Here is a 57,671-nt window from a genome sequence, read left to right on the forward strand (position 1 = left end):
TCGGGTCCGGGCGCGGGCTCGGCCCAGCCCTGGGCGACGACGGCGTCCGCGACGGACGTGGAAAAGCGCCGTGCGCCCCGTGCGTCGGGCTCCTCGAGGACGGTGGTGACCGTCATCGGCAGTCCGGTGGCCGGCTGCGGCCAGACCAGGTCGCGCAGCACGGTGCGGTACGGGTTCCCGCCCGCGCCGAGCAGTGCCTCGTGCACCAGCTCGGGGTGGAACGCCCCGGGCAGCACAAGCTCACCGTCCACTACGTGGTCGGCGACCCAGCGCGACGCGCCGCCCAGGCGCGCGGTCACGGTCCGGGAGGCGGGCAGGGTCACCGTGTCGGCCAGCGGCATCGGGGACGAGGAGGTCTCGGGCAGGGCGCAGCGCACCCGGGCGAGCGGCGTGCCCGGCAGCGGCACGCGCCGTCCGGCGGCCGGGCCTGTGTACGTGCCGTCGGTGACCCAGGCGCGGGCGGCCGCGTCGGCCTCGGGCGGCGCCGGGTCCGTCACGAGGGCCGGGTGGGAGGTCCCCTCGGCCAGCGCGTGCAGCGCGGCGCGCAGTTCGGCCTGGTCGTGGGCGGTCACGGCGGCCCGGTGCGGCCCGTGGTCCCGGCCCGTGTGCAGGGTGTGGGCGATGTCGGCGAGGGCGAGTCCTTCGACGGCGCCGGCGAGCGCGCGGGCCGTGCCGGCCAGTCGGTCGGCGTCCGGCGCCGCGACCGGTATCAGTACGGGGCCGAAGGGCTGTGGCGTCGCCGGTCCCGCGTCGTACTCCTCCAGGACGACATGGGCGTTGGCGCCGCCCGCGCCGAAGGAGCTGACGGCCGCGCAGCGCGGGACTCCCGTGCCGTCCCAGGGCTCGGCGGCGGTCTGGATGCGCAGCGCGGTGCCGTCGAGGCCGAGCTTCGGGTTGGGCCGCTCGGCGTGCAGGGTCGGCACGAAGCGCGCGCGCCGCAGCTGGAGGATGGCCTTGGTGAGTCCGGCGATACCGGCGGCGGCCTCGGCATGGCCGATGTTGGACTTGACCGAGCCGACGCGCAGCGGGCCGTCGGCGCCCGCCTCCTCGAAGGCCAGGGCCAGGGCGCGCAGTTCGATGGGGTCGCCGAGTTCGGTGCCGGTGCCGTGCGCCTCGAGATAGCCGACGGCGGCCGGGGAGACCCCGGCGTGGCGCAGCGTGGCGCCGATGAGGGCGGCCTGGGCGCGCGGGTTGGGAACGGTGTAACCGCCGCTGCCGCCACCGTGGTTGAGGCCGGTGCCGCGGATCACCGCGTGGATCGTGTCGCCGTCCGCCTCGGCCCGGTCCAGGCGCTTGAGGACGACGGCGCCCGCGCCCTCACCGGGCACGAAGCCGTCGCCGCCCGCGCCGAAGGCCCGGGTGTGCTCGCCGCGCGAGGGCATGCCGAGCGCGCACAGGCCGGTGAACCGGTCGGGGTGCAGGTAGAGGTTGACGCCTCCGGCGAGTGCCAGGTCGGCGTCGTCGTTCTCCAGGGCCCGGCAGGCCAGGTGCAGGGCGGTCAGCGACGACGAGCACATCGTGTCGACCGTGAGGCTCGGGCCGCTGAGGTCGAAGACGTGCGACACCCGGTTGGCGACGGACGCGGCGGCCGTGACGGCGTACTCGGGGTTGTCGGCGCCCGCGGCACGGGCGTCGCGCTGGGCGAGCAGATGGCTGTTGGCGGTGACACCGGCGAACACCCCGACGCGCGGGCCGCCCTGGGTGCCCGCGAGGGTGCGCCGGGAGTAACCGGCGTTCTCGAAGGCTTCCTTGGCGATCTCCAGGAACAGCCGCTCCTGCGGGTCCATCAGGGCCGCGTCGCGCGGGGTGATGCGGAACATCGCGGGGTCGAACGCGTCGATCCCGTCGACGAAGCAGCCCCAGCGGGCGTAGCCGCCGCCCGTGGTGCGCGCGGTGCGCCAGTCCCAGCGCTCGGCGGGCACCTCGCGTACGGGGGTGTGCCCGGCGTTCAGCAACTCCCAGAAGGCGGCGATGTCCTGGGCGCCGGGATAGCGCCCGGCGATCCCGACGACGGCGACGGCGGGTGCGCCGGTGTCGCGGCCGCGGCGCGCGGGGACGGGCGCCGCCTCGGCGGCCCGCGGCTGCGCGACGGGGCGTACGGCCGGCTCGCTCCGCAGGGGTGCGGGCCGGGGGGACGTGGTGGGTGCGGGCGCGGCGGGACGGGCCGGTGCGAGATGGCGCGCGAGCGCCCTCGGGGTCGGGTGCTCGAAGAGCAGGGTCGCCGCGACGCTGCGCTCGGGGAACATGCTGCGCAGCCGCTCGCAGAACTCCTCGTTGAGGAGCGAGTCCACGCCGAGGGAGGGGAAGTCGGTGTCCGCATCGAGCAGTGCGGGGTCCCGGACGGTGAGTTCGCCGACGAGCCGCAGGACGCGCTCCAGGAAGGAGGCGTCCTCCTCGACGGCGGGCGACGGCTGGGCGACGGGGGCGGCCGGTGCGGTCGATGCGGCGGCGGGCGGCGGCGCCGCCCCACGTTCGGCCAGCATCTGGGCCAGCTGGTCGACGGTCCGGTGCTCGAACAGCGCGGTCGCGGCGACCGGTCCGTACCTGCGGGACACCGCCTCGACGAGCTCCATGTTGAGCAGCGAGTCCACGCCCAGCTCCTGCCAGGGCAGATAGCCGGGCACATCGGCGTCGGAGCCGCCGAGCAGGTCGCGCACGATGGCGCGCAGCCCCTCGGCGATCTCCGGGACCGTGGCACCGGCCGCTGCCGGGTCATCGCCGGCAGGAGCAGTGGCGGCGGGCGGCCGGCAGGTCAGCAGGGCCACGCATCCCGGCGCGTCGCGCAGATGGTCCACCTCGGCGAGGCTCCAGCCGTGCTCCTCCAGCAGGGATCGCCAGCGGGGCACGTCGAGGAGGGGGCCGTGGGGCAGGCGCCGGTCCGTGTCGACATAGCCCCACCAGCCGTCCGTCAGACCGAAGGTGAGGGTGTAGACCGCGGCCGGGACGACCATCTCGACCAGCAGCAACCGGCCGCCGGGGGCGAGAAGTTGCTCGATGTGGGCGAGGGTGCGGGACAGGTCGCGGGTCGCGTGGATCACGTTGCTCGCCACGACGAGGTCGACGGCGCCGGGTGCGAAGCCCTGGGCCTCGGGACTCTTCTCGATGTCGAGCAGGCGCGGTCGCACGCGGTCGCCGAAGCGGCGGCGCCCGTGCTGGAGGAAGGCCGGGGAGACGTCGGTGTACGCGTAGTCGGCGACGCGCACACCGCGGGCGTCGAGCGCGGCCAGCGCCGACGCGGTGGTGCCGCCGACGCCCGCGCCGATCTCCAGGACACGCGGCGCGGCAAGCGCGGCGGCGGCGTCGCCGAGGGCCGCGGCAGCGGCGGAGTTGACCGGGTCGAAGAGCTGGTTGCCGCTGTAGACGGCGGTGACGCCGCTCAGGTCGCCGCCGGGGAAAAGGACGGCGGTGACGGGCAGTTCGCCGCGCAGGACGGGACCGTACGACTCCAGGGTCCGGTCGAGCAGCGTCAGGTGCCCGGCGAGGTCGGGGTGGTCGGCCAGCAGCGTGTCGCGGGTGCGGACCAGTTCGGCCCCCGCGGGCACGGACAGTCCGGACTCGGCGTACTGCGCCAGGAGTTCGAGGATCGCGGCGATCAGCCTGCGGTGCCCGGGTACGGCTGCGAGCAGTCCGGCCGCCGCCTCCGTGTCGACGTCGGGCCGGGCGGCGAGCGCGGGAGGCAGGCCGAGTTCGGTCATCCGGTGGGCGAGTGCGGCACGGGCGTAGCGATCCAGCCGGTGCGCGGCGTCCTGCCCCTGCGGGGCCGGGTGGTCGGGTGCCGGGCGCGCGGTGAGCGGGCGCAGCGGCTCGGGATCACCGCCGAGCACGAGGGACTGCGGTCGGTTGCCGGACATGCCCGCTTCCAAGGCGGCCACTCCCCTTTCCGGTACGAATGCGATGATCCCGGGATATTCACGCTTGACGTGCGCGGTGTACCGGCGGGCGAGCCCGGTGCCGTGCCACAGCCCCCAGTCGAAGGTGCGCACGGCGAGGTGCGCGTCCCCGTCGACGGCGGTGGCGTAGTGGTCGAGGAACGCGTTGGCGGCGGCGTAGTTGAGGCCGCCGACGCTGCCGAAGAGTCCGGCGGCGGAGGAGAACAGGACGAGCGCGGCGGGCCGGCCGTCCGGGCGGGTGCGCAGGGCGCGGCGCAGCGCCAGGACCACGGTCACCTTGGTCGCGAGGACCTGGTCGAGGTCGGCCGGGGTGAGTTCGGCGAGGCGGGCCGGGCTGATCGAGCCGACGCTGTGCACGATGCCGTCCGGTTCACCGAACGCGGCCCGGCATGCGGCCAGGGTGCGCTCCACGGCGGCCGGTTCGGTGACGTCGGTGCTCAGGTACCGGGCGGTCCCGCCGAGGGCCGCGAGGTCGTCGAGCAGGGCGCGGGTGCGGTCGTCGGCGGCCGAGCGCCCGACGAGCAGCAGCCGGGCGCCGTAACGCCGTGCGAGGTGGCGGGCCACCTCGGCGCCGATGCCTCCTGATCCGCCGAACAGGACGTAGGTCCCGCCGTCGGTGAACGCGTCGCCGGTGGCGGCGGGGGCGGGCTCGGGGCGGTCCGTGTAGACCTGACGCAGGCGCCGCGTGCCGCGCAGGGCGATGAGCGGTACGGCCTGGGCGCAGGGTTCGTTCAGGGCCGCGGCGACCTGGGCGGGTGTGGCGGCGGCGTCGAGGTCGACGGCTGCGGCGCTGACGCCCTCGATCTCCCGGGGCAACGTGCGGACGGCGCCGAGCAGGGCGCCCTGGAGCGACGCGCCGGGCGAGGGGGCGCCGCCGTCCGGGTCGGTGAGGCCGGTCGTGACGAGGGTGAGGCGGGCGGGACGGCCGGCCGCTTCGAGGGTACGGGCCACGGTCAGCAGGGCCGCGAGCCATTCGCGCAGCCGGCGGATCCCGGCCGTGTCCTCGCTCCACCCGGAGCCGTCCACGAGAAGAGCCACGTGGCGGGCCCCCCGCACCTCCTGTGCGAGGTCGGGAGAGTCGCGCCGCACGGTCCGGGCGCCGAGGCCTTCGGCGCGGTGGGGATCGGCCGCATCGTGGACGAGCACGAGCCCGTCGAGCCGCGCGGTGTCCGGCCGGGTGGTCACGGAGGGCTCCGCGCACCACTCGGGCACGAGCACACGGACGGCGGGCGCGTCGGCGGGCGCCTTCTCGGGCGCGACGTCGCCGCCCGCGGCGGGCGCCGAGGGGACGACCGTCCCGATGGCGTGCAGCCGCAGGCCCGTGACACGCAGTACGGTCCTGCCCTCGGCCTCCGCGGCCAGGTCCACGACGGTGTACGTGGCGCCCTGCGCGGTGCGGCGGACCGTCAGTTCCGCCGTGTCCGGGACCACGCCGGACCATTGGACGTGGTCGGCGGCCGCCGCGACGCGGGAAGCGGAGCCGTCCATCAGGACGCACGAGGTCTGCAGCGCCGCGTCCAGCCATGCCACGCGCCGGGTGCGCGGGTCGGTGGCGGCGGGGGCGACGATCCGGGCGACGGCCTGCCCGTCGCGTCGGCGCACGTCGTGCACCACGCGGTAGACCGGCCCGACCTCGATCCCGTTGCGCTGGAGGAAGGCGCCGAGATCGACGGCCTGCTCCGGGCTGCCCGGTTCCGCGACGCCCGTGGCCGGCACCGGTGCCGGAGGGTCGGTCGCCGGGACGGCGCGGGCGACGACCACACCCTCGCGCTCGACGGCGAGACGCACGGTGCCGTCCGTCTCCTCGGCGCTGCGCACCAGACGCACGGAGCCGCCTTCGGGCACGGGTACGGGCCGCTGGAACCGCAGTTGCCCGAGCGCGACGGGTCCGCCGTCGGCGAGCGCGTCGATCAGTGCGGCTCCGGGCAAGGTGGTCCGCCCGCCGACGCGGTGCTCGGCCAGCGGATGGCCGTCCTCGATGACGTAACCGCTCCCGCGCCCGGAGAACGCAGAGGACACAGAGGACGCAGAGAACACAGAGGACTCGGCGGCCGCGGCGCCCGGCAGCCAGTAGGAGTGACGTTCGAAGGGGTACGGCACCAGCGGTACGCGGCGCGGGCGGGGTCCCTCGGGCAGGCGCGAGGCCCAGTCCCCGACCGTGGTGTCGGCTCCGCCGAGCCAGTCGCGCAGCCAGGGGTCAGCAGGCTGTTCCTGCGTGCCGTGGTCGGCGAACTGCCTTGCCAAGCGGGCGAGTTCGGCCAGGTCGGCGACGACGAAAAGGGCGCGGTGCGGCAGGTGACGGCGGCCGGACTGGAGCGTCCAGGCGATCTCGTCCAGGGCGGGCGAGGCGGGCGAGGCGGCCAGCTCGGCCGTGCGGGCGGCCAGCCGGGTCAGCGAACCGGGTGTCGCGGCCGACAGCGGCACGGCGAACGGCCCGTCACCGGCGGCGTGTTCGCGGGGCAGGTCCGGTGCCTCCTCCAGGACCACATGGGCGTTGCTGCCGCCGAACCCGAACGCGCTGACGGCCGCGCGGCGGGGCGCGCCGCCGGTGCCCGCGGGCCACGGCACGGGCTGCGCGGCGACCCGGACCGGGGTCCCGTCCAGTTCGATGTGCGGGTTGAGACGGGTGAAGCCGGGCGTGCCCGGTATCAGCCCGTGGCGCAGGACCTGCACCGCCTTGACGACGCCGACCAGGCCCGAAGCTCCTTCCAGATGGCCGATGTTGGCCTTGGCGGAGCCGACCCAGATCCGGCCCTCGGGCCCTGCGGCGCGCGCGGGCATGCCCTGCGGCTCCGCGTCGAGGACCTCCCGGAAGGCATCCAGCTCGATCGGATCGCCGAGCGGCGTGCCGGTGCCGTGCGCCTCGAGGAACCCGAGGTCGGCGGCGCGCAGTCCGGCCCGGCCGAGCGCCGTGCGGATCAGCCCGCTCTGGGCACGGGGGTTGGGCGCGGTCAGCGCGGCGGCCCGGCCGCCGTGGTTGACGGCGCTGCCGCGGATGACGGCGAGTACGGGGTCGCCGTCCGCGACGGCGCGGCGCAGTGACTTGAGTACGAGCCAGCCCGCGCCCTCGCCCCGGACGAACCCGTCGGCGTCCGCGTCGAAGATCCGGCTGCCGCCCTCGGGCGAGAGCATGCCCGCCCTGCGGTAGGCGCGGGCGTTGAATCCGTTGCTGAGGAGGTTGGCGGCTCCGGCGAGGGCGACCTCGCACTCGCCGGAGCGCACCGCGGCCTGGGCGAGGGCGAGCGCGGTGAGCGCGCCGGAGCAGGCGGTGTCGACGGTGATGCTGGGCCCGGTGAAGTCGTACAGGTGGGAGACGCGGTTGGCCAGGAACGCGGGGAACGTGCCGGTGGTGGCGTACCCGTCGGCCGAGGCGGCGCGTTCCACGAGTTGCTCGCGGTAGTCGTAGCTGCAGGCGGCGGCGTACACCCCGACGGGCGTGCCCGCGAGGGTGTCGGGGGCGAGTCCGGCGTGTTCCAGAGCGTGCCAGCTGAGTTCGAGCAGGGCGCGCTGCTGAGGATCCATGGAGGCGGCCTGACGGGGTGTCACTTCGAAGAAGGGCGCGTCGAACAGGTCGATGCGGTCGAGGAGCCCGGCGCGGAACCCGGCAGGCACCTCCCCCGCGAGCCGTCCGGCCGCCACCGCCTCGATCCGGCACTCCCCCTGACTCAGCAGCTGCCAGAAGGCCTCGGCGTCGTCCGCCCCCGGCACCTTGCAGGACATGCCGATGACAGCGACGTCGTCGTACCCGCCGGGCCGTGCGTCCGTGGCCCCGGCGGGTACGAGGGCGGGCGCGGCCCCTTCGGCGGGTGCCGCCCCTTCGTCCTCCGGTTGTCCGGGCAGCAGCGCCGCCAGCTCCGTCAGCGTCGGGTGGCGCCAGACTGCGGTCGCCGGCAGCTGCACGCCGAAGGCGGCACGGGTCTCGCGGATCAGGCGCAGCGCACGGGCGGAGTCAAGACCCTGCTCACCGAGCGGGCGGACGGGGTCCGCCCGATGCCCGAGGACGTCGGACGCCAAGGCGACGAGCCGCTCCAGCGCGTCGGGAGCCGACCGCGGGGTGTCCACCACCGGGCCGGTCGTGGCGGCGACGGCAGGCTCGGCGCCCGCCGCGCGCCGCCCTGCCGCCTCGGTCTCTGTCTCGGTCTCGGTCTCTGTCTCGGTCTCTGTCTCGGTCTCTATCTCGGTCTCTATCTCGGTCTCTATCTCCAGGGATTGCCGCACAGCGTCCAGGTAGACGGACGCGTCCCGCCCGTTGAGCACCGTGTGGTCGAAGGCGAGCACCATCCTGCGCACCGCGCCCCGGCCCGTGCCCTCGACCGCGCCGAGGAACAGGGTCGCCACCGCCGGCGGCACGACCACCGGCACCGCCAGCGTCGGTCCCCCGTCCCCCAGGTGGGAGAGCATCAGCGTGACCCGGCCGTCGGCCTGCGACTGCCCGTCGAGTGCCTCTTCCACGGCCTGCGCGTACCGCTCGTCGAAGTCCTCGGCCGTGACCTCGTCGGCGCCGCGCACCACCGCGACGGTGAGGTCTCCGTCGTCGGTGGCCACGGCGATCCCGAGGTCCACGTGCTCGTACACGCGCAGCGCGCTCTCGTCGAGCCGCCGCGAGCGCAGCCGTGCCGCGTCGGGCGCCGCCGCGCAGCGGGCCGCGACCCGGGCAAAGGCCTGGAAGACGGTCGAGAAGCGGGCGCCGCGGTGTTCCCGCAGGGCCCGCTGCAGCGTGTCCTCGGCGACGAGGGCGGAGACGACCGCGGGAACGACCTGGTCGCGGGCGCCGAGCATGGCCCGGTTCAGGGCGCGCTGCCGGATCGACTGGGTGACGTCGGTGAAGCCGGTGACCGGCGCCGACGGGCCGCGAGCACCGGGTGGGCCGACCGTACCGACCTCCGCGCCGGCGTCCGCGCCGCTCTCCCGCTGCCGGGCCACGTACCGTTGCAGATCGGCGGGCATCAGGCTCGTGCCCGCCGCGGGAACGTCCGGCAGCAGTGCCTCGTCGATGCCGAGGCGCCGGGCGTGGGCGCGGGTGCGGGGCGGAATGCGGCGGGTCGGGGTGAACTCCCGGCCGGGTGCGCCCTGCACGGACGCGCCGGACGCGCGCTCGGCGGCCGCGGTCCGCGGTCCGGTCCCGGCCTTCTCCCGGTCCGGGACGATCCGGCCGACGGCGCCGCCGATCGCAACGGTGTCCCCCGCCCGGACCAGCCAGGCGTCCAGGATCCCGGCCACCGGGGACTCGATCTCGACGGCCGCCTTGTCGTGCTCCATCTCGTAGACGACCTCGTCCTTGGCGACCGCGTCGCCCGGTTGCTTGAGGAACCGGACGATGCGGACCTCGACGATCCCCTCGCCGAGGCGCGGAACGGACAGCACCGACTCCGTGGTCATCGAGATTCCTCCGTGGATACTCCGACCTTCAGGGGGGAGCGGAAACGGACTCCTGCGGAGCAGGGCAGCGAGCGGGTATTCGCCCTGTGGGCGGATACCCGTCCCACGCACCGTCCGCGACTTGTATGCTCGGCCTTGCCCGGCTGGCGATAACCAAGCTGGCCGGGTCTACCGCCGGGCTGGCGGGATGTCAGGTCTGTGGAGCTGGCGTAAGACTGCTGGGCGTACCAACGTCCCTCGCCGTTCATTCGGGGCAGCGGCTGTCGATGAAGCAGAAAGTCCACTCCGCGAGGAATGAATCCCCCTGCTTCAGCTGGGGGAGATGTCAACTGCGCTTCCTTCTCCATGCGGTCAGGCCAGAACGGAACGGACGGCCGCGACCACGTCGTCCGCGGCGGGCAGCACAGCGCGCTCCAGGTCGGGGTGGAACGGGACGTGCACGTCCTCGCGGCTCACCAGGCGCGGCGGGGCGAGCAGCGAGTAGAACTCGTCGTCGGACGAGAGGAGTTCGGTGATCAGTCCGGCGCCGAAGCTGCTCGTACGGTTGTCCTCCTGCACCACGACCAGGCGCCCGGTGCGGCGCACGGAGGCGGCGACGGTCTTCCGGTCGAGCGGCACCAGCCAGCGCAGGTCGATGACGTCGGCCGCGACGCCGTCGGCCGCGAGGCTCCCGGCGGCGTCGAGGGCGAGTTCGGTCCCGTTGCCCCAGCTGACGACGGTGACGTCGTCGCCAGTACGCAGGGTGCGGGCGCCGAGCGCGGGTGCGGGCCGCCCAGCCGGCTCCCGGCGCTGCCGCATCAGGTGCTTGGGCAGCAGGATCAGCGTCGGATCGGGTGCGGTGAACGACTCCAGGAAGGCGGCCTCGGTGTCCTCGGGGGTGGAGGGGACGACGACGCGCAGTCCGGGCAGGTGGGTGAACAGGCTCTCGTTGCTCTGGCTGTGCCAGATTCCGCCGCCCGGCAGATAGCCGCCCCAGGGTGCGTAGATGACGACGGGGCACTGCCATGCGGAGACCGTGCGCCAGCGCAGTGTGGTGAGCTGGGCGGCGAGCTGGTTGAAGGCGGGGCCGGCGAAGTCGATGAACTGGAGCTCCACGACGGGCCGCATGCCGGCGGCGGCGAGCCCCACGGCGGCGCCGACGATGGTGGCCTCGGCGAGCGGCGCGTTGGTCATGCGCTCGCCCGCAACCTTGCCGAGCCCCTTGGTGAAGCCGAAGACGCCGCCCTTGGGATCGTCGATGTCCTCGCCGAACAGGACGAGTTCGGGGTGGCGTTCCAGGCCGGTCGCCAGGGCCCGGTTGACGGCGGACACCATCGTTCCGCCGCACGGCTCGGTGAGCGGTCCGGCGGCCGGTTCCTGTCCGGCGGGGTGCGCCGTCTCGCTCGCCGGCGCGAACAGATGCTCCATGATCAGCTTCGGATCCGCGGCCGGCTCGGCGGCGACCCGCGCGAAGACCGCTTCGACCTCGTCGGCTTGCCGGGCCCGCGTGCGCTCCAGCCATGCCTCGTCGACGGCGCCCTCCGCGAGCAGCCGTGCGGTGAAGATCTCCACCGGGTCGCGCAGGGTGGCGAGGTCCTCGCTGCTGCGGTAGACGCGGTGGTCGTCGGAGGACGTGTGCGGGTCGAGCCGGTCGAGGTGGCACCACAGCACGACGGGCCCCTCGCCGCCCCGCACGGCGCTCAGCGCTTCGCGGGAGGCGGCGTGCAGGGCGTCGGGATCGGCGCCGTCGACCACGGTCGTGCGCTCCTGGGGCAGCAGGCCGAGCGCGTGCGGAGACATGTGCTCGGTCGGCGTGGAGATCCCGTAGCCGTTGTCGGAGACGAGGAAGACGACGGGCAGCCGCCGCTCCACCGCGAAGGCGACCGCCTCGAAGAACTCGCCCTGCCGGGTGGAGGCGTCGCCGATGGAGCAGACGACCGCTTGTTCACGGCCCATCAACTGGGCGGCCCAGGCGGCTCCCACGGCGGGCAGGCACTGGCTTCCGGTCGGGCTCGCGATCGAGAAGACATTTCCCGAACGGTGGCCGAAGTGGGCGCTCATATTGCGCCCCGCCGAATGCGATCCGGCCTTGGCCATCAGATCGCGTGCCTGACCCTCGGTATTCATTCCGCGGGCCATGAGAACAGTGCGGTCGCGGTAGTGGGGAAAGATCAGATCCTGCGGATCCAACAGCTCACAGAGGGCGGCCAGACCCTCGTGACCTGCGGAGGAAATATGGAACCAGGCCTCGCCCTGACGAAGCACGATGCCCGATCTGCGGTCGCATTCCCGCGAGAGCAGCATCAGTTCGAGGAAGTCAGCCCGCCGCTGCGCGGGTATCCCCGATGGCCGGGATTCCTTCGTCCGATTCTTCACAGTCAAATCGTGCCGTGTCGCCCGGGTCCCGAGCATCGCCCCCAATAGCCAATTCGTGGAGGGGTGTTGATACCTCGTAGGAGTGAGTCCCGGGAATTCGGCTACGGAAAAATAGTGAGCCCTCCCTCCCGGGAGGGAGGGCATCCGGGAGGGAGGGGGGCATGGCCCGCGCCCGCGGAGCCGGTCGGCTCACCCGCAGGACGAGGGGGTGTCCGACGGTGCGGCCGCGTTCTCGGGTCAGGCGGGGACGGCGGAGGCGAGGGGCTCGGGGTGCGCCATGAGGATGGACCGCTGGAGCCTGCCGAGGGCCGTCGACGGCTCGAGGCCCAACTCCCGTACGAGGGTGGCGCGCAGTCGCTGGTAGACGTTCAGGGCCTCCCCGCGACGCCCCGAGCGGTGCAGCGCGAGCATGAACTGGCCGTGCAGGCTCTCGTGCATCGGGTACTGGTTGACCAGCACGGTCAGTTCGGACAGCAGCTCGCGGTGCCGGCCGAGCCGCAGGTCCGCCTCGATGCGCTGGTCGAGGGCGCACAGACGGGTCTCCTGGAGCCGCCTGACCTCGAGGGTGATCTGGCTGCCGGCCTGGACGTCGGCGAGCGCGGATCCGGTCCACAGTGACAGCGCGTCGCGCAGCCGCTTGGCGGCACCCGCGTAGTCCTCGGCGTCCATGGCCCGGTACCCGGCGCCCGCGCGGCGTTCCAGTTCCTGGAAGTCGAGGGTGCCGCCGCGGGTCTCGAGGCGGTAGCCGCCCGGCAGCGTGACCAGGATGTCCTTGGCGGTCGCCTGCTCGTCCCCGCCCCGGTCCAGCGCCTCCCCGATCAGCTCGCGCAGTTGCAGGATGTAGGTCTGCAGCGTGGTGCGGGCGCTGCGGGGTGGCGTCTCGTCCCACAACTCCTCTATCAGCGTGCACACCGGTACGACGTGGTCCGCGTTCAGCGCGAGCAGCGCCAGGACCTGGCGGGGCTTGGGTGCGGTCGGCGCGATCGAGATGCCGTGCTCTCGCACCGACAACGGGCCCAGTACTTCGATGTCCATCGTTTCTCCCCTGTGGGTGCAAGCTGGTCGGCGCATGCAGGGTCCAGCTCCGGCACGGGATGAGCGTGCCGCGGCATCTGAACCCACCACAAATAAAAAAACAGCACGGTCGGTTTGTCAATCCGAACCGTGTAGTCTTTTTTCTCATGAGCCCCCAGCCACACGGGAATCGCCTGTCACAGAGCGCGGCCGGACACCTCGCCGCGGACGGCGGTCAGACACCCGTCGTTGCATGTGGGACGCGACGCGGCCGCACTCCAGCGCCCCGTCCCGGCGAACAGCCGAGGCACGGACTCCAGCTGGTATCCGCCGTGCTCCAGCAGCACCACACCCCCGGGACGCAGCAGCCGGCTCGCCGTCAGCTCCATCGCGCGGATCATCTGAAGACCGCCCTCACCTGCCCAAAGAGCCAGCGGGGGATCGTAGTTGAGGACCTCCGGGGAACTGGTGCGCAGCCCGATGGGAATGTAGGGCGGGTTGGTGACGACCAGGTCGACGGTGCCGTCGAGCTCGGGGAAGGCGTCCCGCGCGTCACCCTGCACGATCTTTGCTCCCGTGCCGTGGGCGTTGCGTACGGCGACCCGCACCGCGGCCTGCGCGAGTTCGATCCCGTACACCCTGGCCTGCGGGACGCGACGGGCGATGCTGACCGCCATCGTGCCGGGCCCGGCACAGAGATCGACCACCAAAGGAGACCGAATTCCGGCCTGAAACAGACCATGAAGTCTGTTTACTGCGTCGTCCACGATCTCCGCGGTCTCCGGCTTGGGCACGAAGACCCCGGGCGCCAGCTCGAAGCGGTGTCCCATGAACCAGGCGTGGCCCACGATGCGTTCGGCCGGTTCGCGGGCGGCACGCCGCTCCACATACGTCCACAAGTCCGCCGGGACCGGCCCCCGCAGCTGTCCGTCCAGGTCGTCGGGGGTCACCCGGACCGCGTGGGCTGCCAGGAGCCGGGCGTCGTCGCGCGCCGCCGCCTCCCCGATGCCCGCCGCGACGAGCCGTTCGACGGCGAGGTCCAGTGCGGCGGAGAGCGTCGTCGGCGTGGCCCCGGCCGGCCGTGCGGCGGTCGTCACGAGGCCCTCCGCTCCGGCTCGCCGGCGGCCGGGCCGCCCGTCGCGATCCACTCGTCCTCCAGGCGGCACGTCTCGGCGATGATCGTGTCGTACAGGCTCCGCAGGAACGCGGGGTCGATGCCGTGCTCCTGCGCGTACCGCGCGGCGCGGCCCTGCACCGTGGCGATGCGGTGCGGCTGCATCATCGCCACGTCGTGGACGCGCTTGTACTCGCCGATGCGCAGGCAGATCTCCAGCCGCTCGCGCACCGCGTCGAGCAGGCCGGCGTCGACGGCGTCGAGCCGGGCGCGCAGCGACTCCAGATCCTCGGCCGCGTCCGCGGGTCCGATACGTAGTGACATGACGATTCCTCTCTCGATGAAGAACTAGGGGGCAAGGTGTTCGAGCACTGTGTGGTGGCGGGCGGTACCGGCGAGGTGGGGCGGATGTTCGCCGGCCGGCTTGCGGACTCGGGGGCACAGGTCCTCTGCCTCGACCCGGCGGCCTCGGCGCCCGCCGCCCTGGCCGACGACATCCGCGCTCCCGGCCCCGAGGCCGCCAGGGCCATCGCGGCGGCCGACCTGGTGCTGCTCGCCGTGCCGGAGCCGGTGGCACTGGACGCGATCGGCCCCGTGACCCGGCTGATGCGCACCGACGCCCTGTTCGCGGACACGCTGTCGGTGAAGGGCGGCATCGCCGAGCGCCTGCACGCCCTGGCGCCCGGCATCCAGGCGGTGGGGCTCAACCCGATGTTCGCGCCGTCGCTGCCCCTGCCGGGCCGGCCGGTGGCCGCGGCCACCGTCACCGACGGTCCCGCCGTCCGGGCGTTCCTGGCGCTGATCGCCGGGTGGGGCGCCCGGGTGGTCGAGATGTCCGCGCAGGAGCACGACGCGCTGACGGCCGCGCAGCAGGCGGCCACGCACGCGGCCGTCCTCGCCTTCGGCCTGGCGCTGGGAGAGCTCGGTGCGGACATCGGGGCGCTGCGCGCCACGGCGCCGCCGCCGCACCGCACGCTGCTCCAGCTCCTCGCCCGGATCTCCTCCGGCACCCCGGAGGTGTACTGGGACGTCCAGTCCGGCAACCCGCACGCGCAGGCCGCCCGGCGCGCCGTGGGCCACGGCCTGGAGCGGCTCGGCCGGGCGGTCGCGAGCGGCGACCCGTCGGCGTTCGAGATGCTCGTCGAGGAGCTGCGCGCCACGCTCGGAGAGCGGCACAGGACCGAACTGGCCGATGCCTGCGCCGAGTTGTTCGCACAGCTGCGGTGAGGGCGGGCCGGGCCGGCCCGCCCTCCGACGGCGGTCACCGCACGCTGCCGGCCAGGAGTTCGCGCGTCCCGGCCGGGGCGACGGCTTGTGCCTGACGCAGCGCGCGCAGCGTGGTGCGGGCCTTGAGGAGCATCTCCTGCACCTCGTCGTCCGGGTCGGACAGCGCGATGACCGCGCCGCCCACACCGATGGTGGCGGCGTCCGCGGTGGCGACGATCGTACGGATGACGATGCTGAGGTCGACGGCCCCGCTCAGGGCGAAGTAGCCGAGCGCCCCGGAGTAGACGCCGCGCGGCCCGTCCTCGAGGTGGTCGATGAACTGCATGGTGCGCACCTTCGGCGCCCCTGTCATCGAACCGCCGGGGAACGCGGCGCGCACGGCCTCCGGCCGCGAGACATCCGCCGCGAGGCGTCCCCGTACGGTGCTCACCAGCTGATGCACGGTCGCGTACGACTCGACGTCGAACAGCTTCGGCACATGGACGCTGCCGATCTCGCAGACCTGCCCGAGATCGTTGCGGACCAGGTCCACGATCATCAGGTTCTCCGAGCGGTCCTTCTCGGCCGCGGCCAGGCCCCGGGCAAGGGCCTCGTCCTCGGCCGGGGTGGCACCGCGCGGCCTGGTGCCCTTGATCGGCTTGGACTCGGCGGTGCCCGCCGCGTCGATGCGCAGATACCGCTCGGGCGAGGACGAGAGCACGGCGCCCTCGGGGAACTGCAGGTACGCGGCGTACGGCGCCGGGCTGATGGCACGCAGCGCCCGGTAGGCGGTGAGCGGGTCGACCCGGCCGGGCACGCGCAGCAGGTTGGTCAGGCACACCTCGTAGGTCTCGCCGTCGCGGATGAGACGCCGGCACTCCTCGACCAGCTCCCGGTACTCGGCGGCGTCGTGCCGGAACTCCACGTCCAGCGGCAGCAGTTCCTCGTCGGGCAGCAGGCGGAAGGGCGGGCGGGGCACGGTGCCGGCCAGGGCGCGGGCCGCGTCGGCGAGCCAGTCGTCGGCGTCGCGGGCGCTGGCCGGGTGCCGGTCGCTGCTCAGCGCGAGCAGCCAGGCCCGGCCGTCGGCGTGGTCGACGGCGACCATCCGGTCCGCGAACACGAAGGCGCCGTCGGGCAGTTCGGCCGTGTGGGTGCGGTCGCCGCCGCTGTCGGCCTTGGTCTCGTATCCCAGGTAGCCGACGTAGCCGAGGTTGAACTCGAAGGGCAGCTCCGGTGCGGGGGTGCTGCGCGCGGCCAGCTCGCGCTCCAGGTGCGCGAAGAGCGTGCCGGGCCGCCGCAGCACCTCGTCACCCGAGCGGTCACGCACCCGCACCAGCCGTTCGGCGACGTCGTAGGTGAGGATCTCGCCGAGCGGGCCCTGGGGCGCGCCGAGGAAGGTGAAGCGGGACAGGCCCGGGTCGACGCGGCTGCTGTCCAGCCAGAAGCGGGCCGGGGCATCCCCGAAGAGCTCCTCGAACGCGGCGTCGGCGTCCGGCGCCTCGGCCAGCTCCCGCACATGCAGCCGCAGACCGCCGGGCCCGCCCGGCCGGTCCTGCCGGGTGTCGTCGCCGGCCACGCCGGGCACCTCGACGCCCAGCGGGGCCCGTCCAAGGGCGCGCAGGCTCAGGTCGCGGAAGTTGGCGAGCAGCCGGTGGCCGTACTCGCTGCTCACGGACTCCGGATGGAACTGCACGCCCCAGCGCGGTGCGCTTCGATGCCGTACGGCCATCAGCAGGCCGTCCCGCGTCGACGCCGTGGGCTCCAGTTCGGCGGGCAGTTCGTGGACGGTGAGCGAGTGGTAGCGCACCACGCGCAGCGGCGAGGGGATCTCGGCGAACAGTTCGCGTCCGTCGTGCTCGATCCGGCTGGTGCGTCCGTGCACGGGTTCGGGTGCGTGCCCCACCTCGCCGCCGCCCAGCAGGCACAGCGCCTGGTGCCCGAGACACACGCCGAGCAGCGGCAGGTCCCACTCCTCGATGACCCGCCGGCTGAGTCCGAGGTCGGTGTCGGTGCCGGGGTGGCCGGGTCCCGGGGAGACGACGACGTTGTCGAAGTCGGCCGGGTCCAGCGCCGCCCAGGCTGCGTGGTCGTCGTTCTTGATGACGACGGGGACCTCGGCGTTCACCTCGGCCAGCATCTGGAAGAGGTTGTAGGTGAACGAGTCGTAGTTGTCGATCAGCAGGGTTCGTACGGTACGCACGGCTGCCCCCTCGGTCTCAGGCTCGCCGCACGGTCAGCGGGAGGTTCCGCACACCGAGCAGCCCGTCGCGGTGGTAGCGCAGTTGCGCGCCGGGAGTGATGCGTATGTCGGCGAAGCGGTCGAGGAGCGCCTCCAGCGCGATGCGGCCTTCCATACGGGCGAGCGGGGCGCCGAGGCAGTAGTGGATGCCGTGGCCGAAAGCGATCTGCTGGCGCGCCTCGCGCGTGGGGTCGAAGCGCTCGGGCTCCGGGAAGGACCGCTCGTCGTGGTTGGCGGACAGGAGCGAGGGGACGACCATGCGGCCGGCCGGGATGGTGACCCCGGCGAGCTCGGTCTCCTGGGTGGTGACCCGCGCCATGACGGTGATCGGCGGACGCAGGCGCATCACCTCCTCGATGACGGCCGGGACGATCCCGCGGTCGGCCCTCACCTGGGCGGCGGCCCCGGGGTTCTCCTCCAGGCACAGCACGGTGTTGCCGAGCATCATGGAGGTGGAGACGTGTCCGGCCATGAGCAACAGGCCGCCGAACTCGACTATTTGAGAGTCTGTCAGGGTCTCGCCCTCGACCTCGGCGGCGACCAGCTTGGAGATCAGGTCGTCCCCGGGGTGCTTCCTGCGGTCGTGGACGTGCCCGAGCAGATACTCGTGCATCGCCTTCATCGGCTCCTTGACGAGCTTCTCGTAGTCCTCGCCCGCCTCGTCGCCGAACTGCATGTCCGCCGGGTCCTCGACCTGCATCGACAGCATCCGGTCGGACCAGGAGCGAAACAGGGCGCGGTCCTCGGCCGGTACGCCGAGCAGCTCGGCGATGACGATGACCGGCAGCGGGTACGCGAAGTCGGCGACCAGGTCGAAGGAGTCGCCCTCGATCCCGTCGAGCAGCTGCCCGGCGAGCTCCACGACCCGCGGTTCGAGGTCGGCGATCGTCCGCGGCGTGAACGCCTTGCTGACGAGCTGGCGCAGCTTCCGGTGCAACGGCGGGTCGATCACCGAGAGGATCTCCTCGGTGAGTGCCTCGGAGTCGGGGCGCAGCCGCTGCAGTTCGGAGGAGAACACGGCCGGGTCCGCGGAGACGGCGAGCACGTCGGCGTGCCGGTGGACGTGGAACACCCCGTACTCGTCCTCGTGGACGGGATGTTCGTCACGCATGTTCCGCAGCCAGCCGAAGAGTTGGTGTCCGCCGTCCTCGACGGTCGGCCGGGGGGCGGGCAAGGTCTTCTGGGCCATCGAGGGGGTCTCCTTCGCGGGTTCGGTCCAGGGGGCGGGCCGGCGGCCCGGTTCGGTGCCCGGTTCAGTGCCGGGCCGGGGCGGCGACGGGGAGCGGCTGCAGCGCGTACGGATCGACGGTGTCGGCCGGGTGGTGCTCGATCTGCAGCCGGCTGCCGAGGCCGTGCTCGGCCGCCGCTTCCAGGAAGACCTCCATGGCCAGGGCGTCCTCGAAGGCGAATCCGGTCGAGTCGAAGACGGTCAGCGCGCCGCGGCGCTCGTGGGCCAGGGCGGGTTCGGCGGCGAGCCGGGTCAGGCCGGGCCCCGTCTGGTGCGGTGCGAGCCGCTGGCACTCGCCTTCGCGGTGGGCCTGCTCGGGGTGGTCGGCGGTGACGAAGGCCCGGCGCAGCAGCGAGAGCGGCAGTTCGGTCTTGCCGATGAGGTCGGCGCCGACGGCGTTGATGTGCAGGTGCTCGCGGTGCGGGCCGTCGGGGAGCACCGGACCGCCGCCGGTGGGCACCGAAGTGGCCGTGGTGATGATGTCCGCCTCGGCGGCGATCCGTGCGGGGTCCGCGCACTGAACGGGGATCCCGGTGAACGCGGCGCGGCGCGCGAAGCTGTCGCGGTGCGCCGGATCCGTGTCCCACACCAGGACCCGCTCCAGCGGGAACACGAGGGACAGCGCGTGGAGTTGGGTGACCGCCTGGGCGCCGGCGCCGATCAGGCCGAGGGTGCGGCTGTCGGGGCGGGCGAGCAGCCGGCTCGCGACGGCCGAGGCGGCGCCGGTGCGCAGGGCGGTGAGCAGCACGCCGTCCATCAGGGCGGTGAGGGCGCCGGTGCTGTCGTCGTAGCGGGCGACCGTGCCGATGATGGTGGGCAGCCCGAAGTGCTTGGGGTTGCCGGGGCTGTAGCCGACGGTCTTGAGGGTGATGCTGTCGCCCGGGTCGCGGTGCGGCATCCACTCGAAGATGCCGCGCACCGGCTCCGTACGCTCGAATCCGTCGCGCAGGGGCGACAGTTCGCGCGCGCCGCGGCCGATCTCGGCGAACCCCTCGGCGAGCCGGTCGATGATCCGGCCCATCAGGTCGTCGCGCCCGACGGCGGCCACGATCTCCGCGATGTCGTGCCTGCTCAGGACCCAGGTCTCCATCGGGTGTGCTCCCATTTCTTCGGCCGCTCTCGGCATGGCTTCCATCAGCCCGTACGTCGGCATCGTGGTCGTCCCTGCTGACGCAGGGCTGATCGCCGCCTGACGCGCCCGGCGGCCGCGGCGCCCGTACATCAGCGGCGCGTCAACGCCCCTGCTCAGACTTGGCCGGACGCGAACGGCGGAAGGATGAGCGATGCTGGACGGATGCGTTCCCTGGCCCGAGGAGCTGGCCTCGCGATATCGCGAGGCCGGGTACTGGCGGGGTGAGACGCTCGGTGCACTGCTGCGGCGGTGGGCCGACGAGTACGGCGACCGGGAGGCCCTGGTCAGCGCGGACGGGCGACGCCGCATCACGTACCGCGCCCTGGACGAGTGGTGCGACCGGCTCGCCGCGGGTTTCGCGGCGCGCGGCACAGCCCCCGGCGACCGGGTGCTGGTGCAACTGCCGAACACCCCCGACTTCGTGGCGGTCTGCTTCGCGCTGTTCCGCCTGGGGGCGCTGCCGGTGTTCGCGCTGCCGGCCTACCGCGACAACGAGATCCGACACCTGGCCGAGCTGTCCGGCGCGAGCACGTACATCGTGCCGGACACGTTCAACGGCTTCGACCACCGTGATCTCGCGCGGTCGATGCAGGAACAACTCCCCCAGATCTCCCAGGTGTTCGTCGCGGGTGACCCGGGCGAGGACTGCACGGCGCTGGCCGAGGTGGACGCCGAACCGGTGGACCTCCCCGGGCCGGACGCGTCGGACGTGGCGTTCTTCCTGCTGTCCGGGGGTACGACGGCGCTGCCGAAGCTGATCCCGCGCACCCATGACGACTACGCCTACCAGACACGGATCACCGGCGAGATCTGCGGCCTGGACTCCTCGACCGTCTATCTGGCGGTCCTGCCGGTCGAGTTCAACTTCCCGTGGGGCTGCCCCGGCATCATCGGCACGCTGCGGGTCGGCGGCCGCGTCGTCTTCGCCGAGACTCCCCAGCCGCTGGCCTGTTTCCCGTTGATCGAGCGGGAGCGCGTCACGCTCACCTCGGTCATCCCGACGATCGTCCATCTGTGGCTGGCGGCCGTCGAGGAGGGCCACGAGCACGACCTGAGCAGTCTCGATGTCCTCCAGGTGGGCAGCGCCAAGCTGCACGACGAGGTGGCGGCCCGCATCGAGCCGCTCCTCGGCGTACGGCTCCAGCAGGTCTTCGGCATGGCGGAGGGCCTGCTCACCTTCACGCGCTACGACGATCCGCACGACACGATCCTCACGACGCAGGGCCGTCCGGTCTCCCCGGCCGACGAGATCCACGTCGTGGACACGGACGGCGCGGACGTGCCCCTCGGCGGCATCGGCGAACTGCTCACCCGGGGCCCGTACACGCTGCGCGGCTACTACCGGGCGCCCGAGCACAACGAGCGGGCCTTCACCGAGGACGGTTTCTACCGCAGCGGCGACCTGGTGCGCCGCACCGCGGGCGGGGAGATCGTGATCGAGGGCCGGGTCAAGGACGTCGTCATCCGCGGTGGCGACAAGGTCTCGGCCACCGAGATCGAGGGTCATCTGACGGCTCACCCGGACGTCCAGCAGGCGGCGGTCGTGGCGATGCCCGATCCGGTGCTCGGCGAGAAGGTCTGCGCGTACGTCATCGCGGCACCGGGCCGTCCCGCGCCGAAGCTGCCGGTGCTGCGCGAACTGCTGCGCTCGCGGGGCCTTGCCTCCTACAAGCTGCCGGACCGCGTCGAGGCCGTCGGCACCTTCCCGCTGACGGGTCTGAACAAGGTCGACAAGAAGGTCCTGCGCGCCCGCATCGCGGACAAGCTGGAGCGGCTCGCCAGGGAGGCGGCATGAGCGCCGTGGCCCTGGGCGGGGGCACCTACCGCGTCCCGTTCGCCCGGCGGGGCAGCGTCCTCGGCGAGGCCGATCTCGCGGCCCTGGCCGAACTCGTGCGTGCCGAGGGCACGTTGACGGCGGGCGTGTGGCGCGACCGGTTCGAGGAACGTTTCCGGAAGCGGATCGGCGCCCGTCACGCGCTCACCGTCACCAGCGGCACGGTCGCCCTGGAACTGGCGACCAGGCTCCTCGACCTGGCCCCGGGCGACGAGGTGATCGCGACCCCGCAGACCTTCCAGGCCACGATCCAACCCCTGCTGAACCACGACGTGCGAGTCCGCTTCTGCGACGTGGACCCCGACACGCTGAACATGGACCCGGACGTCCTCGAGACCTTGATCACGGACCGCACGCGGGCCGTCTTCCTGGTCCACTACGGCGGCAATCCGGCCGACATGGACCGGATCATGGCGATCGCCCGCCGGCACGGTGCGATCGTGGTCGAGGACAGCGCCCACGGCATCGGCGCCCTCTACAAGGGACGCCACCCGGGCGCCCTGGCCGACATCGGCTGTTTCAGCTTCCACTCCACCAAGAACATCACCACCCTCGGCGAGGGCGGAATGATCACCCTGGCCCGCGACGAGTGGGCCGAGCGCGTGCTGCGCATCCGCGACAACGAGGTGGACGGCGTGTACACGGCGCGCACCGACCTGGCCGGCGAACCTCCCGCCCTGCTGCCGTGGATGAAGTTCGCCGACGCCGTGTACGGGCGCACGGCGGTCGGTATCCGCGGTGCGGGCACCAACGCCACGATGTCCGAGGCGGCGGCCGCCGTCGGCGTGGTGCAACTGGACTCGCTGGACCGCTTCGTGGAGCGGCGCAGGTGGATCGCGAGCCGCCTCGACGAGGCCCTGTCGGCGTTCCCGGGCGTACGCCTGCACCGCGCGACGCCGGACAGCCGGCATGCCTATCACCTGTACACGTTCTTCCTGACCGACGGACGGGAGGTGCGCGAGCACTTCGTGCGCGCGGTCGACCTGCTCGGCGTGGAGGTCCAGCTGCGGTACTTCCCGCTCCATCTGTCCCCGGAGTGGCGCCTGCGCGGACACGGCGCGGGCGAGTGCCCGAACGCCGAACGCGTGTGGTTCGAGGAGCACATGAACCTGCCCTGCCATCCGGGCCTGACGGATGATCAGGTCGATCACCTGGTGACGTCGGTGACCCAGGCACTGCACGAGGCGTACGAGAAGGCGAGCCTGGCCCGTATCGCGTGACCGCGTGCGCACGCCCCCGAGAAGACCTCCGAGCGAAGCCGATCGAAGCGAAGGACCGGACATGCCCTACATCGACGTCAAGATCTACGACCGCCGGCTCACCCCGGAGTCGGAGCGCGCCCTGATCGAGCGACTCACGCAGGCCACGGTGGACGTCTTCGGCGAGGACATCCGCGCGCAGACCTGGATCACCCTGACGGGGATCCCCGCGGAGCGCTGGGGCATCGCGGGGACACCGGGTTCCTAAGACTTGATCCGTAATTCACCAGAGGGTGAGCTGCGGGTCGCAGCCGGGGCGCTGTCCGGGCTTTCCGGCGTGGTCACGCACGGGGCGTGGCTCATCCAGGGTCGCTCGGGGCCGCCGTCCGGCGGTTCGGGGAGCAGAGGTCTCACGGCGTTGCCGTGGGACTGCCGCATGACCAGCACCGCGAACGGTGGTCTGGCTCGGTGCGGTTGACTCCCGCAGGGCTTCTTCCAGCCCTTGTGCGAAAACGATCTGTGCGTGCCGGGACGAAGTGGTGTCCAGGTACGCGGCCTTGGGGTCGTCCACGTCGGTAAAGCGGACAAATGCGGCCAGGGTGGCGGATACGAGGTCGCGCTTCCCGGCGAGGCCGCACTCGATGCACTTGTGCTCGCGGTCCCGCAGGGTCTTCTTGACGCGCTCACCGCACAGGCAGTGCTGGGACAGGGCGGTTGACCAGGTGGAGGCCCGTACGAGACGGCCGCCCGCAGCCTGGCATTCGCGGTCAAGAGCGGCGATGAGCAGGCCGGGGGTGGTCTGGGAGAGGCGCTTTCCCCACAGCCGGTACCAGGTGCGGATGTCGCAGTCCTCCACCACGAGGACGGGGCCGTGGGCGGCGATGATCTCGCGGGCGACCTGGCGGGCGCGGAAACGGTGGTGCTCCGCCATCGAGGCTGCGTGTTCGGCCTGGCGGGCGCGCTGCTCCCGGTAGTTCACCGACAGCTGGTCGCGGCGGAACGCCTGCTTCGGCACCCCATCGACGCGGGCAGCGCGAGCACCACCAGGCACGGTGACGGCCTTGGGCTTGAGGCCCTTGGCGGCCCGCTGCTCTGCCCGTCGGGCCTGCTTCTTCGACGGCCCGTACTGCGCGGTGTTCGTCGCCCGGCGAGAACGCTCCAAAGCTCGTGCACGGCCGCGACGCTTCTTTGCTTCCCGCTCCAGAAGCGCCCGTTCCTCGGGGCTGAGGGTGATCTCGGTGGAGGCCGGGGCCCCGTCGGCGGGATCCAGGCTGGCGGGGAAGGAAGCGACGGAGACGTTGGAGACGTTGCCGTCCACTCCGCCGATCCGGTCCAGGGCGGCTGCCTGCTCGCGCCTCTCCCGCACGGCCGGGGCGGTGTAGCCGGGGCCGAGGATCATCAGGTGCGCCTCGTACACCCAGCCGCCCGGCGCGGACGCCTTGCGACGGCGTACGAGATCGACCTTGTGCCAGCGGCCGGGATTCGACAGGAAGTGTTCGACACGTGCCCACTGGCCGGGCTGCTGCGGGATGCGCACCGGTAGTACGAGGTCGCCCCGGCCGGAGTCGGGGCCTCCCGCGAACACCACGGCGAGCGGGCCGGTGTGGTCCCACCACGTCGCCTTCCGTGTTCCCGTCTTCCCCGACGCGAGGGTCTTGCCCGTGAGAACAGGGCCGGACGGCGCCGCCGGCACTCGCATCCGGCGAGGCTGCTGAACTGTGTACTGACCACCGTCGGTGTACGCCATCTTGTGGCCGTGGAGGGTGCCTACGAGGCGGAAAGTCTCCCACTTGCGGTCGGTGGTATGCGAGCGGGCACGGCCAGGGATGCGGGTGAAGTCGTGCCAGCGGCCCGTCTTCGGGCGACCGTGCCGCTTGCCGGTGGCGTCGGCGAACAGGTGCCACTGGACGCCGTTCCACACCTCGGCAGCCATGTGCATGGCCAGGGCCTTCGAGACGTGGTGCTTCAAGTGCCCCGAGGCATCGAGGTGCTTGTATGCGCACCGCTCCAGGGCCTCACGGTTGAGCCCTAGGCGCTGCCGTACGACTTTCGCCCCGTGCTCCTCGCGCTCGTGGAACGCGGTCCAGTAGGCATCGACCTTGGCGCGGGCGTCGCGCTGGACGGCCCGCTTGATCGACCACATGGAGCCGAACAGCCTCTTAATGCGGGCTAGGTCGGCGGGGTCGGTGATGGCCAGGGGCAGCACCATCACCGACACGTGCCCGTCGTCGGGCTTCTTCCACTTCGGGGCCTTGTTCTTTCCCCGGAACTTCCGCTGCGTCTGGGCAGCCTGCATGACCATCACCTCCCGTGACGAATTAGTTGACCTGCCACACGCTACGTGCTGGCGCTGCTGAACACGCTGGGCTTCAAGTACAACAACACCGCCTACCGGCCGGTGATGGACGCCATGAAGCTGCTGAAGAAGTACGCCGACGTCGACGGCAAAACCCGCTTCTACGACGCCACGGACGCCGTACCAATGGACGGCGGGGTGCACAAGGACTGGCGCGAGGCCGTCGTCGACGCAATGTCGAGCGCATCCCGTACGAGCTGTACGTCCTGGTCGCGCTGCGGGACGCGTTCGGTTTGCGGACACCATCTGGCGTCGTACGGAAGCCAAAGACCGGTGTCCTGTGCCAGCGAACCGTCACCGCTTGCCACTGGACTTGGACGACCAGCGGGCTCGTGCCACCGGACGTTGAGCAGCGCGGATCACAGTGGCATTTCGATGCTCAGTGCTTCTGCTCGTAGGTCCTTGCGGATGGCGTTGCGGAGCGATCGCAGCTGGTCGTCGTAATTCGACAGATCCGCTTCGTAGCCTGGGGAGTGGATGTCTTGGCCTTGGGCAATGCGATCACGCAACGTGCGCAAGGCCCGGAAGGCGGCGTCCGCAGCCTGGACAACCAGCTCGGGCGCCGTGAGCAGGATGTGTTCGCGCGTCTGGACCAGCCCGGCGTCGCGGAAGGCGACTCGTGCCGCCAGATCGCGGGAGACCTCAGCTAGATGATCGCCCAGCGAAACCATACGCAGAGACTGATTGGCCTGGTGCAGGGCCGCCATGTACGCGACGTAGATATCCCTCTGTGCACTGGACAGCCGCTCGCTGCGTTCCCTCCTCCAGCGCACGCGGTCCGACAGCAGCGCCTACCCGAGCCCTACAACGGCTCCAAACGCGGTGGACAGAAGCGCGATCCATGACATGAACACGAGACCAGGCGTGCTCCATCTTCGGTGGCACGCACTCAAAGTCCGCCCTCGGCCTGGCTCTCAACACCGTGGTGCTGTTCAGGAGCCTGTACATCGATGCCGCCGTCGAGTGTCCCGTCTCATTGGATCTAGCTCTGAGACATCGCGCTGACCAGGCATGATGGGTTGTGTGGCGAGACGTGCCGAGGTCGGTGTCTCGGATTGTCGTGTCTGCCGGGCGCAAATAGAGGGCGGCGTCTCAGTTCATCGTGTCCGTGAGTCTGCGTCCCCAGCACTGGCTGACGGACGGGGAGCCGTCGGCGCCGACGGCTCCCCCTGTTCTTCTCAACCCACAAGAGCGCGCCCGATTGGCGGTCAGTCGGCGAGCTTCTCCCAGACCGAGACATGTTGACGGCTCTCGCTTGTGAAGGCTTCCCGTGTCCATCCGTCCCACCGCTCGCGCAGTCGCAGCCCGGCGAGCTGGGCCATCAGGTCGAGTTCCGACGGCCACACATACCGGAAGGGAATAGACCTGTACTCGCCACGGCCGTCGACAACCTCGATGTAGTTCGAACTCGTCGCCTGGGTAGCGACGTCGTAGATGTCGAAGGCCCATCGCGTCGGGCTCACGTGGTAAGGCACGACGTTCTGCCCGGCGGGGAGCCTTCGCAGTTCGGGGATCAGGACCTCGATGACGAAACAGCCTCCGGGTTCTAGGTGAGCGGCAACGTTGCGGAAACAGTCCACCTGCTCCGCCTGTGTCGTCAGATTCATGATCGTGTTGTAGAGCAGATATGCGACGGAGAACGTCCCGTCCACTCTCGTCGTCGCGAAGTCGCCGATCGTGACGCCGATAGCGTCACCGCCTGGCTTGGCGCGCAGTCGGGCAACCATCGCTTGCGACAAGTCGATGCCGTGGACCTGGACTCCGCGTCGTGCCAGCGGCAACGCGATGCGCCCTGTCCCGATGCCCAGTTCGAGGGCCCGGCCACCATCGGCCAGGCCCGCCAGAAAGCCGACCGTCTCGTCGATGACGCCGAGCTCGAACATGTCCCCTGACGACTCGTCGTAGGCCGCCGCAACACGCTCTCCGAAGTAACCGTCTTGATCGTCCATCGCCAGACCGTACTGGGGCAGCTCGTCGCGGCGCGCGTGAATTTCGCCAGCCATCACAGGTGTCCCGTCTCATTTCATCGTGGCGGGCTCGTTTCTTCGCTGGCGAGGCTGATGTGGCGATAAACCGTGCCGCGTGAGACTTCAAAGGTCCGGGCGAGCTGCTGGACGGATGAGCCTGTGCTGTGGAGCTGAAGGAGTTCGTCGACCTGGTCTTGTGTGAGTTTGGGCTTGCGTCCGCCGACGTTGCCTCGGGCGCGGGCGGCGGCCAGGCCGTCGTTGGTGGCGGCGAGTACGAACTCGCGGTGCAGGGTGGCGAAGACAGCCATCATGCCGAAGAAGTCGCGTCCTTCGAGGGTGTTGTTGTCGATGTACTGCTCGACGGCCTGGAGCCGGATGCCACGGTCTCGTAGTTCGGTGCCCACGATGATGAGGTTCTGGACGGAGTAGAAGAGCCGGTCGAGCCGGGTGACCGGACAGGCAGTGGATCGCGTGCAGAGTGGTGAGCCTGCCCGGGTGGATGCGGTCGGGGTTGGTCACATCAGCCCGCACGGACACCACCAGATGAGACCAGCAGCGAATCCGACAATACGCCGTAAGAAAGAGACGGGTTCACGTGAGACGGGACATCGAGCAGCTCGCCGCCGACGGCTTCCCCGTCACCGACGGGTGTTGATGAATCGACCGATTTCTGAGCAAGATCAGCGATCGGGGACGGCGTGTACCGCAGCGCCCCGAGGTCATCACCAGCAAGAACAAGAACAAGCCGTTCGCCCAGCGCCGGGCGCGGGCCGAACACGGCATCGACCTGACTCAAGGACTACCGTGTCCTACCCCAGCACCGCAGGCGCGGTGACAGCATCAACTCCACCACCCGCGCCGTCGCCGTGCTCCACAACCTCAAGATCGACTACGCCTGAATTACGGAACACCTCTTGGCTACCCGCACGCGACAGGGCCCCGGAGCACGATCTGCTCCGGGGCCCTGTCGTCGCTGTACGGCGGCTACCCGGCGGCCGGGGCCTCGACCGGGTCGGCGGGCGCCGTGGCGGCCGCCGCGGACCGGTCGGCCAGGTGCAGCAGGCATCCGGCGAGGAGTCCGCCGGCGAACACGGCTGCGGCGCCGATCAGTTGGCTGGTGCTCACCGCGTCGCCGAAGGCGTCGTGCACCTGCTTGATCACCTGCGGGTCATCCCCGGCGTCCGTGAGGGCCGCGGCCAGCGACCCCGAGGCGCCGACGCCCACCGGGAGCAGGGCCGCGAACCGCGACCCCAGGATCGCGCCGAGCACCGCGACCCCGAGACCTCCGCCGAACTCGGTCAGCGTGCCCTGCACGCCCGCGCCCACGCCCGCCTTGGCGGGCGGGATCGCCGACATGATCGAGATCGCCATCGCGGGCATGGCCAGGGCGATGCCGCAGCCCATCACGACGAGGCCGACCAACATCCCCCCGTAGCCCGCGTCGGAGCCGGAGCCGAGCAGCGCCACCGCGGCGAGGCCCACCGCCAGGAGTGACATCCCGAGCGCGATCGAGCGCGCCGCGCCGAGCTTGGCGAGCAGCTTGGCGCCGATCCCCGCGAGGTTGAGGGCGACGATCGTCAGGGCGAGCGGCGCGGTGCGCAGGCCGGCCTGCAAGGCGTCGTAGCCGAGCACCAGCTGGAGGTGCTGGGTCAGCAGGAACAGCGACCCGGCCATGCCGAGCGCCACGAGCAGTCCGCCCGCGATCGCTCCGTTGAAGCGGCGGCTGCGGAAGAAGCTCATGTCCAGCATGGGGTGGGAGACGCGCAACTCCCAGCGCACGAAGACGAACAGGGCGAGAACGCCCACCGCCGCCGGCACCAGCACGCGGGGCGACGCCCAGCCGTACTGGGGCCCGGAGATGATCGCGTACACCACGCCCACCATGCCGAGCGTGGACAGGACGGCGCCGAGGAAGTCGGGCCGCTCGCCCTGCGGGTTCTTGGTCTCCGGGATGAGCCGGGCGGCGGCCAGCAGGCCGAACAGCGCGACAGGGATGTTGATCAGGAAGATCGAGCCCCACCAGAAGTGGTCGAGGAGGGCTCCGCCGATCAGCGGCCCGGCCGCGAAGCCCAGCGAGCTGACCGCGCCCCACAGGCCGATGGCCCGCGGGCGCTCCTCGTCGTCGAAGACCTGCATGATCACCGCGAGGGTGGTGGTGGCGAGCAGTGCGCCACCGATGCCCATTCCGGCCCGGGCGGCGATGAGCTGCCCGGAACTCTGCGCGAGCGCCGCGGCGGTGGAACCGAGGCCGAACAGGACGAGACCGGTGAGCAGCATCAGTTTGCGGCCGTACCGGTCGGCGAAACTGCCTGCGGTGAGCAGGAGTCCGGACTGCACGAGGGCGTAGGCGTTGACCATCCACTGGACGTCGGCCGTGCTCGCGCCCAAGTCCTCGGTGAGTACGGGGATGGCGACGTTGAGAACGGTGTTGTCGAGCAGGACGACGAGCTGGGCCAGGCAGATCACCCCCAGGATGACCCAGCGCCTCGGGTCGCGTTCCGCCGATACTTCCGGCTGGGTGCTGTGCAAGGAAATTCCTCCTGGGGGGTGGGGCCCGACGGTTGGGCACGGGCCCGGAGTTGTCGGTTGCGAACCGGGGATCGTGCCCCCGGTGTACTGGGCCGGCCGGGCGTCAGGACCTCAGACCCGCCGCTCGGGGGGCGCCGGCGTCGTCCCTGCCCTCCGCACTGAGGCGCCCGAGCGTCGACGGCGAGGCGAGCCGTGGCAGCAGCAGCTGCCAGAACTGGGTGAGCGTGCGGTACGAGAGCCAGGTGGAGTCCTGCGACCCCAGCACCTCGAAGCCCACGGTCGCCGCCACGACGGCGACCACCGCGTCGTGCGGTGCCAGTGCCTCGGCCAGACCGCCCTCGCCCTCGGCGCGCTCGAGCGTCCGCTCGACCCACTTCCTCCACTGGAGCCTCAGGTTCCGCTCGCTCGTCGCGTAGGCGTTGTCGCCGCACAGGGCGAAGCCGGCGCGCAGTACCTCGTCGTCGCGGAGCATGCGCGCCAGGTCGTGGGTGGCGTCCACCAACGACTGCAGGGCCGTGCCCGGTTCGCCCTCGCCGCGCAGCGTGATGAGGCCGAGCCGTTGCGCGGCGGCTTCCTCGACGGCCCCCGCGAGGGCGGCCTTGCTGTCGAAGTGGAAGTGCAGCGCCCCGTTGCTCACGCCTGCTCGCCTGCTGATCACGGTGAGCGACGAGACGCTGAAGCCCTCGCCGTCGAATGCCGCGGCGGCGGATTTGATCAGCGCCTCTCGCGTACGTAGCGCGCGTTCCTGTTTGACCATCAAGGTGCTCCGTTACTGCGGCGGGTTGCCGTGCTTGCGGGAGGGCAGGTCGGCGTGCTTGCTACGCAGCATGGCCAAGGACCTGACCAGGACTTCTCTGGTGGAAGCGGGGTCGATGACGTCGTCGACCAGGCCCCGCTCGGCCGCGTAGTACGGGTGCATGAGCTCGGCCTTGTACTCCTTGACCATGCGGGTGCGCATGGCCTCGGGGTCCTCGGCCTCGGCGATCTGACGGCGGAAGATGACGTTGGCGGCGCCCTCGGCGCCCATCACGGCGATCTCGTTGGTGGGCCAGGCGTAGGTGAGGTCGGCACCGATCGACTGCGAGTCCATGACGATGTAGGCACCTCCGTACGCCTTGCGCAGGATGAGGGAGATCCGGGGCACGGTGGCGTTGCAGTACGCGTACAGGAGCTTGGCGCCGTGCCGGATGATCCCGCCGTGCTCCTGGTCGACACCGGGCAGGAACCCGGGAACGTCGAGGAGAGTCACGATGGGGATGTTGAAGGCGTCGCACATCTGCACGAAACGTGCGGCCTTCTCCGATGCCTGGATGTCCAGGACGCCCGCGAGGGACGAGGGCTGGTTGGCGACGATGCCGACGACCTGGCCGTCCAGGCGGGCCAGCGCGCAGATGATGTTGCGCGCCCAGCGCTCGTGGATCTCGAGGTAGTCGCCGTCGTCGACGAGCTCCTCGATGACCTTGGCCATGTCGTACGGGCGGTTGCCGTCCGCCGGAACCAGATCGAGCAGCACGTCGCCGCGACGGTCCGCCGGATCGGCACAGGCGAGACGGGGCGGAGTCTGCCGGTTGTTGGAGGGGAGCATCGAGACGAGGTAGCGGACCTCGGCGATGCAGGTCTCCTCGTCGTCGTACGCGAAGTGGCACACGCCCGAGGTCTCGGCGTGCACGTCCGCACCGCCCAGGCCGTTCTGGGTGATCTCCTCACCGGTGACCGCCTTGACGACGTCCGGTCCGGTGATGAACATCTGCGAGGTCTCACGGACCATGAACACGAAGTCGGTCAGGGCCGGACTGTAGGCCGCGCCGCCCGCGCACGGGCCGAGCATCACGCTGATCTGCGGGATGACCCCGGACGCCTTGGTGTTGCGCTGGAAGATGCCGCCGTAACCGGCGAGAGCGGAGACACCCTCCTGGATACGGGCACCCGCACCGTCGTTGAGGGAGACCAGCGGGGCACCCGCCGCGATGGCCATGTCCATGATCTTGTGGATCTTCGTGGCGTGGGCCTCACCCAGAGCGCCGCCGAAGATCCGGAAGTCGTGCGCGTAGACGAAGACCGTGCGGCCCTCGACCGTGCCCCAGCCGGTGATGACACCATCGGTGTACGGCTTCTTGGCCTCCAGGCCAAAACCCGTCGCCCGGTGCCGGCGCAGCTGCTCGACCTCGTTGAACGATCCCGCGTCGAGCAGCAGCTCGATCCGCTCACGCGCGGTCAGCTTGCCCTTCGCGTGCTGGGCCTCGGTCGCCTTGTCACTGGGCCCGCGCAACGCCTGCTCACGCATCGCGTGCAACTCGGCCACGCGTCCACGCGCGTCGCTGGGCCCCTCCTCGGTCGGTGCAAGGGCAGTCGTCATCGCCATGTCAGTCCCCTCCTGGGACAAGGCCGCGGAGGTCCCACCCCGGGTCCGTGCAGCACACATTAACAAACCGCGTACGCGGTTTTAAGGTGAGAACTCAAGGATCGCTACAGGCCGGGCACCTACCGCCAGCTTCCGGGCGGCACAAAGCCCTCGGGCCTCCTCCACCAGGAGGAGGCAACGACCGCCTCGAGTTCGTCGTCCGGCTTCTCGCGCGCCCGGTGCAGCGCGAGCAACACAGCTGTCAGGGCTGCGAGTTCGGCATCGTCCGCCCGCCCCCGCTCGACACGGAGTACGGCTTCACCCCTGCTCATCGGTCGCCCTCCTTCCGCAGTCCGTGGAAGAACGGTCGACCGGGGCACTCGAGAGTCACTTTGGCTTCACTTGAGATGCGGACGCCCCGGGTGCACCAACCGGCCGTCACCTCAAGAGCCGCACGTCAGACGCCAGTCGAGGAAAATCGACAGCTCCCGTCCGCCCGATTCGGAGCAGATCACTCCATATCCCGAGCCTCAGGAGTTCGCGGGATCCCTGGAAATTAAACCGGATGGTATGTATCTTTCTCGCTCAGTGAGACACACCCGGTTTCGTATCCGCGCAGGGGGAAGCATGTCCGTGATCACGTTCCGCACCGAACACGCGTCGATCGACACAGCTGTCGCACCGCCCCTCAGCACAGCGCCTCACCGCGGCGACATCAGCCGCTTCCCCTCCCTGACCACCACGGTGCCCAAGGAGCTCGTGCACCGCGCCGGCGTCGCCGAAGTGCTGCTCACCGACTGGGCGCGGCTGGACGACACCCACTTCGTCGCGTCCGCCCAGTGGCCGCGCGGGCACAGCTTCTTCACCAACGTGGACGGCTGCCACGATCCGCTCATCGCGGCCGAGACGATCCGCCAGGTCGGCGCTCTCCTGTCGCACGCGGAGTTCGGCGTTCCTCTCGGCCACCACTTCCTCATGTGGGACCTCTCGGTCTCGGTGCGACCGGAGCACATAGCGGTCGACGGAAGACCGGCCGCACTGGACATGGAGATCGTCTGCAGTGAGGTCAAGCAGCGCTGCGGCAAGCTGTCGGGCTTCCACTACGACGTCACGATCCGCCGTGACGGCCACATCGCCGCGACCGGGAGCGCCGGCCTCACCTGCACCACCCCCAAGGTCTACGAGCGACTGCGCGCCGAACGCCTGAACAGTGGCCGCCGCCCGCTCCCCCTGACCAGCCCGACGGCGCCGCAGAACGTCGGCCGCACCTCCCCCATGGACGTCGTGCTGTCACCCACGGGAGAGCCGGACAGCTGGCAGCTCAGGGTGGACACCCGCCACCCTGTGCTCTTCGAGCACCCGGGCGACCATGTGCCGGGGATGGTGCTGATCGAAGCCGCCCGCCAGGCCACGGCCGCGGCCCTGGGGCGCTCTTCCCTGCCCCTCGACGTCACCAGTGAATTCAAGCGCTACACCGAACTGGACACCCCCTGCCTGATCGAGGCGCGCCGTCTGCCGGTCACGAGCACGGACAGCACGGAGTCCGTGGTCGTGACCGGTCACCAGGAGGGCGAGCTCGTGTTCTGGTCCACCGTCACCGTGGCAGCGAGCCCGGCCTGATACCGCACAGCTAGCCGCCGCGCGGTATCCCCGGCGATGTTCCGGCACTCCCCGGGGATGCCGAACCCGCTCCGTGTCAGGCCCCTCCCCCGTACCTCGCTCAGCCCGGCACCCGCGGGCGGCCCGCGGCCAAGTCCGGGGCGAACGCGGCGAGATGGTCCCGGGCCCAGGCGCCGAAGGTGCCCGCCCGACGCCCGGTGACCGCGCGAACCGTGTCATCCACACCGGCCTTGGCCCCGTCGCGCTGGCGTTCCGCGCTCTCCAGCAGGGCTTGGACCACCGGCGCCGGCCAGCGCTGGGCCAGGCCGTCACGCGCCTCGTCGGGAGTCAGTTCCTCGAAGCGCAGCGGGATACCGAGCAGCCGGCCGAGCTGATCCGTCTGCTCGGCCGCTGTGATCGCCTCGGGCCCGGTGAGGGTGTAGGCCTTGCCGGCGTGCCCCTCCTCGGTCAGGACACGCACCGCGACCTCCGCGATGTCCCGGGGATCCACACAGGCGTTGGCCGAGGTCCCATGGAGCGTCCGTACGACGCGCTCGGAGCGGATGGACGGCACCCAGGACAGGGAGTTGGACATGAACGCGCGCGGCCGCAGCAGGGTCCACTCCATGCCGGAGGCGCGCAGCAGCTCCTCGTTGGCACGCTGCCACCGCGTGATGAGGTCGTCGGCGTCCGGGTCGAGCACGGCCGCCGCGGAGAGTTTCACCAGACGCCGCACTCCAGCCTTGGACGCGGCACGGACAAACCGGGCGTCGTCGTCACCGGCGATGCGGTTGGTGACGAGAAAGGCCGTCCCCACACCCGCCAGAGCGCGGGCCAGCGACTGCGGATCGCCGTGATCCGCAGCGACCGTCTCCAGGGTCACGGGCATGCCCGTGACCCTCGCGGGATCCCTCGTCATGAGCCGAACGCGCAGGCCGGAGGGGAAGCGCCGGACCAACTCCCGGCCCACCGTCCCGGTCGCCCCGGTCACGAGGATCACCGGGCCCTCCCCGCCCTCTCTCCGCTGCGAGCCCACAGCCCTCGATCCGCTCACCGCAAGCGCCTCCTTATTCGTGACCGTTTCATGTGGATTCCGATTCCTGTACGGCGGAAGGTTCGCGCGAAGCGCCATCCGAAGTAAGATACAAACTGGACGGTTTTTTTATTGGGTCTCCGGGCTCATGATCGGAGGAGGCCACCATGGCGCAACAGGATCGAGCCATTCGCACACGGCAGACGCTGCTCTCGGCGGCGGCAAAGGTCTTCGAGGAACGCGGCTACCAGTCCGCGACCATCAGCGAGATCCTCACCACGGCCGGCGTCACCAAGGGAGCCCTGTACTTCCACTTCCCCTCGAAGGAACACCTGGCAGAGGGAGTCCTTCAGGAGCAGGGCCAGCAGCTGCCCATTCCCGATCGCGCCAGCAAGATCCAGCAGCTCGTCGACACGGTGATGGTGTACGCCTACCGCCTGCAGACCGACCCGATGGTCCAGGCAGGTGTCCGGCTGACGCTCGACCAGCAGGCCCACGGGCTCGACCGCAGCGCTCCCTTCACGCAATGGGGCGAGATCATCCAGACGCTGCTGGACAAGGCCCAGAGCCAGGGCGAGCTGCTGCCCCATGTCGTACCGGCCGAGACCGCCGAGGTCCTGGTGGGCTCCTTCGCCGGAGTACAGGCCATGTCCCAGGCCATGCGTGACCACCAGGATCTGCTGTTCAGGGCCTCCGCCCTGCTGCGCCATGTGCTGCCCAGCGTTGTACTGTCCTCCGTACTCACCTCCGTGGACCTCAGCGAGAGCCGTGGCGCGAAGGTCTTCGCCGAACTGCAGGCGCTGGAGGCCGAGCAGGCCCCGCCGACCAGCGCTGGCTGAGCGCTGGTACACGCCCCCTCCCGGTCGCCCGGCTCCAGGTACGCCGTCAGGGCCGAAGCCAGCTCGTCGCCGTCCGGGGCCCAGGCGATGCAACCGTCGGGCCGTACGAGCAGCGCATCGCAGGAGATCTCGGGCGCCGGGGCGGCACGGACGACACGCAGCGACCCGGACCAGTCCCGGACCTGCTCCGCATACCGGCTGCCCCGCTCCCCGAGAAGCAGCAGCACCGGCCGCCCCCGCGGAGCAGCCCGAGCACATCGGTCGGCCCCTCCCCCGTGGTCAGCGGCACATTGCGCAGAAACCTTCCTTCCCAAGCGGAGGAATGCCCCGTACGGCAAGGCAGCACCGCGTCCTGGGCACTGATCATCGCACCGAGCCTGCTGTTCTCCGCCCCCCTGGACAGCAGATCACCGAACAGCTCCCGCAGCGGGTCGAGTTCGGCTCCCGGCCGCATCAGGGCGAGCTGAACCCGCGTGTTGTCGACGACCCGCTGCGCGGCGGGCCTGCGCTCCTGGTCGTAGGTGTCGAGCAGCCCCTCCCCCGCGTTGCCACGCACCGTGAGCGCCAGCTTCCAGCCGAGATTGACGGCGTCGAGCAGCCCCGTGCTCAGCCCTTGACCACCGATGGGGAAGTGCACGTGCGCCGCGTCGCCCGCCAGCAGGATGCGTCCGGCGCGGTAGGTGCGGGCGATCCGGGAGAAGTCGCTGAACCTGCTCAGCCACCGCGGTTCGCTCATGGCGATGTCACGCCCGGCGATCCGGCCGACCTCGCAGCGCAGCTCGTCGAGGGTGGGCGGCCGGTACCGGTCGCTGTGCTCCCGTTGGCAGTTGAGCGTCCGCAGGTGGACCCCGCCGTCCGGGTCCGCCTTGGCGACGATCCAGCCGCGCCGGGTGCGGTGCCAGCCCGGGCGCAGCTCGTCCGGCCGCTGGAGGCGGACCCGGCCCATCAACGCGGACACGGTCGCCGGATACACCCGGCAGCCGATGCCCGCGAGCTCGCGCACCGTGCTGCGCGCACCGTCCGCCCCCACCACGTACTCCGCCCGCCAGCTCCAGCACCCCTGCGGCCCCCGGGCCGTAATACGGACCGCGTCGTGCTCCTCCTGGACGTCCGTCACCGACACGCCCCGCAGGATCCGCGCGCCGGCGGTACGGGCCCGCTCTTCGAAGCGCCGCTCGAGTTCGGCCTGCGGGCACTTGAGTACGGGCTCCGGCTCCCCTGCCGGAGCAGAGATCGCCAGTCCGGGAATCCCCGCGAAATGGAAGGGACTCGTGGCGGCCCCGCCGACGGATATCAGACCCGCGAGGTGTCCTCGCCGGACCAGGGACTGCACCGTCCGGGCATGCAGCGTGGTCGTCTTGGGGCGCAGGGACACATCGGTACGGGACTCCAGGACCAGAACGCGCACCCCGTGCGCCGCCAGCTCGGCGGCCAGGCACATGCCGACCGGCCCCCCGCCGACTATCGCCACTTGCACATGAATACGACTCGCCACCCGTTCCCCCTACGGTAGGTGCCCTGCAGTCATGCCCTCGGCGGAGAAATATACCGGGCGGACGGTTCTTTGCAATGTCCGTGCGACGCTTCGGAGGCTCTCGAACCGGAAACGGAGGGGGCCTGCGGTGCTACAGGGGCAGCGTGATGCCCAGCGCCCGCATGGCCGAGGACGGCGGCCCACCCTCCGAGCGCTCGGTCTTGCGGCCCTTGTCACCGGGCCCGAGCGTGCGCAGGTCCACGGCCTCGGCCGGGGCACCCTTGGCGTACAGGCCCTCCGGCTCGCTGTCCCGGTCGTGCGGCAGCAGCCAGAAGACACGGCGGCGGAACGTACCCGAGGACCGCGACGGCTTGGCCTGCGCGCCGAGGACCGCGTAGCCGACCATGCGGCCGTCCCGGTGGTAGGCGGGCCTGCCACGGCGGGTGGGCAGCCGGTCCAGGCTCTGACGGACGTAGTCCAGCGTGTCGATGTCCTCGAGCCAGACCAGATCGGTCTCGTGCGCGATCTCGTACTCGGTGATGAGGGCGCTCATGCTCTCTCCTCGTCGGCCGCCAGTCCGATGCCCGGGTAGTACTTCCGCTGGTTGGAGAGGATCATCGCCTTGGGCGATGCCAGTCCCAGCACTTCGCGGACCCGGGCCGCGAAGGCGCGTGACGAGATGGGCGGGGCTCCCTCATTCTGGCACCACGTCTTATAGGCCGTGTACAGCCACGCTTGTTCGGCCCTGAGTTCGGTGTCCAGACGGCAGGACTCGCTCAAAAAGCGCCCGGTGTGGTCCTCGGTCTCCGCGTACGCGGAGGTGGCGATGCGCACGCGCTCGGGCCCGGTGAGGTCCCGCTCGCCGCCGAGATAGCGACGGGCGCCCTCGATCAGCCAGTTGAGGATGCCGGGGCCCTCCTCCGTGACGAGGAGGTCGGCGAGGTTGTCGATCTTCCGGTGGTCGGGCACGACGCGCTCGAACGGGATGAGACGCATCCGCCGCCAGAACGCGAAGCCACCCGAGCCGACTTCGGGCCGGTGATTGCCCAGCAGCCATAGTTTGTGGGTCGGTTGGAAGCTGAAGAAGTCCTGGCGCATGCGGCGCGCCTTGATCCGGTCCCCGCCCGTGAGCAGCTTGACCCGCGCCTCGTCGAACCGGTCTCCGGGCTTGACCTCGCTGCACACGATGACGCGGCGGCCGTGGAGTTCGGCCAGGTCGGTGGGGTGGCCCTCGTAAGGGCGGGCCATGAGGAAGCCGGGCGGGGCGGCATCGGCGTAGTCACCGATGAGTTTCATCAGGACATCGAGCAGCACCGACTTGCCGTTCTTGCCGGAGCCGAAGAGGAACGGCATGACCTGCCCGCCGACGTCTCCGGTGAGGGAGTAGCCCAGCAGCAGATGCAGGAAGTCGATCATCTCCGCGCCCTCGGGATCCGCACCGAAGGTGTCCCTGAGGAAGCGGTCCCAGCGCGGCGTCGGCATCGCCAGCGGGGCCGCCGTGGTGGAGCGCGAGTGGAAGTCCTTGTCGGGGTCGGCGCGGTGGATCGTCCCGGTCCGCAGGTCGACGACGCCGGACGGGGTGCACAGAGCGTACGGATCGGCGTCCAGACGGGCGGCGTTGAGGACCATGCCGGGCGCGGACTTGGCCTGGGTGAGCATCGCATTCATGCCACTGGTGCTCAGCGCGCGGCGACGGTGCTGCTGCAGCGCCTGCGGAGCGAACACACCGCGCGGGTCGCCGGTGGCCAGCGACTCGGCGAGGTCACCCGCGGCCCACAGCACGGTGTCGTCCTCGTCGACCTGCCAGCGCGTGCCGTCCCAGCGGAACCAGCCAAGACCCGGCACGTGCCGGTAGTCACGGGCGTACAGGCGGACGAAGAGCTTGGCGTTGCCGCGGTCGCTGAGGGTGTCGGGCAGCAGCCCCGCGGCGGTGGCGACGACGCCCTCACCCGGTTCGTCGCGGGGCGGGAGAACCGGATGGGCGAGGATCTGCGAGGCCACGGCCTGGGCATCGAAGTCGAACAGCGTGTCGTTGTTGCGTGCGCTCACTTTCGGCCCCCCGGATGCAGCGGGTGCAACTGACCCGCGCGCAGCCCGCTGCGGATGATGGACGCGCAGCGCCTTTCCTGTCCGCCGCGCGCCAGCGCCGCGGCCTCGGTCAGGGACCGCTCGGCCTCGTCCGCGTCGAGGTGCCCGGCGGCGACAAGCCCTCCGGCGATGTAGGCGGCGCGGTTCAACTTCTCGGAGAACGCGGCCCCTTCGGGGACAGCGGCACAGGCGCTCACGTCGGCGAGCGAGGCCCGGAGCACCCGGCTCGCCGTGGTCCGCCCGCCGCCCGCCGCGATGACGGCCTGCCGCGCGCGGGGGACGACGGGTCGAGGCGCGGGCGGCCGCGGCAGATGCCCGGTACGGTCCAGCTCGCGGGCGAGCCAGGCGGGCAGCGGCGCGGGTTCACGCACGGGGCCCATCGCGGTGTACGGGCCGGCATCGGTGACGGTGCCCGGGGCGACGATGTAGCCGCCGTGCGCCCGGACGTCGACCTGCCAGGCCAGGGCGCGGCCGCCGCCGGACCCGGTGGAGCACTGATAGCGCCGGCCCGGCTGGGCCCGGTACCACACGTGCAGGCCGCCGGAAGGGGTACGTACGCGCATCGTGGACGTGTCCTGCGCCGAGCTCGTCGCGCCGCGCAGGGCGGCCAGGACACCGAGCGTGTGAAAGCCGTTCGCGAGGCCGGTCAGATCGACCTGCTCCGCGATGGGGATCCCGGGCAACAGGCTTCCCCTGTCCGGGAGTTGTCGCTCATGCGCATCGATGTCGATGACGACCAGGCCCGCCGGACCGCAGGAGACCCCCACCCCTAAACGCGGGTTGGCGCCCCACCACCGGTTGATCCGGGCGGCATCGAGCGTGGCGGCGCGGAATCCGTGACACCAGCGGCCCTCGACCATGCAGCCGCATCCTTCGTAACTGTGCCCGGGCGCACGGCAGTCCGCGCAGCTTCCCGCAGGCGTCTTGCGGCCCGGCGACAGCGGATGAACGGGCCAGCCACGACCGGCGAACCAGTGGGCTGTCGCCAGCGCACGGCGCGCCTGCCCCCCTGAGTCGCTGTCCGGAACCAGCAGTTCAAACGCCATGTGCACCCCCATGCAGCGACTGAAGCGACCGAAGCCGCTGAGACAGATTAGCGAAGCGGGAGATACGCACGAGGTCAGTGGGGAAACAAAGATCGGCAAAGGATCGCTCGGCCGAAGCGACCGTCGCCATCACGCAGCGACCGGCAGATGCGTGTCCAGCTACCGAGGCCGCCTCTCAAAAGCACAGTTCAGAGGGGGTACAGCAGATCCAACAGCGACTGAAGCGACTGAAGCTTTCTATATATGACGCACACGCATACCCACCACACAGGAACGGCGCCGTCATATATGCGCACGTTCAGTCGCTTGGGTCGCTGATTCGCCGGGCTACCGCCTCTGACCTGCACTTTCGTCCGAGCGACCGACAGTGACCCAGGCCCTGCCCCGTAGCTGACGCCCGGCCGCCGGCCCGCACCGCACAGCGACCGGCATCCACCGCACCGGGTCCAGCGACTCAAGCGACTCTGCAGCGAACATGCACTCACGCGACCCGGCCCGGACGGCAATGTCCTCATCTGAGTCGCTACGGTCGCTTGAATCGCTGCCCCCGCTCCGCCGCGCAGCAGGTACCAATTAGGTACCATGGCGGTATGCCGTCTCTCAATGTGTCCTTCACCGACGAGGAAATGGAAGCCGTACGCGCGGGTGCCGCCGCCGAGGGCAAGAGCCTCAAGGAGTACCTGCACGACCTCGGCGTACGCGAGCTGCAGCGCAAGCAGTTCGTCACCGGCGCCTCCGCCTGGGCCGACAGGCTGCGCTCCGAGTTCGACGAGGCGTTCCCCGACGAAGCCCCGTCGCCCGGCTCCCCGGCAGCGGCCGCCTGACATGATCTTGTACGTGGATGTGGCGTGGCTGCTGGACGTCCAGGAATTCGCCGTCGGCCGCCAGGACATGAGCGTGTCCGACTACTCAGCGCTCGTGGCGGCCGTCGCCCGCCACAAAACCAGGATGCCCACCCTCGAGGAGTCCGACCCGGACAACGCCTGGCGGGCAGCAGCCCTCCTGCACACCATCGCCCGCCTTGAACCGCTCCCCCACCACAACAGCCTGTACGCGGCGTTCGTCGCCGCCCAGTACATGGACCAGTCCGGCGAGACCATCGACCCGCCCTACGGCGCCCTCTCCGACCTCGTACACAAGATCCGCGACACCCGCCTCGACGTCTACACCGTCGCCGACCACCTGCGCACCTGGAAGATGTCAACTTGACCCGGTCCTGAAGGATCGGGCTTGGAGGTAGCGTCCAACTGGCTGCTGGGTGGGCTCCTCCGTCCAGTCACCTTTATGGGGTGGCAGGGACGCGTGACTCACGCCCCGCAGTCCACACAGCTTCGCCCTTGCGGGCGATGTTGTGGGAAGCGTTCCGGTCTGCGTGGGCAACGACCCCGCAGTTGAGGCAGGTGAACAGGGCTTGGCTTGCCCGGTTCTTCTTGTCGATGTGGCCGCACTCGCAGCACTGCTGCGAGGTGTAGGCGGGATCGACGAAGACCACGGGGACGCCGGCCCTGCGGGCCTTGTAGACGATGAAGTCTGCGAGCTGGGCAAAGGCCCAGGAGTGGAGCGCGACCCGTTGGGGCTTGCGGAGCCGTACCCTCTGCCGGATTCCCTTGAGTTCTTCCAGGGAGATTCCGGCCGAGGTGCGTTCAGCCTCGGTCACGATCGTCTTGGCGATGATGTGGTTCTGGTTCTTCGCGTGGCGCTGTTCGCGCCGGTTGCGCTTCTTCAACAGCCGCTTGGCGGACTTGGTGGACTTGGCCTGGAGTTTCCTGCGCAGGTCGAGTTGCCGCTTGCGGTGGCGGTTCAGGCCGCGCCCGGCGGTCTTGTGGCCGGTGGATGTGGTGGCGATGTTGGCGATTCCCAGGTCCACGCCGATGAAGTGGTCGGGCTCGTACTGCTCGGCCTCGGGAACGTCACACGTCGCGAGCAGGTAGAACACGCCGTCGCGTTCGATCAGGTCCGATTCGCCCTGCCGGTGGTCCCGGAGCGTCTTGAGTGCGTCAGACGAGCAGGCGAAGCGGACGTTCTTGATGCGCCCGGCGGTTGTCCAGATGCTCACGGTCTGCGCGTCGTACTGCCAGCTCAAACACCGGTCGTCATACGGTTGCCCGGCCTCGGGCCGAAACGTGATCGGCTTGGACTCGGCCTTGGTACGGCGCTTCGATCCAGACTTGCCGAGGTTCCCGGCACGGATGTTGGCCCTGAGGGTCGTGTAGGCATCGCGGGTCTTCTTGATGATGTGCTGGGCGGCCTGCGCCCCCAGTCCCCGCGACCGCAGTTCACCGTAGGTGTGCTTGCGCAGCTCGTACTCACGCGGGACACCGTGCTCGAACGCCACCGCCGACACCCAGTTCGCGGCCTCGTTGACCGTGCGCAGGGTGCGCTCAAGCGCGGATACCTGCACGGCATCCGGCACGAGTTTGACCTGCGTCACGAGCTTCACCGCAGCGATCGTAACGATCTATGTCACCACGCTGGGAGCCAAACCCCAATATTCGTAAGGGTCGCACGGTCGTCTACACCCTCCACGCCCATTTGGTCTTCACACCCAAGTACCGGCGCGGACCGTTCACCGACGAGATCCTTCGACGCTGCGAGGAAGTCATGGCGCCGCGCGTGCGCGGACTTCGAAACAGAGTTGGTCGAGTTCAACGGCGAGACCGATCACGTGCACCTGCTGGTGCACTACCCGCCGAAGGTCTCCCTGTCCCGGCTGGTCGGCTCCCTCAAGGGCGTCTCCGCCCGCAGGATCCGTCAGGAGTTTCCCGGGCACATCCACACGTACCTCTGGGGTGACCACTTCTGGTCGCCCTCGTACTTTGCCGCCTCGTGCGGGGACGCCACGCCCCGCTGTCGATCATCAAGGAGTACATCGAGAACCGGAAACGTCCCGGCTGAGGCCAACCGTGCGGACCCGTGGGAACCTGCGGGTCAGAGCAGTCCAGAGAAGCGCTTCCTCCCGGGCGCGAACGCCCAGGGTTCCGCGCTCGATCCTGCTGAAGGCGCCCCGGAGCCGAGATGCCGCACCAGGCCAGGTCGACGTCCGGTACCTCACCGTCGCTCACGCCTGCCCCCAGGCCGTGTAGCCGAGGTCCAGGTGCCCGAGGCCGGACAGGCGCCGCACCTGCGACACGAACGACCTGGTGAACAGGCGCTGTGCCGACGTCTCGCCGTAGCGGTCGATGTGGTCGAACACCACCTGGTGGTCATGAGCTGCGCGATCGCGCCAGTCCAGAACCTGCTCCCGGGTCAAGTCCTCGAGAACCAGCTCATGGTCGGCTTCGACCGGAGCCGGGCGCGGCACAGGCACCACGACCAGGGCCACAGGCGCGACCGGAACGTCGTGGACAGGCCGGCGTGCCGCGGCTTCGGTACGGGCCTGTGCTGCAGCCGCCTGCCGGGCACGGACCTGCTCCCACTCCCGCTCGCGGGCCCATGCCCTGGCCACGACGGTCTCGTGCAGCTGCTGCTCGGCGGCTGTCCGGCGCTCGGTCTCGGACGCTGAAGGCATCGCGGCATCCACGGCGGCCGCGACCGCGCGCCGCTGCACACGGCGGTCGACTCTGCGGTCCTCGCAGCGCGGGCAGTCCCGGCCGGAGTCGAGCAGGGCGCCGTCGTCACACCGCACGTCGCCGCACTCCTGGCGCTGAGGCAGGCCCCGGCCGATGAGCCAGCCCACCGGATCCGTGATCGGCCCGCCGAGGCGCAACTGGTCCTCCAGCCGTCGGGCCAGCCGGTCAGCGAGGATCTGCGGGGCGTCGGCGGGACCGGCGAAGCCCACGACCCGGGCCAGCTCAGTGCGGGCCTTGGCCTCCACCAGGCGACGGGCGGCCGGACGCTCCAGCCGCCCCCAGACCAGCCGGACCGGAGCCAGGACGTCCCGCAGATCCTGCGAAGGCAGGGCCACCCTTCCCTGCTGCTGCCTGCTCCGGCCCTGGCCGTGTGTGGCCCGCGCGCTTGCGCCGGTCACCGGGCCGAGGCCGACCTTCCCGCTTTCGACGACCGGGGACTTCTTGGGCTGTTCCCCGCGCAGCGGGCCACCTCCGGCGTCGACCGGCGTCAGCCGGGCAACAGCGTCGCCGTGGTCGGGCCTGTCCTCGCGCGGGCACGCGCGGTCCGGCAGATCACCGTTCCCACCACGGCCTTCGCCGGAAAAGCCACCAGAGAGCGCAAGAGAACCGCCAAGCGTCACCACAGAAGCGTGGAGAGCGTGGTGCTGTGCAGTTGTGGCGAGGTCTGCCGATCCCGAGATTCCGCCCTGCCCAGGTTCCTCCACGCCAGTAGCCACAAGGGTCTTGCCCGTCCCGCCGGACTCAAGATCTCCGGATGCAGTAGCGGCGTGCTCTGAAAACACCGCACCGGCCGCCCGCCGGGCCTCCCGCACGGCGAGGCCGTGAGCCCCCGCCACCGGCACCAGGCGCACTCGTGACTTCGCGTGCAGACCCGAACCGGTCTTCTGCCGCACCACGTCCGCGACGCCGTACTCCTGGAGCCGCTTGAGCACTTTCGCCCCAGCCGCCGCCGTGCAGCCCAGAAGCCGCGCGACCGTAGCCGCCGGACGCCCCCGCCCGCTGTCCACCGCCCCGGGGCACAGCCTCAGCCAGCCGGCCGAACCCGTCGTCAGCACCATCAGCAGCAGCCCGAGCCGGTCCGTCGCCGCACCCCGGCCCGTACGGCCCGCGAGCAACCCGGCAGGCACCGGATCTTTGCCCTTCGGCGCCCACCCCGGACCGAACAACACCTCGCACAGCCGCAGCAGCACCGAGAGCTCCGAGCGGGACAACGCCAGCGCGTGCCGCCGGTCGCCGGCCTTCTGCGCCCGGTACACCGGCACCACCCAGCACTTCAGGCCCGTCGCGTGCCCTAAGGCGTTGGTCGCCACGTTCGAGGCGAGCACGCCGGAACGACGAAGCTCGGGCAGCACGGTGTGCGCGACCGTCGACTGGGATACGCCGAGCCACCGACCAAGCTCCGAGGCCCAGATCGATGTCAGGTACCCGTCTCGGAACTGGGCTTTCGCAGTGAGCACGACGGCCGCGAGGCGGGCGCCGTCCGATGCTTCCCGCAGCGTGGGGTCCGCCACCAGCGCACGAACCGCCCCCAGCAGGCGGTTGCGCATCGTCTTCGTCAGCTGGAGCGGGTTGCCCAACTCGTATCGAGTGATTTGTGACGTCTTGGGGTGGTTTTCAGGGCCTGTTTGAGGCAGCACTGAACCAGCCCATGCGTGGGTAGCTATAATCTGCTCCGGTAGGAGATAGGTGAGTTGGCAAACCCTCATCGCGACTCGACGGCCCGGCCAAGGACGCATGACGAGTTCGGTGAGGCGGTATTCAGCTGGAAGTGACTAGCTGGCTGTCATCTCCTTCTACTGACGCGCGCGGCCTGGGAATTGCAGCTCCCAGGCCGCTACGCGTTGGTGGGCCGTGGTGGGTTGTGCCGGTCTGGAGCAGCAGCGCGAGGAGCTTGGCGACTGCCCGCGCGTACCACTCCCCTAAGCCGCGGTTGCTGCCTTGGTGCTGGAGCGACGGCGGCGAGTCTTGAGTGAAGCCATGGCGTCGGGAAGTTCTGCCACCCACAGCCCGACGGGGATGCGGATGGCGACCCGGCCCTCGAGCTGTTCCAGGTCGAAGGCCGCCCGCTCACCGGGTGTTGTGACCAGATGAACGGAATCCTCCAGAACCCACAGGACGGTCTGGGGCGTGGTCTTGGAGTCGGAGACAGCCTGTCGGGCGGCTTCGACTGCGGACGACTGCCACAACTCGAGGTCCTGGCGGGCACTGCGTGGCCGGCGCGTTCCGGGCCAGACGATCTGAGAGACGAACGCGTACACGCGAAGGGCCACCACCGAGTCCTCGAAGTGAGGCTCATGGAGGACCCCTTGGTCGCGAGCTTTCCAAGCCCAGGACTCACTGAGGCCTGCTGCTGTGGCAACGGCACTGGTGCTGAGTTGGCCATGGTTCAGCGACATCGCTGGACTCTCCTGACAAGTCTGTTGATCGTGATCACACCCTAGCGCAATCAGCACCAGTCAACCTGGCGTCACTAGAGACTCGGCGTGTCGCCCTTCACGTAAGTCCCAGCCGATAACGGGGTTTTGAGCGGATATCAGCTCCAGATGCCTCTACCGTCACTCCGTGAGTTCTAGTGACACATGGATTGTGAGATCGCTAGTCTGCACGTTCGCATGATTGATTGCTCGTCACATCGTTGGTTCCAGCGTTGCAGCCAACGTTGCATAGATCGTTGCCCTCTCTCTGCCCGCGAAAAAGGGGCTGGGGAGAGACGGTTGTCTCTCCCCAGCCCCTTTTCACAGGCCACGCCGCGTCTAGTGGCGACGCCGTTCCGGACGCACCAACGGCCCCTCGGACTCAAGCGCATCCAGGTAGAGCTCCACCTGCGCCGAGATCACGAGAGTGCCCTTGCGCCCGAAGTCAGCGGACTGCAATGCGTTGCTGAGCCCGGAGACCCACGCGTGAGCCACACTGCCCACACGATACGAAGAAGGCTGTGTCGACTCCGAGTCCCACAGCCGCTCGGTGGCGAAGTCCGTGGCCCGATCGATCCACTGCGGCACGTCTCCCGAGACATGCCGCAACGCGGCATCCAGGTAGTGGCCAATCGCGAGCTGCCTGTTGCCGCTGCTCATCCGGTCTGCGCTGAGACGCTCCTTGAGGCGGGCGAGGACATCTGGAGCGATGCGAAATCCGTAGGACTTCCACTGGTTGGATCGCATCTTGGCGTCGGCGAAGGACTCATGCACCGCTGCGTGAGCCCAGTCCGTGCTGCGTTCCTCCTGTTGTGCCGGTTGGGCGGAAGCCGCACTCGCCTTCCCCCGAGCCGGCTTGTGCACCGTCTTCGCTGACTCCTCCTGTGCTTCGGTCGAGGCTGCGGAGGAAGTCGCCTCCTCGGCCCTCGGCTCGGCCGGTGTGGGAGAGGCAGAGTGATACGGACCTTTGCTGTTCTGGGAGGGGGCGCGGGTAGGCGAGCGCTGACGCGTTGGCTGCGGGGCAGGCGCCTCATCTTTGGCCGGTGACGCAGAGTCCTCTGCTTCAGGTGCAGGACTTGAGTCCTTGGCCTGCGGTGGAAGACGCAGCCCAGCGGGCTCGGCCGTCACTGAAGGAACGTCTTCTGGCGCGGGAACAGGGGCAGAAGACGGAGCCGAAGACTGTGTGCTGCCCTGTCCCCCGCCGATGAAGGACCGCGTTGCCACGTCGTCGGCGCCCGAGAGGAGGCCTTGTACGAGAGCGGCACCCGCCGGCTTGAACTGTTTCTTCTTCTTCCTCTGGGCCGGAGCCTGTTGCTCCTCAGTCACCGGACTCCTCGCTCTCGATGCGCTCCGGTGTCTGCCACTTCTCCGCCGGCAACTGCATGCGCTCCACGATCTGGCCCATCAGCTCGCTGTACATCTTGCCGGGTGTGTGGCTGGCGAAGCGGATGACCGAGGGCACCCCGTAGGCGAAGGAGTCGCTGATCCGGTTGTCGAGGCGGATATCGGTCTGGAAGGGGAAGAGGTCTGCATCCAGCATGCCGTTGCGGATGTTGACTTCCTGGGCCTTCCACCTGGACGGAGGGTTCGACCGGTTGAGTACGGCGCCGAGGTACTGCGGCTCACACTCCCCGCCCGTGCGGTCCTTGACGTACTTGACCGTGCCCCGTGTCGCCGCGGCGCCCTTGAGTGCCGGGTACTCCGGGATGCACACAGTGATCACGAAGTCGGCCGCAGCCAGGGCCGTCGCTGACAGGGAGGAGACGGCGGGCGGAGTATCGATGACGACGAAGTCGAACTGATCCTCAATCTCCACCAGCATCCGGCGCAGTATGGGGGTCGACTGGAAGCCCTTTTTATGGATGAGGTCCTGAGCCGACGTCATGGTGGACTCCTCACACGCGAGGAGATGCAAAGTGCCGGCGTCCTCCCACTCTTCGAGCAACTCGCAGCGATCGAACCAGACGCCGGCCAGATCCATGCGCATGCCCTGGAGCCGGGCCTGAAGTACCCAGCCCAGGGAGCGGGCCAGCTGGTCTTCCCCGACCAGGTTCACACCGACTGCCGTTCCGGCCTGGGCCTGAGGGTCCAGGTCCACGATCAGTACCCGGGCGCCGGCGAGGGCCAGGCCAGCCGCCAAGTTGACGGTGGTGCTGGTCTTGCCCACCCCTCCCTTCTGCGTTGCCACGGCGATGACCTTCAACGCGTGCCCACCTCTCTAGCGAGTCGCTTCCTCATACCAGTTCACATCTGTCACCAGGGGAAGAAGGCGAACCTGGAAGGTGCAATGTCCGCTTGAGCAGCCGAGATCGGCAGTTCGTCCGGATTTGCCTACCACTTTCGCCACTGCTTCCTCTAGTGACACAGGGATATCAAGCATGACGATAACAGCACTCACGTCACCCGTGCGGAGTGACGCGCGACTTCGCCTCACTCGGCCCAACTCCCGCTGTCTCAGGCCGATGCCGCGCCATAGGGGCGACGTCCCGGTCTGCATGCCGAACGAGGACGAGCTCCTATCACGGCCATGCAAGGAACGGTCGTTGCGATCGATGGCTCGACCGTCTGCTTGCAGGTTGCACACATTGAGCGCATGACTGTTTGTCAGCTCGTACGCAACATGGTTCGCTCGCTCGCCGCATCGCTTGCTGGACTGCTTGCTCCTTGGTTAGCAGGTGCGTAAGAAAGTCAGCTCGCTGGTTCGCTTGACGGTTAGTCAGGGCGATTGCTTGTTCGTACGCAAGATGCATCGCTCGTTTGTTAGATAGATGGACTGATAGCTGCATCGATCGCTGGATCGCACGTTGCGCAGATCGATCCATCGCTCGCTGGATCGGAAGTCTCATAGATCGTCAGATCGCTTGCGCGATAGCACGTTCCAGAGAACGAAACATCGTTGGTTGCAGCGTTGCAGATATCTGAATATTTATTGTAGTGCGTGACGATGCAGCACACGCGGTACAGAAACGAGTACTTGAAGTAGTAGATAACGAAGCATCTATCGTTGCACTCAAAGGTGTAGTCATTGTTGCAGTGACAGGCCTTCGGCGACTCCTCGGCTGGACGGGCATCGTTGCACCTATCGTTGCAGGCAACGTAGCAGAATGCAGATAGCAAGGTCAGTGGGGGCTGCACCGACCGAGACCACCTGAAGCTGCGGATATCCCATACGCCAAGAGGGCCGGCCTCCCCTTGCGATGAGAGAAGGGCTTCATGGGCGTCGCCTGTTGACGGGCTTGTCGATGGGCACGCCCAACACGTCTTCCGGATCAGGAGGTGTGCGCTCATGGCGCCGCTGTCGTAGGGGAACTTCTTGCCGTCAGCCTCGTGACCGTTCGTGTCCCGCTCCGTGAGTTCGTGGGCTCGGGGACAGGTTCGGGAGTCGTGGCCAGCGGGGGATGGCGGCATCGCTGCGTGGGCAACGTCGCTCCGGGGCGCAGGCTCAGCACCCTCATTCTTTACCGCGGTAAAGCCGGGGGCCGGCTGAGCTGACTCGGTCGGTGCGGTCGGCGGCTCGGCCTGCGGATTCTTTACCGCGGTAAAGCCGAGAGCCTTCGGTGACGACGGGGACAGATCTCTCCTGAGCTCTACCGGATCCGCTCGCGCCAGCTTCTCCTCGGCCCGGGCTTGTCGGCTGGGCGAGCCGGTGGGCATGACTGCCTGCCGAAGGCGACTACGGGAACCTGGTGATCGGGTTCGATCCCGTGGCCGACCGCATGGTGCTGCTGGCAGATCCCCTCGGAGTTCAACTGCGGGCTGCTGCGGGCCGGGACCGGCAGAAGGTGCCGTCGCGGAGCATGGCGAACAGAACGTCGACCCTGCGTCCGGTCAGACAGAGCAGGGCCGGGGTATGGAGTTGGCCTGGGTGATCTTCTTGTCTAGTAGGCCCGGGAAGCCGGGTCGCCGAGCGCGGCGAACGCGGCCAGGAAGAACGCCCGTATCAGCTGCTTGTTGTCCCGGCGGGAGGGTTGCTCGCTGCGTATCGATGATCTGGAACTGCGGGTTGCCAGGGCGGTCCGGCGTAGGAGACGAAGTGGTGGCGGTCGGAACGCGCTCGCATCGCCTACGTCGATCGGGACCCGGGGCACCGGTTCGCATTCCGATGCCGGGCAAGGAGGTCAGGATCTTCGACAGAGGGCGCTCGTCCAGCAGCTCTTGGATGCGCTTCTCCAGGAGCTTGCGCTGGTCCAGGACGGCTCGCAGCGAGCGGGCGGGCGGGCCAGGTCCGGCACGATCAGCGCGACCGCGTCGGTGCCCGGGACGATCACGGTCGCGCGTCGAGCGTGAGGAGGATGTCCTCTGCGAGGCGCCCGAACATGCGCGGCGCCAAGGGATCGGGCGACGGCGCCCGGCCTTGCGCCTGGCGGCCGCGGAACCGAACCGCTCGAGAAAAAGGGCCCGGGCCTCCGCGTAGTCGAGTCGGGGGCCTTGGGACGCGTTCCGGGTGGGGGTGGATCTGGGTGAGCAGGCCTGCGCAGGCGGTTGGCGATGCGGGTGGCCGCGCCGGCCAGGTCGTCGTTGAAGCCGACGATCGTCTCCTGCCCGGCGATGGCCTCGCCGGTGGCTCGACGTCGCGCAGGCCGTGCGGGATGGTGCGGGCAGCGTCGGCGTCGGAGATGACGAGGGCGTCGCGGGCGTTGCTCTGGCCTCGCCGAGGGGTGACATTCCCCCGGATCATGCGAACTACAGGGGGAATAGTCATGCCGGATGGGAAGCTGCGAGCCCCGTTGCGGAGCCACAAGAGATGGGTATCGAGGGCACCGGCCGAGACCATCCGAAGTTGCGGATATCTCCATACGCTAAGAAGGCCCGCCTCCACTTTCGATGGGAGGTGGGCCTTCTTGGGCTGCGTCGCGCGTTGGGGGGCTTGTCGATGGGCAGGCCCAACACGTCAGATTGCGGGCCGCTTCCGCAGCTTTGTCGCGACCAGGATGTCGACCATCTTGAAGAACTCCTCATCCGTCTCCATCTTCCGGATCAGGAGGTGCGCGCTCATGGCGCCGCTGTCGTAGGGGAACTTCTTGCCGTCAGCCTCGTGACCGTTGGTGTCCCGCTCCGTCAGTTCGTGGGCCCTGGGCTCGGGGACAGTTTCGGGAGTGGTAGCCGGCGGGGGTGACGGCATCGCTGCGTGGGCAACGTCGCTCCGGGGCGCAGGCTCAGCACCCTCATTCTTTACCGCGGTAAAGCCGGGGGCCGGCTGAGCTGGCTCGGTCGGGGCGGTCGGGGCGGTCGGTGAGTCGGTCTGCGGATTCTTTACCGCGGTAAAGACCGGCGTCGGTTGAGCTGGCTGGGGCGGTGCGGTCGGTGGCTCGGTCTGCGGATTCTTTACCGCGGTAAAGACCGGGGCCGTCGGCGCCGGTGGGGACAGATCTCTCTGGGGATCTACCGGATCCGCTGGCGCCAGCTTCTCCTCGGCCCGGGCCGCCAGCCGGTTCGCCCAGGCAGTGGCCTGCTCCTCCACCGGAAGTTTCACCAGGTCCCGAGTCTCCCGAACGGGCAGCACACCCGCACTGACGAGGTCCTGGAGTTCCGGAGCCAGCTTCAGCAAGTACAGCTGCTGGGTGACCCACCCGGCCGACTTGCCGAAGTGCTCCGCGACCCTGGCCTTGCCTCCGAGCTGCTCAACCATCGTCTGGATGCCGATGGCCTGCTCGACGGGGTCCAGGTCCTCACGGTCGTTGTTCTCCGACAGGACCGCGTCCAGAAACGTGGCCCTGGACGCTGCAAGCGTGTCGTCGACGATGACTTCAAGGGTGCCAAGACCCGCCGCCTGGGAAGCGCGGAAGCGGCGCTCGCCATTCGCGATGACGTACCGATGGGTCCCCACCGCATCGGCCTCTTCCTCCCACAGCTTCAGGTAGGCCTCGCGCGTGACCGCAACAGCCGGCTGAAGCTGCTTCACCTCCAGCTTGCGACCAAACTCCTTGAGGTCCTCATCAGTGCCGAAGTTGCGACGTGGGTTGAACCGCGTCGGCACGAGCTGTTCGAGCGGAAGCGTCTGCAGGCGGCTGTCGGGCGCGCCGGTTGTGGCAACGCCGGTCGCTTCCGCGACGGCCTGGCGCCGAGCGCTGACAGGCCGGGTCTGGGTGTTGCCGAATCGTCCGCCGCCCAACTGGTCCTTCTTGCTCATGAGAGCTCCCGCGCCATGGCCCGCATGCTGATCGCGATTTGGCTCTTGGGTGCGTACGACAGCAGAGGCTGCTTCATTCGGACGGCCTCCTTCTGCTCCTTGCGCTCACTGACGATCGCGACGACACGCGGATCCTTAATGTCCATCCATCCCTCGAGGGAGGACGTGGCGATGTAGCCGCGCCGCGGGTCGTAGAGGTTGACGACCAGACCGAGGTAGTCGATATCGAGGTCCATGTCGTTGCGCAGGTCTTCGATCTGGTTCGTCAGCAGGTCGTAGGCATCGGCTGAGCTGTCCTCTGCCTGGACGACGACGAGGGGGCCGGACTGGCCGGGCACTTCGTCCTTCCGGCGCCGCCCGTAATAGACGGCGGCGTCCATGCTCAGGCCGAGGCTCGGGGGGCAGTCGACAACGATGACGTCATAGTCGGCTTCCAGCGGTGCAAGGGCACGCTCCAACGCGGCTTCCCGGGCGCGGACTCCGGAGAGCCGGACGTCCAGGAGGAACGCGTCGTTACAACTGGGCAGCAGGTGGAGACGGTCGCCGAACCGTTCCCCGTCGACGGTGACGATGAGATCCCGCAGGTCGCCCTTGGGGGAGCCGCCCATGTGGTTGGTGAGGCTGTCGCCGTCCTGCGAAATGGGCAGAGGTGTTGCACCGAGCTGGTTGGTGAGGTGGCACTGGGGGTCGAAGTCGACCAGGAGGACGCGCAGGCCGATACCGGGAAGGTTCTCGACACCGAGAGGGTCCTCGTCACCGTCCGGCTCCGAAGCAAGCTGCTTGGCGATCTGGACCGGGTACAGGCTGTTGCGGTCCTCAGCCATTGCCTCACCGAGGCCGGCGGTGATGGCGGTCTTGCCCACGCCGCCCTTCTGGTTGCACACCACGAACCGCCGGGTGACGACCGGCCGTTCGATGTCGGGTGCCGGATGGCTGTCCAGCCACATGTGCACGGCCTGCGCCAGTCCCTGAGTGAGGGACACGCTGCGCTGCTTGGTGACCGCCTTGAAGTCGTCCCACTGACCGTGCGGGAGGAAGGTGGAGAACGAGTCGGCGCCGGCCGTGTCGACAGGTTCAAGCCCGGAGGCGAGCCCGGTCCAGGCCCTGACGGCCTGTTCGATGGCCGTCTGGATTTCGAGACCGTGCTGGGCGCATCTGACCTTGAGGCTCTGGCGAAGCAGGCCCGGCAGCTTGGATACGACCTTTTCCCGGTCGCCTGAGGTGGTTGGAGAACTCATGCGTGTCACCTTACTAACGTCGTAGATCAAATTACGCCTCGACACGTTAGTTTCTCGGAGCAGATTCTTTACCGCGGTAAAGTCCGAGCCTGCCCAACGAGTTCATACCATCCCAAACTCCCCGAACCGCCTCGTGCACCTTCCTGAGTGCGCATCAGGTCCCGGTCTCATGCTGCCGAGCCAGCGGCCAGTTTCTTTACCGCGGTAAAGGCGTGGATGTGGCGGCGTGCCCCTGTGTGGTGTCGGGGTGCGCCGCCATGGGGCGGAACGGGGTTGTGGGTGGTCATGTGGGCTATTTCGGGTCGTTGTTGAATTTTGCCTTGGACCAGTAGTAGCCGAGGACGGTGAGGCCGAGGCTCCAGGTGATGGTGAGCCAGCCGTTGTTGCCGATGTGGGTGCCGAGGAGGAGGCCGCGGAGGGTTTCGATGGCGGGGGTGAAGGGCTGGTATTGGGCGATGGGCTGGAACCAGCCGGGCATGGTGTTGGTGGGGATGAAGGCGCTGGACAGGAGGGGGAGGAGGATGAGGGGCATGGCGTTGTTGCTGGCCGCTTCGGCGTTGGGACTGATCAGCCCCATGCCGACGGCGATCCAGGTGAGTGCGGTGGCGAACAGGACGAGGAGTCCGAACGCGGCCAGCCATTCGAGGGCGGTGGCGTCCGTGGAGCGGAAGCCGATGGCGACGGCGACGGCGCCGACGAGCACGACGCTGGCGATGCATTGCAGGACGCTGCCGATGACGTGGCCGATGAGGACGGATCCGCGGTGGATGGCCATGGTGCGGAAGCGGGCGATGATGCCTTCGGTCATGTCGTTGGAGACGGACACCGCGGTGCCGATGGTGGTGGAGCCGATCGTCATCAGGAGCAGGCCGGGGACGATGTAGGCGATGTAGACGGAGCGGCCGGCGCCGGTGCCGCCGATGCCGGCGCTCATGACGTCGCCGAAGATGTAGACGAACAGCAGGAGCAGCATGATCGGGGTGAGCAGCAGGTTCAGGGTGAGCGACGGGTAGCGCCGCGCGTGCAGGAGGTTGCGGCGCAGCATGGTGGACGAGTCGCGCACGGCGAGGGACAGGGAGCTCATCGGACAGCCTCCTTGGGCTGGTTCGGCTGGGCGGGCACGCCGACGCCGCCGGTGAGGGCGAAGAACACGTCGTCGAGGTCGGGGGTGTGCACGGTCAGCTCGTCGGCCTGGATGCCGGCCGTGTCGAGGCGGTCGAGGATGGAGCGCAGGTCGCGCTGGCTGCCGTCGCTGGGGAGCTGCAGTGCGAGGGCCTCCTCGTCTGTTGCGGCGTCGTCGAGCGCGGAGGCGGCGGAACGGTAGGCGTCGGGGTCGGTGAAGCGGAGCCGGATGTGTCCGCCGGGGATGAGGCGCTTGAGTTCGTCGGCGGTGCCTTCGGCGGCGATTCTGCCGTTGTTGAGTACGGCGATGCGGTCGGCGAGTTCGTCGGCTTCTTCGAGGTACTGGGTGGTGAGGAAGACGGTGACGCCGTCGGTGACGAGTTCGCGGATGATGCCCCACATGGTGTGGCGGGAGCGGGGGTCGAGGCCGGTGGTGGGTTCGTCGAGGAAGATGATCCGCGGGTTGCCGACCAGGGTCATGGCGATGTCGAGGCGGCGTTTCATGCCGCCGGAGTAGGTGGAGGCGGGCTTCGATGCGGCGTCGGTGAGGTCGAACCGCTCGAGCAGCTCGGCGGCGATGCGTCGTCCTTCCGACTTGGGCAGGTGGTGCAGGTCCGCCATGAGGAGCATGTTCTCCTCGCCGGTGATCAGTGCGTCGACGGCGGAGAACTGCCCGGTGACTCCGATCGCGGCACGCACGGTCTGCGCCTGGGCGGTGAGGTCGTGGCCGCCGACGCGGGTCTCGCCGGTGCCGGGGCCGGGGGAGATGAGTGTGGACAGGATCTGCACGGTGGTGGTCTTTCCGGCGCCGTTCGGCCCGAGCAGGGCGAACACGGTGCCGGTCGGGATGTGCAGGTCGATGCCGTCGAGGACGGTCTTGTCGCCGTAGGACTTGCGCAGCCCGTTCGCCGTGATGGCCATGGTCGTCATGGTGACTGCTCCTCAGAGACTGCGGGTGGGTTAGAGGCTGCGGGCGGTGATGTCGCCGTGGGCGGTGGTGGCGTGGATGGTGAGTGCGGCGGTGGCGCCGTCGGTGTTCTTGAGGGTGTTGTGGATGCGGCCGTAGGTGGTGCCGGCGTCGAGGGTGGCGGACACGCCGCGGGCGGCGCCGATGGTGATGTCGCCTGATTCGGTGCGCAGTTCGACGGTGCCGCTGGTGGCCTCGGCGATGTTCAGGTCGCCCTTCTGTGTGCTGATCTGGGCGGGGCCGTTCAGGCGGCCGACGAAGACGTCGCCGGCCTGGAGGGTGAGGCGGGCGCTGGCGGTCTCGTCGAGCTTGACCAGGGCCTGCGCTCCTTCGAAGGTGACGTCGCCGAGCCGTCCGACGCCGCGCAGTTCGGCGGCGGCGGCCTTCGCCTCGACGCGGGAGCCGGCGGGCAGCTGGACGGTCACCTCGACGGATCCGGAGTTGCCCAGGATCCGGTTCTTCGCGGTGGCTGCTTCGATGTGCAGGACGCCGTCGGCGTATTCGGCCGTGACCTGCTCGGCGGCCTTCACGTCGCGGCTCTTGGACTTGTCGGCGGGCAGGATCTCGACCGTGGTGTCGGCGCGGTCGGCGGCGATGAACTGGATGCGTCCTGCGGGGATGTCCAGGATGGCGAGGACGGCGGCGGGGGTGTCGAACTTCTGCATGGTGTTTTCCTTCGATCCGTTGTTTCTGATGAGAGAAACGCTACGTTGCATTCAAGGATCGGGCAACACTCTTGTTGCGCAAGAACCCTATAACTGCAGGTAGTTGCAGGGATTTCATTGCAATGGCCTGGGCTCTAATGCAACGACCCGTAACCCTGGTCGTTGCAATGGAATGGGCGTGAACGCTATAGTCGACCCGCCGGACACCAGTCAGGGATGCCGGACGCGAATGCCGGCCGCTGGGCACGGTGGTCGAGTACGAACGCCGGGCCGCGGATGGGCGCCGGGGCCGGCGCAGGGCTGTGAAGGAGAAGGGGAGCGCAATGCCGGGAGGCAGACTTACTCAGCAGGACCGTCAACAGATCGCGCTGGGGCTGGCCGATGGCCTGGCCTATGCCGAGATCGCCAGAACCCTGGACCGCCCGACATCGACGGTCACGCGTGAGGTGATGCGTAACGGCGGCCCGACCGCCTACCGCGCGGACCTCGCTCACCGCGCCACGGAACAGCGTTCCCGCCGCAAGCAGCCGGCAGCGCCCCGCAACCCGGGCACGCCGGCGCAGCCCCACGGACGTGACGCGGAAGCGGTGCGCGCGTACGAGGAGACGTTCACGACCGTCCTCATACAGTCGGGAACGCCGAAGATGATGGCCCGGGTGATGTCCTGCCTCACCCTCACCGACACGGGCAGTCTGACCGCGGCCGAACTCGTCCAGCGTCTCCAGGTCAGCCCGGCGTCCATCTCCAAGGCGGTCGCGTTCCTGGAGAGTCAGGGGATGGTCCGCAGGGAGCGCGACGACCGCCGCCGTGAGCGCTACGTCGTCGACAACGACATCATGTACCAGTCGATGATGGCTTCCGCCCGTTCCACCGCCCATGTCGTCGACATCGCGCGACAAGGCGTCGGCGTCCTCGGTTCCGGCACTCCCGCTGCCACCCGCCTCGAAAATATCGCCCGCTTCCTCGACTTCGTCTCCGAAAGCATCGCCCGCGCCGCGGAACAGGCCCGCGACATCCTCCACACCCAGCCCGAACCGCCGAAGGACCACACCACCACGTGAGCCCCCTCGGGCCGCGTACCGCCGCCGTCTTCACCGTCACGGGCCGTGCTTCCCGACCGTCATGCAGGCCGCCTGCGTGCTGAGTACCGCTGAACATCAGGGTGTGCGCAGGTGCCGATGACGGCGGCCATCGACGATGCGAGGTGTCACGCACGACCTGCAGGACGCGTGCATGGCCTCCCTCGACGGCCTGATGCCCCGCTCCCCGCTCATGCACGTCACGGGCCTGACCGCACGCCGAATGCGACCTGCACCCTCAAGCCGCCCGGTTGGTCACGCACTGTCCCGCGATGGCCTGACTCAAAACGGCGACCGTCACGATTTTAATGTATGTCACTGAAAGTGGTATCGTCTGGAGTGTGTCAGAGGTGGATGACGAGCGTGAACTCGCCGATGCGGTCGAGGTGTTGAAGGACGCCGAGGACCGCGTCGCCGATGCGCTGCGCGTGTATCTGGCCCGTGATCCGGTCACCGGGCGGCCGGTGCACGGCCGGATCGGGCGGGCGGCGCAGATCACCGGGTGGGGTGAGCAGCGGGTCAAGGAGACGGTCACCCCGGCCCTGGCCGAGCGGCGCCGCGCCAGGCGCTCGGACAAGGGGGCGGGTCAGTGATGAGCGAGTTCGACGCGATCGACTCCCTGCTC

At 69.9% G+C, this 57,671-nt stretch carries 42 protein-coding genes and 4 pseudogenes (2 of these 46 cut by a window edge); 12 read left to right on the forward strand and 34 right to left on the reverse strand.

Going from position 1 to position 57,671, the window contains the following annotated elements:
- The 5 genes from OG574_RS52335 to OG574_RS52355 all read right to left on the reverse strand — a co-directional run.
- On the reverse strand, positions 1–9,269 hold the 5' portion of the coding sequence (locus OG574_RS52335) for a non-ribosomal peptide synthetase (protein ID WP_326779401.1). Its footprint begins 5,572 nt before the window's first position; the window shows 9,269 of its 14,841 coding nt (coding positions 1–9,269); it begins with the start codon at positions 9,267–9,269; its stop codon lies off the left edge, out of view.
- Positions 9,270–9,620: 351 nt separating this feature from the next.
- Positions 9,621–11,624: an alpha-ketoacid dehydrogenase subunit alpha/beta gene (locus OG574_RS52340; RefSeq protein ID WP_326779402.1), complete on the reverse strand. Its 2,004-nt coding sequence runs from the start codon at positions 11,622–11,624 to the stop codon at positions 9,621–9,623.
- A 237-nt stretch (positions 11,625–11,861) separates the two neighbouring features.
- A complete protein-coding gene (locus tag OG574_RS52345; RefSeq protein ID WP_326779403.1) occupies positions 11,862–12,659 on the reverse strand; it encodes an AfsR/SARP family transcriptional regulator in 798 nt (265 codons plus the stop codon).
- 176 nt (positions 12,660–12,835) lie between these two features.
- Positions 12,836–13,735, reverse strand: coding sequence for a N5-glutamine methyltransferase family protein (locus OG574_RS52350; protein ID WP_326779404.1), 900 nt, complete (start codon positions 13,733–13,735; stop codon positions 12,836–12,838).
- The gene (locus tag OG574_RS52355) at positions 13,732–14,076 is read right to left on the reverse strand and encodes a chorismate mutase family protein (protein ID WP_100598881.1); all 345 of its coding nucleotides are present in this window, start codon (positions 14,074–14,076) and stop codon (positions 13,732–13,734) included. The genes OG574_RS52350 and OG574_RS52355 overlap by 4 nt, the downstream gene beginning before the upstream one ends.
- Before the next feature lie 36 nt (positions 14,077–14,112).
- Here OG574_RS52355 and OG574_RS52360 point away from each other — a divergent pair, with 36 nt between their 5' ends.
- Positions 14,113–14,979: a prephenate dehydrogenase/arogenate dehydrogenase family protein gene (locus tag OG574_RS52360; RefSeq protein WP_326779405.1), complete on the forward strand. Its 867-nt coding sequence runs from the start codon at positions 14,113–14,115 to the stop codon at positions 14,977–14,979.
- 34 nt (positions 14,980–15,013) lie between these two features.
- Here OG574_RS52360 and pabB read toward each other — a convergent pair whose 3' ends face one another.
- The 3 genes from pabB to OG574_RS52375 form a co-directional block, all read right to left on the reverse strand.
- Complete coding sequence (pabB, locus tag OG574_RS52365; protein WP_326779406.1) at positions 15,014–17,158, reverse strand: aminodeoxychorismate synthase component I; 2,145 nt, start codon at positions 17,156–17,158, stop codon at positions 15,014–15,016.
- Positions 17,159–17,174: 16 nt separating this feature from the next.
- Complete coding sequence (locus OG574_RS52370) at positions 17,175–18,386, reverse strand: cytochrome P450 (RefSeq protein WP_326779407.1); 1,212 nt, start codon at positions 18,384–18,386, stop codon at positions 17,175–17,177.
- A 64-nt stretch (positions 18,387–18,450) separates the two neighbouring features.
- On the reverse strand, positions 18,451–19,515 hold the full coding sequence (locus OG574_RS52375; RefSeq protein WP_326779408.1) for an ornithine cyclodeaminase family protein: 1,065 nt from the start codon (positions 19,513–19,515) through the stop codon (positions 18,451–18,453).
- A gap of 193 nt (positions 19,516–19,708) precedes the next feature.
- Here OG574_RS52375 and OG574_RS52380 point away from each other — a divergent pair, with 193 nt between their 5' ends.
- The 3 genes from OG574_RS52380 to OG574_RS52390 all read left to right on the forward strand — a co-directional run bounded on the left by OG574_RS52380 (position 19,709) and on the right by OG574_RS52390 (position 22,858).
- Positions 19,709–21,352 (forward strand): (2,3-dihydroxybenzoyl)adenylate synthase, encoded by a 1,644-nt coding sequence (locus tag OG574_RS52380; RefSeq protein WP_326779409.1) that lies wholly within the window; start codon positions 19,709–19,711, stop codon positions 21,350–21,352.
- Positions 21,349–22,611 (forward strand): DegT/DnrJ/EryC1/StrS family aminotransferase, encoded by a 1,263-nt coding sequence (locus tag OG574_RS52385; protein WP_326779410.1) that lies wholly within the window; start codon positions 21,349–21,351, stop codon positions 22,609–22,611. Before OG574_RS52380 ends, OG574_RS52385 begins: the two co-directional genes overlap by 4 nt.
- Positions 22,612–22,672: 61 nt before the next feature.
- Positions 22,673–22,858, forward strand: coding sequence for a tautomerase family protein (locus tag OG574_RS52390; protein ID WP_100598875.1), 186 nt, complete (start codon positions 22,673–22,675; stop codon positions 22,856–22,858).
- Positions 22,859–22,873: 15 nt separating this feature from the next.
- On the opposite strand, the gene OG574_RS52395 is transcribed toward OG574_RS52390, so the two are convergent.
- From OG574_RS52395 to OG574_RS52440, 10 genes and pseudogenes are all read right to left on the reverse strand, one after another.
- On the reverse strand, positions 22,874–24,886 hold the full coding sequence (locus tag OG574_RS52395; protein ID WP_326779411.1) for a transposase: 2,013 nt from the start codon (positions 24,884–24,886) through the stop codon (positions 22,874–22,876).
- Between the two features lie 419 nt (positions 24,887–25,305).
- Positions 25,306–25,653, reverse strand: coding sequence for a hypothetical protein (locus OG574_RS52400; RefSeq protein WP_326779412.1), 348 nt, complete (start codon positions 25,651–25,653; stop codon positions 25,306–25,308).
- 501 nt (positions 25,654–26,154) lie between these two features.
- A complete protein-coding gene (locus OG574_RS52405) occupies positions 26,155–26,895 on the reverse strand; it encodes a class I SAM-dependent DNA methyltransferase (protein ID WP_326779480.1) in 741 nt (246 codons plus the stop codon).
- 74 nt (positions 26,896–26,969) lie between these two features.
- Positions 26,970–27,164 carry a helix-turn-helix domain-containing protein gene (locus OG574_RS52410; RefSeq protein ID WP_326779481.1) on the reverse strand — a complete coding sequence of 65 codons (195 nt, stop codon included), beginning with the start codon at positions 27,162–27,164 and terminating at the stop codon, positions 26,970–26,972.
- Positions 27,150–27,353 (reverse strand): annotated as a pseudogene (locus tag OG574_RS52415) (recombinase family protein); the annotation flags it as partial. The gene OG574_RS52410 and the pseudogene OG574_RS52415, both read right to left, overlap by 15 nt.
- A gap of 80 nt (positions 27,354–27,433) precedes the next feature.
- Positions 27,434–27,709, reverse strand: coding sequence for a hypothetical protein (locus tag OG574_RS52420; RefSeq protein ID WP_326779413.1), 276 nt, complete (start codon positions 27,707–27,709; stop codon positions 27,434–27,436).
- Between the two features lie 188 nt (positions 27,710–27,897).
- Positions 27,898–29,442, reverse strand: coding sequence for a DHA2 family efflux MFS transporter permease subunit (locus OG574_RS52425; RefSeq protein WP_326779414.1), 1,545 nt, complete (start codon positions 29,440–29,442; stop codon positions 27,898–27,900).
- A 103-nt stretch (positions 29,443–29,545) separates the two neighbouring features.
- On the reverse strand, positions 29,546–30,199 hold the full coding sequence (locus OG574_RS52430) for a ScbR family autoregulator-binding transcription factor (protein WP_326779415.1): 654 nt from the start codon (positions 30,197–30,199) through the stop codon (positions 29,546–29,548).
- A 12-nt stretch (positions 30,200–30,211) separates the two neighbouring features.
- Positions 30,212–31,798, reverse strand: a complete 1,587-nt coding sequence (locus OG574_RS52435; protein WP_326779482.1) for an acyl-CoA carboxylase subunit beta — start codon at positions 31,796–31,798, stop codon at positions 30,212–30,214.
- 125 nt (positions 31,799–31,923) lie between these two features.
- Entirely contained in the window at positions 31,924–32,115 is a 192-nt protein-coding gene (locus tag OG574_RS52440; RefSeq protein WP_326779416.1) for an acyl-CoA carboxylase epsilon subunit, read from the reverse strand.
- Positions 32,116–32,410: 295 nt separating this feature from the next.
- Here OG574_RS52440 and OG574_RS52445 point away from each other — a divergent pair, with 295 nt between their 5' ends.
- Positions 32,411–33,403: a ScbA/BarX family gamma-butyrolactone biosynthesis protein gene (locus OG574_RS52445; protein ID WP_326779417.1), complete on the forward strand. Its 993-nt coding sequence runs from the start codon at positions 32,411–32,413 to the stop codon at positions 33,401–33,403.
- 100 nt (positions 33,404–33,503) lie between these two features.
- Here OG574_RS52445 and OG574_RS52450 read toward each other — a convergent pair whose 3' ends face one another.
- Positions 33,504–34,382 carry an NAD(P)H-binding protein gene (locus tag OG574_RS52450; protein WP_326779418.1) on the reverse strand — a complete coding sequence of 293 codons (879 nt, stop codon included), beginning with the start codon at positions 34,380–34,382 and terminating at the stop codon, positions 33,504–33,506.
- Between the two features lie 200 nt (positions 34,383–34,582).
- Here OG574_RS52450 and OG574_RS52455 point away from each other — a divergent pair, with 200 nt between their 5' ends.
- On the forward strand, positions 34,583–35,254 hold the full coding sequence (locus OG574_RS52455) for a ScbR family autoregulator-binding transcription factor (RefSeq protein ID WP_326779419.1): 672 nt from the start codon (positions 34,583–34,585) through the stop codon (positions 35,252–35,254).
- Positions 35,255–35,352: 98 nt separating this feature from the next.
- On the opposite strand, the pseudogene OG574_RS53035 reads toward OG574_RS52455, so the two are convergent.
- The 5 genes and pseudogenes from OG574_RS53035 to OG574_RS52475 form a co-directional block, all read right to left on the reverse strand.
- A pseudogene (locus OG574_RS53035) lies at positions 35,353–35,592 on the reverse strand (aromatic-ring hydroxylase C-terminal domain-containing protein); the annotation flags it as partial.
- A gap of 194 nt (positions 35,593–35,786) precedes the next feature.
- A pseudogene (locus OG574_RS53040) lies at positions 35,787–36,695 on the reverse strand (FAD-dependent monooxygenase); the annotation flags it as partial.
- 184 nt (positions 36,696–36,879) lie between these two features.
- The gene (locus OG574_RS52465; protein WP_326779421.1) at positions 36,880–37,281 is read right to left on the reverse strand and encodes a DUF6009 family protein; all 402 of its coding nucleotides are present in this window, start codon (positions 37,279–37,281) and stop codon (positions 36,880–36,882) included.
- A complete protein-coding gene (locus tag OG574_RS52470) occupies positions 37,278–38,777 on the reverse strand; it encodes a DNA primase family protein (protein ID WP_326779422.1) in 1,500 nt (499 codons plus the stop codon). Before OG574_RS52470 ends, OG574_RS52465 begins: the two co-directional genes overlap by 4 nt.
- The gene (locus OG574_RS52475) at positions 38,774–39,862 is read right to left on the reverse strand and encodes a bifunctional DNA primase/polymerase (RefSeq protein ID WP_326779423.1); all 1,089 of its coding nucleotides are present in this window, start codon (positions 39,860–39,862) and stop codon (positions 38,774–38,776) included. The genes OG574_RS52470 and OG574_RS52475 overlap by 4 nt, the downstream gene beginning before the upstream one ends.
- Before the next feature lie 590 nt (positions 39,863–40,452).
- Between OG574_RS52475 and OG574_RS52480 the strand changes: the two genes are divergently transcribed.
- Both OG574_RS52480 and OG574_RS52485 read left to right on the forward strand, forming a co-directional pair.
- On the forward strand, positions 40,453–40,686 hold the full coding sequence (locus OG574_RS52480; RefSeq protein ID WP_326779424.1) for a hypothetical protein: 234 nt from the start codon (positions 40,453–40,455) through the stop codon (positions 40,684–40,686).
- 1 nt (position 40,687) lies between these two features.
- Entirely contained in the window at positions 40,688–41,071 is a 384-nt protein-coding gene (locus tag OG574_RS52485; RefSeq protein WP_326779425.1) for a toxin Doc, read from the forward strand.
- Between the two features lie 73 nt (positions 41,072–41,144).
- Here the strand turns inward: OG574_RS52485 and OG574_RS52490 are convergent, their stop codons facing one another.
- A complete protein-coding gene (locus OG574_RS52490; protein WP_326779426.1) occupies positions 41,145–42,302 on the reverse strand; it encodes an RNA-guided endonuclease InsQ/TnpB family protein in 1,158 nt (385 codons plus the stop codon).
- Positions 42,303–42,322: 20 nt separating this feature from the next.
- Between OG574_RS52490 and tnpA the strand changes: the two are divergent.
- Positions 42,323–42,757, forward strand: a pseudogene (gene tnpA, locus OG574_RS52495) (IS200/IS605 family transposase).
- 163 nt (positions 42,758–42,920) lie between these two features.
- Here the strand turns inward: tnpA and OG574_RS52500 are convergent.
- The 9 genes from OG574_RS52500 to OG574_RS52540 form a co-directional block, all read right to left on the reverse strand.
- Positions 42,921–45,167, reverse strand: a complete 2,247-nt coding sequence (locus tag OG574_RS52500; protein WP_326779427.1) for a hypothetical protein — start codon at positions 45,165–45,167, stop codon at positions 42,921–42,923.
- 183 nt (positions 45,168–45,350) lie between these two features.
- On the reverse strand, positions 45,351–45,701 hold the full coding sequence (locus OG574_RS52505) for a hypothetical protein (RefSeq protein WP_234374823.1): 351 nt from the start codon (positions 45,699–45,701) through the stop codon (positions 45,351–45,353).
- A 483-nt stretch (positions 45,702–46,184) separates the two neighbouring features.
- Positions 46,185–46,709 (reverse strand): hypothetical protein, encoded by a 525-nt coding sequence (locus tag OG574_RS52510; protein ID WP_326779428.1) that lies wholly within the window; start codon positions 46,707–46,709, stop codon positions 46,185–46,187.
- A 454-nt stretch (positions 46,710–47,163) separates the two neighbouring features.
- Positions 47,164–48,033, reverse strand: coding sequence for a ParA family protein (locus OG574_RS52515; RefSeq protein ID WP_326779429.1), 870 nt, complete (start codon positions 48,031–48,033; stop codon positions 47,164–47,166).
- Positions 48,034–50,736: 2,703 nt separating this feature from the next.
- On the reverse strand, positions 50,737–51,975 hold the full coding sequence (locus OG574_RS52520) for a ParB/RepB/Spo0J family partition protein (RefSeq protein WP_326779430.1): 1,239 nt from the start codon (positions 51,973–51,975) through the stop codon (positions 50,737–50,739).
- Positions 51,972–53,213 (reverse strand): ParA family protein, encoded by a 1,242-nt coding sequence (locus tag OG574_RS52525; protein ID WP_326779431.1) that lies wholly within the window; start codon positions 53,211–53,213, stop codon positions 51,972–51,974. Before OG574_RS52525 ends, OG574_RS52520 begins: the two co-directional genes overlap by 4 nt.
- 292 nt (positions 53,214–53,505) lie before the next feature.
- The gene (locus tag OG574_RS52530) at positions 53,506–54,297 is read right to left on the reverse strand and encodes an ABC transporter permease (RefSeq protein WP_326779432.1); all 792 of its coding nucleotides are present in this window, start codon (positions 54,295–54,297) and stop codon (positions 53,506–53,508) included.
- Positions 54,294–55,265, reverse strand: a complete 972-nt coding sequence (locus tag OG574_RS52535; protein WP_326779433.1) for an ATP-binding cassette domain-containing protein — start codon at positions 55,263–55,265, stop codon at positions 54,294–54,296. The genes OG574_RS52530 and OG574_RS52535 overlap by 4 nt, the downstream gene beginning before the upstream one ends.
- A gap of 30 nt (positions 55,266–55,295) precedes the next feature.
- On the reverse strand, positions 55,296–55,967 hold the full coding sequence (locus OG574_RS52540) for a DUF4097 family beta strand repeat-containing protein (protein ID WP_326779434.1): 672 nt from the start codon (positions 55,965–55,967) through the stop codon (positions 55,296–55,298).
- A gap of 323 nt (positions 55,968–56,290) precedes the next feature.
- Here OG574_RS52540 and OG574_RS52545 point away from each other — a divergent pair, with 323 nt between their 5' ends.
- The 3 genes from OG574_RS52545 to OG574_RS52555 all read left to right on the forward strand — a co-directional run.
- Positions 56,291–57,028 carry a helix-turn-helix domain-containing protein gene (locus OG574_RS52545; protein WP_326779435.1) on the forward strand — a complete coding sequence of 246 codons (738 nt, stop codon included), beginning with the start codon at positions 56,291–56,293 and terminating at the stop codon, positions 57,026–57,028.
- A 359-nt stretch (positions 57,029–57,387) separates the two neighbouring features.
- Positions 57,388–57,639 carry a hypothetical protein gene (locus OG574_RS52550; protein ID WP_326779436.1) on the forward strand — a complete coding sequence of 84 codons (252 nt, stop codon included), beginning with the start codon at positions 57,388–57,390 and terminating at the stop codon, positions 57,637–57,639.
- Positions 57,639–57,671 carry the beginning of a helix-turn-helix transcriptional regulator gene (locus tag OG574_RS52555; RefSeq protein WP_326779437.1) on the forward strand. The gene runs 1,596 nt beyond the window's last position, so the window shows 33 of its 1,629 coding nt (coding positions 1–33); it begins with the start codon at positions 57,639–57,641; its stop codon lies beyond the right edge, outside the window. The genes OG574_RS52550 and OG574_RS52555 overlap by 1 nt, the downstream gene beginning before the upstream one ends.

This window comes from Streptomyces sp. NBC_01445 (genome assembly GCF_035918235.1).
Taxonomy (GTDB): Bacteria; Actinomycetota; Actinomycetes; order Streptomycetales; family Streptomycetaceae; genus Streptomyces.

What these genes read in the sequence shown, in the direction of transcription:
- OG574_RS52345 (WP_326779403.1), bottom strand. Translation starts at nt 12,659, where the DNA reads ATGGACATCGAAGTACTGGGCCCGTTGTCGGTGCGAGAGCACGGCATC.
- OG574_RS52355 (WP_100598881.1), bottom strand. Translation starts at nt 14,076, where the DNA reads ATGTCACTACGTATCGGACCCGCGGACGCGGCCGAGGATCTGGAGTCG.
- OG574_RS52370 (WP_326779407.1), bottom strand. Translation starts at nt 18,386, where the DNA reads ATGGCCCAGAAGACCTTGCCCGCCCCCCGGCCGACCGTCGAGGACGGC.
- OG574_RS52375 (WP_326779408.1), bottom strand. Translation starts at nt 19,515, where the DNA reads ATGGAGACCTGGGTCCTGAGCAGGCACGACATCGCGGAGATCGTGGCC.
- OG574_RS52380 (WP_326779409.1), top strand. Translation starts at nt 19,709, where the DNA reads ATGCTGGACGGATGCGTTCCCTGGCCCGAGGAGCTGGCCTCGCGATAT.
- OG574_RS52385 (WP_326779410.1), top strand. Translation starts at nt 21,349, where the DNA reads ATGAGCGCCGTGGCCCTGGGCGGGGGCACCTACCGCGTCCCGTTCGCC.
- OG574_RS52390 (WP_100598875.1), top strand. Translation starts at nt 22,673, where the DNA reads ATGCCCTACATCGACGTCAAGATCTACGACCGCCGGCTCACCCCGGAG.
- OG574_RS52395 (WP_326779411.1), bottom strand. Translation starts at nt 24,886, where the DNA reads ATGCAGGCTGCCCAGACGCAGCGGAAGTTCCGGGGAAAGAACAAGGCC.
- OG574_RS52400 (WP_326779412.1), bottom strand. Translation starts at nt 25,653, where the DNA reads ATGGCGGCCCTGCACCAGGCCAATCAGTCTCTGCGTATGGTTTCGCTG.
- OG574_RS52405 (WP_326779480.1), bottom strand. Translation starts at nt 26,895, where the DNA reads ATGGACGATCAAGACGGTTACTTCGGAGAGCGTGTTGCGGCGGCCTAC.
- OG574_RS52430 (WP_326779415.1), bottom strand. Translation starts at nt 30,199, where the DNA reads ATGGTCAAACAGGAACGCGCGCTACGTACGCGAGAGGCGCTGATCAAA.
- OG574_RS52435 (WP_326779482.1), bottom strand. Translation starts at nt 31,798, where the DNA reads ATGACGACTGCCCTTGCACCGACCGAGGAGGGGCCCAGCGACGCGCGT.
- OG574_RS52440 (WP_326779416.1), bottom strand. Translation starts at nt 32,115, where the DNA reads ATGAGCAGGGGTGAAGCCGTACTCCGTGTCGAGCGGGGGCGGGCGGAC.
- OG574_RS52445 (WP_326779417.1), top strand. Translation starts at nt 32,411, where the DNA reads ATGTCCGTGATCACGTTCCGCACCGAACACGCGTCGATCGACACAGCT.
- OG574_RS52455 (WP_326779419.1), top strand. Translation starts at nt 34,583, where the DNA reads ATGGCGCAACAGGATCGAGCCATTCGCACACGGCAGACGCTGCTCTCG.
- OG574_RS52465 (WP_326779421.1), bottom strand. Translation starts at nt 37,281, where the DNA reads ATGAGCGCCCTCATCACCGAGTACGAGATCGCGCACGAGACCGATCTG.
- OG574_RS52475 (WP_326779423.1), bottom strand. Translation starts at nt 39,862, where the DNA reads ATGGCGTTTGAACTGCTGGTTCCGGACAGCGACTCAGGGGGGCAGGCG.
- OG574_RS52480 (WP_326779424.1), top strand. Translation starts at nt 40,453, where the DNA reads ATGCCGTCTCTCAATGTGTCCTTCACCGACGAGGAAATGGAAGCCGTA.
- OG574_RS52485 (WP_326779425.1), top strand. Translation starts at nt 40,688, where the DNA reads ATGATCTTGTACGTGGATGTGGCGTGGCTGCTGGACGTCCAGGAATTC.
- OG574_RS52500 (WP_326779427.1), bottom strand. Translation starts at nt 45,167, where the DNA reads ATGCGTCCTTGGCCGGGCCGTCGAGTCGCGATGAGGGTTTGCCAACTC.
- OG574_RS52520 (WP_326779430.1), bottom strand. Translation starts at nt 51,975, where the DNA reads ATGAGCAAGAAGGACCAGTTGGGCGGCGGACGATTCGGCAACACCCAG.
- OG574_RS52525 (WP_326779431.1), bottom strand. Translation starts at nt 53,213, where the DNA reads ATGAGTTCTCCAACCACCTCAGGCGACCGGGAAAAGGTCGTATCCAAG.
- OG574_RS52530 (WP_326779432.1), bottom strand. Translation starts at nt 54,297, where the DNA reads ATGAGCTCCCTGTCCCTCGCCGTGCGCGACTCGTCCACCATGCTGCGC.
- OG574_RS52535 (WP_326779433.1), bottom strand. Translation starts at nt 55,265, where the DNA reads ATGACGACCATGGCCATCACGGCGAACGGGCTGCGCAAGTCCTACGGC.
- OG574_RS52540 (WP_326779434.1), bottom strand. Translation starts at nt 55,967, where the DNA reads ATGCAGAAGTTCGACACCCCCGCCGCCGTCCTCGCCATCCTGGACATC.
- OG574_RS52545 (WP_326779435.1), top strand. Translation starts at nt 56,291, where the DNA reads ATGCCGGGAGGCAGACTTACTCAGCAGGACCGTCAACAGATCGCGCTG.